This is a genomic window from Paraburkholderia sp. GAS41, assembly GCF_050436545.1.
GTDB lineage: Bacteria > Pseudomonadota > Gammaproteobacteria > Burkholderiales > Burkholderiaceae > Paraburkholderia.
Genome location: NZ_JBNDMK010000020.1, coordinates 111935 through 153307, shown reverse-complemented (window position 1 = coordinate 153307; position 41373 = coordinate 111935). Strand labels below are relative to the sequence as shown.

General features: G+C 58.9%; 49 protein-coding genes and 4 tRNA genes (1 of these 53 running past the window's edge). 51 read left to right on the top strand and 2 right to left on the bottom strand.

Going from position 1 to position 41373, the window contains the following annotated elements; translation table 11 throughout:
* Window positions 1-186: 186 nt before the first annotated feature.
* The 49 genes from P3T43_RS25030 (at window position 187) to dsbD (ending at window position 38083) form a co-directional block, all read left to right on the top strand.
* A tRNA-Tyr gene (locus tag P3T43_RS25030) sits at window positions 187-272 on the top strand.
* A 42-nt stretch (window positions 273-314) separates the two neighbouring features.
* Window positions 315-388: transfer RNA gene (locus tag P3T43_RS25025), tRNA-Gly, on the top strand.
* Window positions 389-404: 16 nt separating this feature from the next.
* Window positions 405-479: transfer RNA gene (locus tag P3T43_RS25020), tRNA-Thr, on the top strand.
* Between the two features lie 62 nt (window positions 480-541).
* The gene (gene tuf / locus P3T43_RS25015) at window positions 542-1732 is read left to right on the top strand and encodes an elongation factor Tu (protein ID WP_074262708.1); all 1191 of its coding nucleotides are present in this window, start codon (window positions 542-544) and stop codon (window positions 1730-1732) included.
* Between the two features lie 64 nt (window positions 1733-1796).
* Window positions 1797-1872, top strand: a tRNA-Trp gene (locus P3T43_RS25010).
* A gap of 35 nt (window positions 1873-1907) precedes the next feature.
* Window positions 1908-2288, top strand: a complete 381-nt coding sequence (gene secE / locus P3T43_RS25005; RefSeq protein WP_074301410.1) for a preprotein translocase subunit SecE — start codon at window positions 1908-1910, stop codon at window positions 2286-2288.
* Between the two features lies 1 nt (window position 2289).
* Window positions 2290-2847 carry a transcription termination/antitermination protein NusG gene (nusG, locus tag P3T43_RS25000; RefSeq protein ID WP_007180147.1) on the top strand — a complete coding sequence of 186 codons (558 nt, stop codon included), beginning with the start codon at window positions 2290-2292 and terminating at the stop codon, window positions 2845-2847.
* A 165-nt stretch (window positions 2848-3012) separates the two neighbouring features.
* Window positions 3013-3444, top strand: a complete 432-nt coding sequence (gene rplK, locus P3T43_RS24995) for a 50S ribosomal protein L11 (RefSeq protein ID WP_074262715.1) — start codon at window positions 3013-3015, stop codon at window positions 3442-3444.
* A complete protein-coding gene (gene rplA, locus P3T43_RS24990; RefSeq protein ID WP_429283696.1) occupies window positions 3445-4143 on the top strand; it encodes a 50S ribosomal protein L1 in 699 nt (232 codons plus the stop codon). It begins immediately after the preceding gene.
* A 300-nt stretch (window positions 4144-4443) separates the two neighbouring features.
* Window positions 4444-4947 carry a 50S ribosomal protein L10 gene (gene rplJ, locus P3T43_RS24985; RefSeq protein WP_007180144.1) on the top strand — a complete coding sequence of 168 codons (504 nt, stop codon included), beginning with the start codon at window positions 4444-4446 and terminating at the stop codon, window positions 4945-4947.
* A 63-nt stretch (window positions 4948-5010) separates the two neighbouring features.
* Window positions 5011-5382 carry a 50S ribosomal protein L7/L12 gene (gene rplL, locus P3T43_RS24980; RefSeq protein WP_035554731.1) on the top strand — a complete coding sequence of 124 codons (372 nt, stop codon included), beginning with the start codon at window positions 5011-5013 and terminating at the stop codon, window positions 5380-5382.
* Between the two features lie 369 nt (window positions 5383-5751).
* On the top strand, window positions 5752-9858 hold the full coding sequence (rpoB, locus tag P3T43_RS24975; RefSeq protein ID WP_429283695.1) for a DNA-directed RNA polymerase subunit beta: 4107 nt from the start codon (window positions 5752-5754) through the stop codon (window positions 9856-9858).
* 21 nt (window positions 9859-9879) lie between these two features.
* On the top strand, window positions 9880-14118 hold the full coding sequence (gene rpoC / locus P3T43_RS24970) for a DNA-directed RNA polymerase subunit beta' (RefSeq protein ID WP_429283694.1): 4239 nt from the start codon (window positions 9880-9882) through the stop codon (window positions 14116-14118).
* Window positions 14119-14336: 218 nt separating this feature from the next.
* Window positions 14337-16184 (top strand): DNA helicase RecQ, encoded by a 1848-nt coding sequence (recQ, locus tag P3T43_RS24965; protein WP_429283693.1) that lies wholly within the window; start codon window positions 14337-14339, stop codon window positions 16182-16184.
* A 219-nt stretch (window positions 16185-16403) separates the two neighbouring features.
* Entirely contained in the window at window positions 16404-16784 is a 381-nt protein-coding gene (gene rpsL / locus P3T43_RS24960; protein WP_035935550.1) for a 30S ribosomal protein S12, read from the top strand.
* Between the two features lie 180 nt (window positions 16785-16964).
* On the top strand, window positions 16965-17435 hold the full coding sequence (gene rpsG, locus P3T43_RS24955; RefSeq protein WP_006053291.1) for a 30S ribosomal protein S7: 471 nt from the start codon (window positions 16965-16967) through the stop codon (window positions 17433-17435).
* Between the two features lie 134 nt (window positions 17436-17569).
* Window positions 17570-19672, top strand: a complete 2103-nt coding sequence (fusA, locus tag P3T43_RS24950; RefSeq protein ID WP_429283692.1) for an elongation factor G — start codon at window positions 17570-17572, stop codon at window positions 19670-19672.
* Between the two features lie 47 nt (window positions 19673-19719).
* Window positions 19720-20910: an elongation factor Tu gene (gene tuf / locus P3T43_RS24945; RefSeq protein WP_074262708.1), complete on the top strand. Its 1191-nt coding sequence runs from the start codon at window positions 19720-19722 to the stop codon at window positions 20908-20910.
* A 127-nt stretch (window positions 20911-21037) separates the two neighbouring features.
* A complete protein-coding gene (gene rpsJ / locus P3T43_RS24940) occupies window positions 21038-21349 on the top strand; it encodes a 30S ribosomal protein S10 (protein ID WP_006998489.1) in 312 nt (103 codons plus the stop codon).
* A gap of 188 nt (window positions 21350-21537) precedes the next feature.
* Window positions 21538-22197 carry a 50S ribosomal protein L3 gene (gene rplC / locus P3T43_RS24935; protein WP_074262707.1) on the top strand — a complete coding sequence of 220 codons (660 nt, stop codon included), beginning with the start codon at window positions 21538-21540 and terminating at the stop codon, window positions 22195-22197.
* Window positions 22197-22817, top strand: a complete 621-nt coding sequence (rplD, locus tag P3T43_RS24930) for a 50S ribosomal protein L4 (RefSeq protein WP_074262706.1) — start codon at window positions 22197-22199, stop codon at window positions 22815-22817. The genes rplC and rplD overlap by 1 nt, the downstream gene beginning before the upstream one ends.
* The gene (gene rplW, locus P3T43_RS24925; RefSeq protein WP_074262705.1) at window positions 22814-23128 is read left to right on the top strand and encodes a 50S ribosomal protein L23; all 315 of its coding nucleotides are present in this window, start codon (window positions 22814-22816) and stop codon (window positions 23126-23128) included. Before rplD ends, rplW begins: the two co-directional genes overlap by 4 nt.
* 2 nt (window positions 23129-23130) lie before the next feature.
* A complete protein-coding gene (gene rplB, locus P3T43_RS24920; RefSeq protein ID WP_429283691.1) occupies window positions 23131-23958 on the top strand; it encodes a 50S ribosomal protein L2 in 828 nt (275 codons plus the stop codon).
* A gap of 10 nt (window positions 23959-23968) precedes the next feature.
* Complete coding sequence (gene rpsS / locus P3T43_RS24915) at window positions 23969-24244, top strand: 30S ribosomal protein S19 (protein ID WP_004199273.1); 276 nt, start codon at window positions 23969-23971, stop codon at window positions 24242-24244.
* 7 nt (window positions 24245-24251) lie between these two features.
* A complete protein-coding gene (gene rplV / locus P3T43_RS24910; RefSeq protein WP_007180133.1) occupies window positions 24252-24584 on the top strand; it encodes a 50S ribosomal protein L22 in 333 nt (110 codons plus the stop codon).
* A gap of 11 nt (window positions 24585-24595) precedes the next feature.
* Window positions 24596-25393: a 30S ribosomal protein S3 gene (rpsC, locus tag P3T43_RS24905; protein WP_035554750.1), complete on the top strand. Its 798-nt coding sequence runs from the start codon at window positions 24596-24598 to the stop codon at window positions 25391-25393.
* A 2-nt stretch (window positions 25394-25395) separates the two neighbouring features.
* Window positions 25396-25812 (top strand): 50S ribosomal protein L16, encoded by a 417-nt coding sequence (gene rplP, locus P3T43_RS24900; RefSeq protein ID WP_074262702.1) that lies wholly within the window; start codon window positions 25396-25398, stop codon window positions 25810-25812.
* A gap of 10 nt (window positions 25813-25822) precedes the next feature.
* A complete protein-coding gene (rpmC, locus tag P3T43_RS24895; protein WP_007180130.1) occupies window positions 25823-26017 on the top strand; it encodes a 50S ribosomal protein L29 in 195 nt (64 codons plus the stop codon).
* The gene (gene rpsQ, locus P3T43_RS24890; RefSeq protein WP_007180129.1) at window positions 26014-26286 is read left to right on the top strand and encodes a 30S ribosomal protein S17; all 273 of its coding nucleotides are present in this window, start codon (window positions 26014-26016) and stop codon (window positions 26284-26286) included. The genes rpmC and rpsQ overlap by 4 nt, the downstream gene beginning before the upstream one ends.
* Before the next feature lie 288 nt (window positions 26287-26574).
* The gene (gene rplN, locus P3T43_RS24885; protein ID WP_006052212.1) at window positions 26575-26943 is read left to right on the top strand and encodes a 50S ribosomal protein L14; all 369 of its coding nucleotides are present in this window, start codon (window positions 26575-26577) and stop codon (window positions 26941-26943) included.
* Between the two features lie 9 nt (window positions 26944-26952).
* On the top strand, window positions 26953-27261 hold the full coding sequence (gene rplX / locus P3T43_RS24880; protein WP_074262701.1) for a 50S ribosomal protein L24: 309 nt from the start codon (window positions 26953-26955) through the stop codon (window positions 27259-27261).
* Between the two features lie 17 nt (window positions 27262-27278).
* Window positions 27279-27818, top strand: a complete 540-nt coding sequence (rplE, locus tag P3T43_RS24875; protein WP_006052214.1) for a 50S ribosomal protein L5 — start codon at window positions 27279-27281, stop codon at window positions 27816-27818.
* Window positions 27819-27825: 7 nt separating this feature from the next.
* Window positions 27826-28131: a 30S ribosomal protein S14 gene (gene rpsN, locus P3T43_RS24870; protein WP_074262700.1), complete on the top strand. Its 306-nt coding sequence runs from the start codon at window positions 27826-27828 to the stop codon at window positions 28129-28131.
* 14 nt (window positions 28132-28145) lie between these two features.
* Window positions 28146-28541, top strand: a complete 396-nt coding sequence (gene rpsH, locus P3T43_RS24865; protein WP_074262699.1) for a 30S ribosomal protein S8 — start codon at window positions 28146-28148, stop codon at window positions 28539-28541.
* 18 nt (window positions 28542-28559) lie between these two features.
* Window positions 28560-29090 (top strand): 50S ribosomal protein L6, encoded by a 531-nt coding sequence (gene rplF / locus P3T43_RS24860; RefSeq protein WP_090695789.1) that lies wholly within the window; start codon window positions 28560-28562, stop codon window positions 29088-29090.
* A gap of 12 nt (window positions 29091-29102) precedes the next feature.
* Complete coding sequence (rplR, locus tag P3T43_RS24855; protein ID WP_006052218.1) at window positions 29103-29468, top strand: 50S ribosomal protein L18; 366 nt, start codon at window positions 29103-29105, stop codon at window positions 29466-29468.
* A gap of 14 nt (window positions 29469-29482) precedes the next feature.
* Window positions 29483-30001 carry a 30S ribosomal protein S5 gene (gene rpsE, locus P3T43_RS24850; protein WP_091019634.1) on the top strand — a complete coding sequence of 173 codons (519 nt, stop codon included), beginning with the start codon at window positions 29483-29485 and terminating at the stop codon, window positions 29999-30001.
* Between the two features lie 11 nt (window positions 30002-30012).
* Complete coding sequence (rpmD, locus tag P3T43_RS24845; protein WP_007180126.1) at window positions 30013-30195, top strand: 50S ribosomal protein L30; 183 nt, start codon at window positions 30013-30015, stop codon at window positions 30193-30195.
* A gap of 29 nt (window positions 30196-30224) precedes the next feature.
* Window positions 30225-30659 (top strand): 50S ribosomal protein L15, encoded by a 435-nt coding sequence (gene rplO, locus P3T43_RS24840; RefSeq protein WP_074301421.1) that lies wholly within the window; start codon window positions 30225-30227, stop codon window positions 30657-30659.
* A gap of 46 nt (window positions 30660-30705) precedes the next feature.
* Window positions 30706-32052: a preprotein translocase subunit SecY gene (gene secY, locus P3T43_RS24835; protein ID WP_429283690.1), complete on the top strand. Its 1347-nt coding sequence runs from the start codon at window positions 30706-30708 to the stop codon at window positions 32050-32052.
* Between the two features lie 8 nt (window positions 32053-32060).
* Window positions 32061-32279: a translation initiation factor IF-1 gene (gene infA / locus P3T43_RS24830; RefSeq protein ID WP_004521905.1), complete on the top strand. Its 219-nt coding sequence runs from the start codon at window positions 32061-32063 to the stop codon at window positions 32277-32279.
* 20 nt (window positions 32280-32299) lie between these two features.
* The gene (gene rpmJ, locus P3T43_RS24825) at window positions 32300-32416 is read left to right on the top strand and encodes a 50S ribosomal protein L36 (RefSeq protein ID WP_004199844.1); all 117 of its coding nucleotides are present in this window, start codon (window positions 32300-32302) and stop codon (window positions 32414-32416) included.
* A 41-nt stretch (window positions 32417-32457) separates the two neighbouring features.
* A complete protein-coding gene (gene rpsM, locus P3T43_RS24820; protein WP_012434566.1) occupies window positions 32458-32823 on the top strand; it encodes a 30S ribosomal protein S13 in 366 nt (121 codons plus the stop codon).
* A 28-nt stretch (window positions 32824-32851) separates the two neighbouring features.
* Complete coding sequence (gene rpsK, locus P3T43_RS24815) at window positions 32852-33256, top strand: 30S ribosomal protein S11 (RefSeq protein ID WP_006052224.1); 405 nt, start codon at window positions 32852-32854, stop codon at window positions 33254-33256.
* A 154-nt stretch (window positions 33257-33410) separates the two neighbouring features.
* The gene (gene rpsD / locus P3T43_RS24810) at window positions 33411-34034 is read left to right on the top strand and encodes a 30S ribosomal protein S4 (RefSeq protein ID WP_429283689.1); all 624 of its coding nucleotides are present in this window, start codon (window positions 33411-33413) and stop codon (window positions 34032-34034) included.
* A 124-nt stretch (window positions 34035-34158) separates the two neighbouring features.
* Window positions 34159-35136 carry a DNA-directed RNA polymerase subunit alpha gene (locus P3T43_RS24805; RefSeq protein ID WP_429283688.1) on the top strand — a complete coding sequence of 326 codons (978 nt, stop codon included), beginning with the start codon at window positions 34159-34161 and terminating at the stop codon, window positions 35134-35136.
* Window positions 35137-35309: 173 nt separating this feature from the next.
* Window positions 35310-35702 (top strand): 50S ribosomal protein L17, encoded by a 393-nt coding sequence (gene rplQ / locus P3T43_RS24800; RefSeq protein WP_074262693.1) that lies wholly within the window; start codon window positions 35310-35312, stop codon window positions 35700-35702.
* A gap of 157 nt (window positions 35703-35859) precedes the next feature.
* A complete protein-coding gene (gene cutA / locus P3T43_RS24795) occupies window positions 35860-36192 on the top strand; it encodes a divalent-cation tolerance protein CutA (RefSeq protein WP_429283687.1) in 333 nt (110 codons plus the stop codon).
* The gene (dsbD, locus tag P3T43_RS24790; protein WP_429283686.1) at window positions 36185-38083 is read left to right on the top strand and encodes a protein-disulfide reductase DsbD; all 1899 of its coding nucleotides are present in this window, start codon (window positions 36185-36187) and stop codon (window positions 38081-38083) included. The genes cutA and dsbD overlap by 8 nt, the downstream gene beginning before the upstream one ends.
* Window positions 38084-38132: 49 nt before the next feature.
* On the opposite strand, the gene hemB is transcribed toward dsbD, so the two are convergent.
* Window positions 38133-39131 carry a porphobilinogen synthase gene (gene hemB, locus P3T43_RS24785; RefSeq protein ID WP_429283685.1) on the bottom strand — a complete coding sequence of 333 codons (999 nt, stop codon included), beginning with the start codon at window positions 39129-39131 and terminating at the stop codon, window positions 38133-38135.
* A 248-nt stretch (window positions 39132-39379) separates the two neighbouring features.
* Window positions 39380-40045 (bottom strand): ribosome biogenesis GTP-binding protein YihA/YsxC, encoded by a 666-nt coding sequence (gene yihA, locus P3T43_RS24780; RefSeq protein ID WP_429283684.1) that lies wholly within the window; start codon window positions 40043-40045, stop codon window positions 39380-39382.
* 202 nt (window positions 40046-40247) lie between these two features.
* On the opposite strand from yihA, the gene P3T43_RS24775 reads away from it, so the two are divergent.
* Window positions 40248-40901: a c-type cytochrome gene (locus P3T43_RS24775; protein ID WP_429283683.1), complete on the top strand. Its 654-nt coding sequence runs from the start codon at window positions 40248-40250 to the stop codon at window positions 40899-40901.
* Between the two features lie 127 nt (window positions 40902-41028).
* A protein-coding gene (locus P3T43_RS24770; protein WP_429283682.1) for a cytochrome c biogenesis protein ResB crosses the window boundary here: on the top strand, window positions 41029-41373 show its 5' portion. 1863 nt of this gene lie beyond the right edge of the window; only the first 345 of its 2208 coding nucleotides appear in the window; the start codon lies at window positions 41029-41031; the stop codon falls past the right edge of the window.

Sequence of the window (41373 nt, the reverse complement as noted above, 5' to 3'; positions counted from 1 at the left end):
GATAGTGCGGATTACCCGTGTGAAAGTAGGTAATCGTCAGGCTCCCTAGCAGCAACAGAAACCCCACCCCACAAGGTGGGGTTTCTGCGTTTACGGAAAGGCTATAAGTGAGAGCTGTTGGGTTTTGAGCGGTCAAGCAAGTATTGACATTGTGCTGCTCTTCCCCCATAATCATCAGTTCTCTGCGGAGGGGTGCCCGAGTGGCTAAAGGGGGCAGACTGTAAATCTGTTGGCTTACGCCTACGTTGGTTCGAATCCAACCTCCTCCACCAGAATGCATGTAGAAGTAGTAGTTGGGAATCGAAAAGATCCTTGCGGGTGTAGCTCAATGGTAGAGCAGAAGCCTTCCAAGCTTACGACGAGGGTTCGATTCCCTTCACCCGCTCCAGTAATAAAGACGTAGCGCCCATGTGGCTCAGTGGTAGAGCACTCCCTTGGTAAGGGAGAGGTCGGCAGTTCGATCCTGCCCATGGGCACCACAAGTACTCAGTGATTGTTTGCGCGCGGCGCAACGTACGGATAATCCTCTTAGGAGTCGAAAATGGCCAAGGGTAAGTTTGAGCGGACCAAGCCGCACGTGAACGTCGGCACGATCGGTCACGTTGACCACGGCAAGACCACGCTGACGGCAGCGATCACGACGGTGCTGACCGCGAAGTTCGGCGGCGAAGCGAAGGCGTATGACCAGATCGACGCGGCGCCGGAAGAAAAGGCGCGCGGCATCACGATCAACACCGCGCACGTCGAGTACGAAACGGCGAACCGCCACTACGCACACGTCGACTGCCCGGGCCACGCTGACTATGTGAAGAACATGATCACGGGCGCGGCACAGATGGACGGCGCAATCCTGGTGTGCTCGGCCGCTGACGGCCCGATGCCGCAAACGCGTGAGCACATCCTGCTGGCGCGTCAGGTTGGCGTTCCGTACATCATCGTGTTCCTGAACAAGTGCGACATGGTGGACGACGCTGAGCTGCTGGAACTGGTCGAGATGGAAGTTCGCGAACTCCTGTCGAAGTACGACTTCCCGGGCGACGATACGCCGATCATCAAGGGTTCGGCCAAGCTGGCGCTGGAAGGCGACAAGGGCGAGCTGGGTGAAGTGGCAATCATGAACCTGGCCGACGCGCTGGACACGTACATCCCGACGCCGGAGCGCGCAGTTGACGGTGCGTTCCTGATGCCGGTGGAAGACGTGTTCTCGATCTCGGGTCGTGGCACGGTGGTGACGGGTCGCGTTGAGCGTGGCGTGGTGAAGGTCGGTGAGGAAATCGAAATTGTCGGTATCAAGCCGACGGTGAAGACGACCTGCACGGGCGTGGAAATGTTCCGCAAGCTGCTGGACCAGGGTCAGGCAGGCGACAACGTGGGTATCCTGCTGCGCGGCACGAAGCGTGAAGACGTGGAGCGTGGCCAGGTTCTGGCGAAGCCGGGTTCGATCAACCCGCACACGCACTTCACGGCTGAAGTGTACGTGCTGAGCAAGGACGAAGGCGGTCGTCACACGCCGTTCTTCAACAACTACCGTCCGCAGTTCTACTTCCGTACGACGGACGTGACGGGCTCGATTGAGCTGCCGAAGGATAAGGAAATGGTCATGCCGGGCGACAACGTGTCGATCACGGTGAAGTTGATCAACCCGATCGCGATGGAAGAAGGTCTGCGTTTCGCTATCCGCGAAGGTGGTCGTACCGTCGGCGCAGGTGTCGTTGCCAAGATTCTCGAGTAAGCCAGCCAGTACTCGATGATTAGAAGTTCCGGGGTTGGCGGTGTCGTCAACCCCAAAATGGTTTAGGGGTATAGCTCAACTGGCAGAGCGTCGGTCTCCAAAACCGAAGGTTGGGGGTTCGATTCCCTCTGCCCCTGCCAACTCTCGCGCCGTATATGGCGCTCGTTAAGGTGTTATGGCGAATCCTTCCGTCGAAACTGTAAATACTTCCGGTGACAAGCTGATGCTCGCTGCGGGTGTATTGTTGGTCTTGGCCGGGTTCGTGGGGTTCTTCTGGCTCGGTAGCCAGGAATGGTACGTCCGCGGAGCCGCCTTGGCTGTTGGCGTTATCGCGGGTGTTGCAGTCGGACTTCTCTCCGCGCCCGGTAAGGGTTTCATCGCATTCGCCAAGGACTCGTACAAGGAAGTCCGCAAAGTTGTGTGGCCGACTCGTAAAGAGGCGACGCAAACAACTCTCGTGGTGTTCGCTTTCGTGTTCATCATGGCGGTGTTTCTGTGGATTTGCGACAAATCCATTGAATGGGCGATTTTCTCGGCGATTCTGGGTTGGAAATGATATGAGTGATACTCCGGCGTCCCCGAGTGGAAAGCGTTGGTACGTGGTGCACGCCTACTCCGGCATGGAGAAGAGCGTGCAACGTGCGCTTCAGGAGCGTATCGAACGTGCTGGCATGCAGGACCAGTTTGGCCAAATCTTGGTGCCGACTGAAGAGGTGGTAGAGGTAAAGGGCGGTCACAAGTCGGTGACCGAGCGTCGTTTCTTCCCGGGCTACGTGCTCGTCGAAATGGAAATGACGGATGAAACGTGGCACCTCGTGAAGAACACGGCAAAGGTAACAGGTTTCGTGGGCGGTGCGCGCAATCGTCCTAGCCCGATTTCCCCGCGGGAAGTCGAGAAGATCATGTCGCAGATGCAGGAAGGCGTCGAGAAGCCGAGGCCTAAAACCCTGTTCGAAGTTGGCGAAATGGTCCGCGTCAAAGACGGCCCGTTCACGGATTTCAACGGTAGCGTTGAGGAAGTGAATTACGAGAAATCGCGCGTCCGCGTGTCCGTCACCATCTTCGGCCGAGCTACACCGGTCGAGTTGGAATTCGGTCAGGTTGAAAAGTTGTAGTCACTATTTTTGCGGAACGCGCCTAACGGCGCGGTCCGTATTTCGCGCTTACGGCCCGCGTAATGGCTGTTGAGGAGCGTCAGTAGTCAGTTTTTTGGCGAACACGCGCTACTACTCACTGAACGTCCGCACGCAGCAGTGCAGCGTTCCAACGAGGTTTTCAACATGGCAAAGAAAATCATCGGCTTTATCAAGCTGCAGATTCCTGCAGGTAAAGCCAACCCGTCGCCGCCGGTCGGTCCGGCACTGGGCCAACGTGGCCTGAACATCATGGAGTTCTGCAAGGCGTTCAACGCGCAGACTCAAGCAATGGAACCGGGTCTGCCGATTCCGGTTGTGATCACTGCGTTTGCCGACAAGAGCTTCACGTTCGTTCTGAAGACGCCGCCGGCTACGGTTCTGATCAAGAAGGCAGCGAAGATCGACAAGGGCTCGGCAAAGCCGCACACCGACAAGGTCGGCAAGATCACGCGTGCTCAAGCTGAAGACATCGCCAAGGCCAAGATGCCCGATCTGACGGCAGCTGACCTGGATGCAGCGGTCCGTACGATCGCTGGTAGCGCCCGCTCGATGGGCATCACTGTGGAGGGCGTGTAAATGGCTAAGCTTTCGAAGCGTCTGCAAGCATTTGCAAATAAGGTTGATCGCCAGAAGCTGTACGCGATTGACGAAGCGCTGTCGCTCGTGAAAGAGTGCGCAAGCGCGAAGTTCGACGAATCGATCGACGTTTCGGTGCAACTCGGCATCGACGCGAAGAAGTCGGACCAAGTGGTTCGCGGCTCGGTCGTGCTGCCGGCTGGTACCGGTAAGTCGGTTCGTGTTGCCGTGTTCGCCCAAGGTGAAAAGGCTGAGCAAGCTCGTGCAGCCGGCGCGGAAATCGTCGGTATGGAAGATTTGGCTGAACAGGTCAAGGCCGGCAAGCTGGACTTCGACATCGTGATCGCTTCGCCGGATACGATGCGCGTTGTTGGTACGCTCGGTCAGATCCTCGGCCCGCGTGGTTTGATGCCGAACCCGAAGGTCGGTACGGTGACGCCGGACGTCGCAACGGCTGTGAAGAACGCCAAGGCTGGTCAGGTGCAATTCCGTGTCGACAAGGCCGGTATTATTCACGCCACTATTGGCCGTGCTTCGTTCGAGCCGACGGCTCTGCGCAGCAACCTGGCTGCTCTCGTCGAAGCGCTGCAAAAAGCGAAGCCGGCAACGAGCAAGGGTGTGTACCTGCGTAAGGTCGCGCTGTCGAGCACGATGGGCGTTGGCGTTCGCGTCGACCAGACATCGCTCGCAGCACAGTAAGAAATTCACCGCCTCGATGTGAGTTGAGGCGGTTTAAGGGCTTTGGGCGGTCGCAGGATGGCAGTCTGCATCAGGCGACCGGTTATCAAAGACCGTTGGCGGGAAAGCAGCAGTCAGGCGGCCCCTTAATGTAAAGCCAACGCAGATGGCGAACCCGAAAAGGTTTTGTAGTGATGAAACCGTTGGTTGTCCGCAGCAATGCGGGGAGCGGGCGGTCGAAGTACTCCTGACTGGTCGGACGCCGTTATTGAACGCGGTACACAAGGCGCACGCTGCGTGTATCGAATCTGGAGGTTAACCGTGCCACTTAACAAAGAAAGCAAGCAGGCCGTCGTCGCTGAGGTTGCCGCGCAAGTCGCGAAAGCCCAGACCGTGGTTCTGGCTGAGTATCGTGGAATCGCGGTTGGCGATCTGACCAAGCTGCGCGCGAAAGCGCGTGAGCAACAGGTTTACCTTCGCGTGTTGAAGAACACGCTGGCGCGTCGCGCTGTCGAAGGTACCCCGTTTGCTCCGCTGGCAGAGCAGATGACTGGCCCCCTGATCTACGGCATCTCGGAAGATGCAATTGCTGCTGCCAAGGTCGTCAACGACTTCGGCAAAACCAATGACAAGTTGATCATCAAGGCTGGTTCCTACGAAGGCAAGGTGATGGACAAGGCTGGCGTGCAAGCGCTGGCAAACATCCCGAGCCGCGAGGAACTGCTCTCCAAGCTGTTGTACGTTATGCAGGCACCTGTTTCCGGCTTCGCGCGCGCTCTGGCCGCGCTGGCAGAAAAGAAACAAGGCGAAGAAACCGCTGCGTAACGCACTTCGGCTGAGCGTGATTGATCGCTGGCTGTATCCGAATTCAATTTAGGAGTATTTCAAATGGCAATCGCAAAAGAAGACATCCTCGAAGCGGTAAGCTCGATGTCGGTTCTGGAACTGAACGAGCTGGTTAAGGCGTTCGAAGAAAAGTTTGGCGTGTCGGCAGCTGCTGTTGCAGTGGCAGGCCCGGCAGGCGCAGCTGCGGCTGTGGCTGAAGAACAAACCGAATTCACGGTCAACCTGACGGAAGTCGGCGCGAACAAGGTTTCGGTCATTAAGGCTGTTCGTGAACTGACGGGTCTCGGCCTGAAGGAAGCGAAGGATCTGGTTGACGGTGCACCGAAGCCTGTTAAGGAAGCGGTACCGAAGGCTGCAGCTGAAGAAGCCAAGAAGAAGCTGGAAGAAGCCGGCGCGAAAGCTGAAATCAAGTAAGTTTCGGCGCGCTGTGCGAAGGCTGGCGGTTTTCCACCGCCGGCCTTTTTGTGCTTTGTGGGAACTACGTTTTTGCATGGATGATTCGGCAAGAACGTGACCCTAGAGGCCAAAGAAAACCGCCTTTCAGCAACATTGACCGGCGTTTCTCTTTGTCTTCTGAAGCGACTGCAGAAGGCAAGTTTGGTCGGGTAGCGGGCAACATAGGCATCCGCTGCCGTCAGCCAGCGGTTGGTAGCGGCCAACCACCAAGCTTCTAGGCTCGTTCAAGCCATCGGACGGCCATCGGGTCTCAGTCGGTGAACACTCGGGTTGTCTCATCAAGGTATCCTGCCTCGACAACAATGCCCGCCGTGATTCGGAGATCGTATGCAATATTCCTTCACCGAGAAGAAGCGTATTCGCAAGAGTTTCGCGAAGCGCCCCATCGTTCACCAAGTACCTTTCCTGCTGGCTACCCAGCTTGAATCATTCAGCACGTTTCTGCAAGCCGACACGTCTTCGACGCAACGCAAGCCGGAAGGCCTGCAAGCGGCGTTTACGTCCGTTTTCCCCATTGTTTCTCACAACGGCTTCGCCCGTCTAGAGTTCGTCAGCTACATGCTGTCGCCGCCGGCATTCAACATCAAGGAATGTCAGCAGCGCGGTTTGACGTACTGTTCGGCTCTGCGCGCCAAAGTACGCCTCGTGCTGCTCGACAAGGAATCGCCGAGCAAGCCGGTCGTCAAGGAAGTGAAGGAGCAGGAAGTGTACATGGGCGAAATTCCGCTCATGACGCCGACCGGTTCGTTCGTCATCAACGGCACGGAACGTGTAATCGTTTCGCAGTTGCACCGCTCGCCGGGCGTGTTCTTCGAACACGACAAGGGCAAGACGCATAGCTCGGGCAAGCTGCTGTTCTCGGCACGTATCATTCCTTACCGTGGTTCGTGGCTCGACTTCGAATTCGATCCGAAGGACGTGCTGTACTTCCGCGTTGACCGTCGCCGCAAGATGCCGGTCACGATCCTGTTGAAGGCCATTGGCCTTACGCCGGAACAGATCCTCGCAAACTTCTTCGTGTTCGACAATTTCACGCTGATGCCGGAAGGCGCGCAGATGGAATTCGTGCCGGAGCGTCTGCGTGGTGAAGTCGCGCGCTTCGATATCACGGACCGTGACGGTAACGTGATCGTCCAGAAGGACAAGCGGATCAACGCCAAGCACATTCGCGACCTCGAAAACGCGAAGACGAAATTCATCTCGGTTCCGGAAGACTATTTGCTCGGCCGCGTGCTGGCGAAGAACGTCGTCGACGGCGACACGGGTGAAGTCATCGCTAACGCGAATGACGAAATCACCGAGACCGTCCTCGAAAAGCTGCGCGAAGCGAAGATCAAGGACATCCAGACGCTCTACACGAACGACCTGGATCAAGGTCCGTATATCTCGTCGACGCTGCGCATTGACGAAACCGCGGACAAGATGGCCGCGCGCATCGCGATCTACCGCATGATGCGCCCGGGCGAGCCGCCGACAGAAGAAGCCGTCGAGGCGCTGTTCAATCGTCTGTTCTACAGCGAAGACGCATACGACCTGTCCAAGGTGGGTCGTATGAAGTTCAACCGGCGTGTCGGCCGCGACGAAATCGTCGGCCCGATGACGCTGCAGGACGACGACATCCTCGCGACGATCAAGATCCTGGTCGAACTGCGTAACGGCAAGGGCGAAGTGGACGACATTGACCACTTGGGCAATCGTCGTGTGCGTTGCGTCGGCGAACTGGCGGAGAACCAGTTCCGTGCGGGTCTCGTGCGTGTGGAACGTGCTGTGAAGGAACGCCTCGGCCAGGCCGAAAGCGAAAACCTGATGCCGCACGACCTGATCAACTCGAAGCCGATTTCTTCGGCCATTCGCGAGTTCTTCGGTTCGTCGCAGCTCTCGCAGTTCATGGACCAAACCAACCCGCTGTCGGAAATCACCCACAAGCGCCGCGTTTCGGCTCTTGGCCCGGGCGGTTTGACGCGTGAGCGCGCTGGCTTTGAAGTCCGCGACGTGCACCCGACCCACTATGGCCGCGTGTGCCCGATTGAAACGCCGGAAGGTCCGAACATTGGCCTGATCAACTCGCTGGCTCTGTACGCGCATCTGAACGAATACGGCTTCCTCGAAACGCCGTATCGCAAGGTGGTGGACAGCAAGGTGACCGATCAGATCGACTATTTGTCGGCGATCGAAGAAGGTCGTTACGTGATCGCTCAGGCGAACGCGGCAGTGGCTGCTGACGGCTCGCTGACCGACGAACTGGTGTCCTCGCGTGAAGCGGGCGAAACGCTGATGGTCACGCCGGACCGCATCCAGTACATGGACGTGGCGCCGTCGCAGATCGTTTCCGTGGCAGCCTCGCTGATTCCGTTCCTTGAGCACGATGACGCGAACCGCGCATTGATGGGTTCGAACATGCAGCGTCAGGCTGTACCGTGTCTGCGTCCTGAAAAGGCCGTGGTCGGTACCGGCATTGAACGCACGGTAGCAGTCGACTCGGGTACGACGGTTCAGGCATTCCGCGGTGGCATAGTGGATTACGTCGACGCAGGCCGTATGGTGATCCGCGTGAATGACGATGAAGCCGCTGATGGCGAAACCGGCGTGGACATCTATAACCTGATCAAGTACACGCGTTCGAACCAGAACACGAACATCAACCAGCGCCCGATCGTGAAGGTCGGCGACATCGTGTCGCGTGGCGACGTGCTGGCTGACGGCGCATCGACCGACCTCGGCGAACTGGCTCTCGGTCAGAACATGCTGGTCGCGTTCATGCCGTGGAACGGCTACAACTTCGAAGATTCGATCTTGATCTCGGAGAAGGTGGTTGCGGACGACCGTTATACGTCGATCCACATCGAAGAACTGAACGTCGTTGCTCGCGATACGAAGCTCGGACCGGAAGAAATCACGCGCGACATCTCGAACCTGGCTGAAGTGCAACTCGGCCGTCTCGATGAGTCGGGCATCGTCTATATCGGCGCTGAAGTCGAAGCAGGCGACGTGCTGGTCGGTAAGGTGACGCCGAAGGGCGAAACCCAGCTGACGCCGGAAGAAAAGCTGCTGCGCGCGATCTTCGGTGAGAAGGCTTCGGACGTGAAGGATACCTCGCTGCGCGTGCCGTCCGGCATGAGCGGCACGGTTATCGACGTGCAAGTGTTCACGCGTGAAGGCATCCAGCGCGACAAGCGCGCCCAGCAGATCATCGACGATGAACTGAAGCGCTATCGCCTCGACCTGAACGACCAGTTGCGTATCGTGGAAGGCGATGCATTCCAGCGTCTCGCTCGTATGCTGGACGGCAAGGTCGCGAACGGTGGACCGAAGAAGCTCGCGAAGGGCACGAAGATCGAACAGGCTTACCTGGAAGATCTCGACCACTATCACTGGTTCGACATCCGCCTCGCGGACGAAGAGGCAGCGGCGCAGCTCGAAGCCATCAAGGACTCGATCGAACAGAAGCGTCACCAGTTCGACCTCGCGTTCGAAGAAAAGCGCAAGAAGCTCACCCAGGGCGACGAACTGCCGCCAGGCGTACTGAAGATGGTCAAGGTGTACCTGGCAGTCAAGCGTCGCCTGCAGCCTGGTGACAAGATGGCCGGTCGTCACGGTAACAAGGGTGTGGTGTCGAAGATCGTTCCGATCGAAGACATGCCGTACATGGCCGATGGCCGTCCGGCTGACGTCGTGCTGAATCCGCTCGGCGTGCCGTCGCGGATGAACGTGGGTCAGGTTCTCGAAGTGCATCTGGGTTGGGCCGCGAAGGGTCTCGGCTGGCGTATCGGCGAAATGCTGCAGCGTCAGGCGAAGATTACTGAACTGCGCGAATTCCTGATCAAGATCTACAACGAGTCGGGCCGCGCTGAAGAGCTGGACAGCTTCACGGACGACGAAATCGTCGAACTGGCGAAGAACCTGCGCGAAGGCGTTCCGTTTGCGACGCCGGTGTTCGACGGTGCGACGGAAGAAGAAATGTCGCGCGCGCTGGATCTGGCCTTCCCGGACGACATCGCGAAGAACCTCGGCATGACGCCGTCGAAGAACCAGGTGCGTCTGTACGACGGCCGCACGGGCGAAATGTTCGAGCGCACGGTCACGGTCGGCTACATGCACTACCTGAAACTGCACCACTTGGTCGACGACAAGATGCACGCGCGTTCCACGGGCCCGTACTCGCTCGTGACGCAGCAGCCGTTGGGCGGTAAGGCGCAATTCGGTGGCCAGCGTTTCGGTGAAATGGAAGTGTGGGCGCTCGAAGCGTACGGCGCATCGTACGTGCTGCAGGAAATGCTGACGGTGAAGTCGGATGACGTGACTGGCCGGACCAAGGTCTATGAGAACCTGGTCAAGGGCGATCACGTGATCGATGCAGGCATGCCGGAATCCTTCAACGTGTTGGTGAAGGAAATCCGCTCGCTCGGTATCGATATCGACCTCGACCGCAACTAATCGGACTACGGAGAGAAGGCAATGAAAGCTCTGCTCGATCTATTCAAGCAAGTCCAACAAGAAGAAGTTTTTGACGCAATCAAGATCGGTCTGGCCTCGCCGGACAAGATCCGTTCGTGGTCGTTCGGTGAAGTGAAGAAGCCGGAAACCATCAACTACCGGACGTTCAAGCCGGAACGTGATGGTCTGTTCTGCGCGAAGATTTTCGGGCCGATCAAGGACTACGAATGCCTGTGCGGTAAGTACAAGCGCCTGAAGCATCGTGGCGTGATCTGCGAAAAGTGCGGCGTTGAAGTCACGCTGGCGAAGGTGCGTCGCGAACGGATGGGCCACATTGAACTGGCCTCGCCGGTTGCGCACATCTGGTTCCTGAAGTCGCTGCCGTCGCGTCTGGGCATGGTGCTCGACATGACGCTGCGCGACATCGAACGCGTGCTGTACTTCGAAGCGTACGTGGTGATCGACCCGGGCATGACGCCGCTGAAAGCGCGGCAGATCATGACCGAAGAGGATTACTACAACAAGGTCGAAGAGTACGGTGACGAATTCCGTGCCGAAATGGGCGCGGAAGGCGTGCGCGAACTGCTGCGCGCGATCAACATCGACGAGCAGGTCGAGATGCTGCGCACCGAACTCAAGAACACGGGTTCGGAAGCGAAGATCAAGAAGTACGCGAAGCGCCTGAAGGTGCTCGAGGCTTTCCAGCGTTCGGGCATCAAGCCTGACTGGATGGTGCTCGAAGTGCTGCCGGTGCTGCCGCCGGAACTGCGTCCGCTGGTGCCGCTGGACGGCGGCCGCTTCGCGACGTCGGACCTGAACGACCTGTATCGCCGCGTGATCAACCGTAACAACCGGTTGAAGCGTCTGCTCGAACTGAAGGCGCCTGAAATCATCGTCCGCAACGAAAAGCGGATGCTGCAGGAAGCCGTCGATTCGTTGCTCGATAACGGTCGCCGCGGTAAGGCCATGACCGGCGCGAACAAGCGTCCGCTGAAGTCGCTCGCTGACATGATCAAGGGTAAGGGCGGTCGTTTCCGTCAGAACTTGCTCGGTAAGCGCGTGGACTACTCGGGCCGTTCGGTGATCGTGGTCGGCCCGACGCTCAAGCTGCATCAGTGCGGTCTGCCGAAGCTGATGGCGCTCGAACTGTTCAAGCCGTTCATCTTCAACAAGCTCGAAGTGATGGGTGTCGCTACCACCATCAAGGCTGCGAAGAAGGAAGTCGAGAACCAGACCGCCGTGGTGTGGGACATCCTCGAAGAGGTGATCCGCGAGCATCCGGTCATGCTGAACCGTGCGCCGACGCTGCACCGTCTTGGCATTCAGGCTTTCGAGCCGGTGCTGATCGAAGGTAAGGCAATCCAGTTGCACCCGCTCGTTTGCGCGGCGTTCAACGCCGACTTCGACGGTGACCAGATGGCCGTGCACGTGCCGCTGTCGCTGGAAGCGCAGATGGAAGCGCGTACGCTGATGCTGGCGTCGAACAACGTCCTGTTCCCGGCCAACGGCGATCCGTCGATCGTGCCGTCGCAGGATATCGTGCTCGGCCTGTATTACGCGACCCGTGAAGCTGTGAACGGCAAGGGCGAAGGCCTGACGTTCACGGGCGTCTCGGAAGCGCTACGTGCGTACGAGAACAAGGAAGTCGAGCTGGCTTCGCGCGTCAACGTTCGGATCACCGAAATGGTCCACAACGAAGACAAGTCGGAAGGTGCGCCGGCATTCGTGCCGAAGATCACGCTGTATGCGACGACCGTCGGCCGTTCGATCCTGTCGGAAATTCTGCCGCCGGGCCTGCCGTTCTCGGTGCTGAACAAGCCGCTGAAGAAGAAGGAAATTTCGCGTCTGATCAACACCGCATTCCGCAAGTGCGGTCTGCGTGAAACGGTGATTTTCGCCGACCAGTTGATGCAGTCGGGTTTCCGTCTGGCAACGCGCGCCGGTATTTCGATCTGCGTGGACGACATGCTCGTGCCGCCGCAGAAGGAAACCATCGTCGGCGACGCCGCGAAGAAGGTGAAGGAATACGACCGTCAGTACATGTCGGGTCTCGTCACATCGCAAGAGCGCTACAACAACGTGGTCGACATCTGGTCGGCAACGTCGGAAGCGGTCGGCAAGGCGATGATGGAACAGCTGTCGACGGAGCCGGTGGTCGATCGCGACGGCAATCAGACGCGTCAAGAGTCGTTCAACTCCATCTACATGATGGCCGACTCGGGTGCTCGTGGTTCCGCAGTTCAGATTCGTCAGTTGGCCGGTATGCGTGGCCTGATGGCGAAGCCGGACGGCTCGATCATCGAGACGCCGATTACGGCGAACTTCCGCGAAGGCCTGAACGTGTTGCAGTACTTCATCTCGACCCACGGTGCACGTAAGGGTCTGGCTGATACGGCACTGAAGACGGCAAACTCGGGTTACCTGACGCGTCGTCTCGTCGACGTGACGCAGGATCTGGTGGTGGTCGAAGACGATTGCGGTACGTCGAACGGCGTCGCCATGAAGGCGTTGGTCGAAGGCGGTGAAGTGGTCGAAGCGCTGCGTGACCGGATCCTCGGTCGTGTGGCGGTGGCGGATGTCGTCAATCCGGAATCGCAGGAAACGCTGTACGAAGCCGGCACGTTGCTCGACGAAGATGCGGTTGAAGAAATCGAACGCCTCGGCATCGACGAAGTGCGCGTGCGCACGCCGCTGACTTGCGAAACGCGCTACGGTCTGTGCGCAGCCTGCTACGGCCGCGACCTGGGCCGCGGCTCGTCGGTCAACGTCGGCGAGGCAGTGGGCGTGATCGCTGCTCAGTCGATCGGCGAACCGGGCACGCAGCTGACGATGCGTACGTTCCACATCGGCGGCGCGGCATCGCGTGCGGCAGTGGCTTCGTCGGTTGAAGCCAAGTCGAATGGTACGGTCCGTTTCACGTCGACGATGCGTTACGTGACGAATGCGAAGGGCGAGCAGATCGTCATCTCGCGTTCGGGCGAAGCGATGATCACCGACGACCACGGTCGCGAGCGCGAACGTCACAAGGTGCCGTACGGCGCGACGCTGTTGCAACTGGACGGCGCGCAGATCAAGGCCGGCACGCAACTGGCGACGTGGGATCCGATGACGCGTCCGATCATCACCGAGTACGGTGGTACGGTGAAGTTCGAAAACGTCGAAGAAGGCGTGACGGTTGCCAAGCAGATCGACGACGTGACGGGTCTCTCGACGCTGGTCGTGATCGACGTGAAGCGCCGTGGTTCGCAAGCGTCGAAGACGGTGCGTCCGCAAGTCAAGCTGCTCGATGCAGCCGGCGAAGAAGTCAAGATCCCGAACACCGAGCATTCGGTGCAGATCGGCTTCCAGGTTGGCGCTCTGATCACCGTGAAGGACGGTCAGCAAGTGCAGGTTGGTGAAGTGCTCGCACGGATCCCGGTTGAATCGCAAAAAACGCGTGACATTACCGGTGGTCTGCCGCGTGTGGCCGAACTGTTCGAAGCGCGCTCGCCGAAGGACGCCGGCATTCTGGCGGAAGTCACGGGCACGACGTCGTTCGGTAAGGACACGAAGGGCAAGCAGCGTCTCGTTATCACGGACCTCGAAGGCAATCAGCACGAGTTCCTGATCGCGAAGGAAAAGCAGGTTCTGGTGCACGATGGTCAGGTCGTCAACAAGGGCGAAATGATTGTCGACGGGCCGGCTGATCCGCACGACATCCTGCGTTTGCAGGGCGTCGAAGCGCTGGCGCGCTACATCGTGGACGAAGTGCAGGACGTGTATCGTCTGCAGGGCGTGAAGATCAATGACAAGCACATTGAAGTGATCGTCCGTCAGATGCTGCGTCGTGTGCAGATCGTCGACAACGGTGACACGCGCTTCATCATGGGCGAACAGGTCGAGCGCTCGGATATGCTCGACGAAAACGACCGGATGGCTGCGGAAGACAAGATCCCGGCGACTTACGACAACGTGTTGCTCGGTATCACGAAGGCGTCGCTGTCGACCGATTCGTTCATCTCTGCGGCGTCGTTCCAGGAAACGACTCGCGTGCTGACCGAAGCGGCGATTATGGGCAAGCGCGACGATCTGCGTGGTCTGAAGGAAAACGTGATCGTCGGCCGTCTGATTCCGGCCGGTACGGGTCTCGCGTTCCACAAGGCACGCAAGAGCAAGGAACTGTCGGATCGCGAACGTTTCGACCAGATCGCAGCGGAAGAGTCGTTCGAATTCGGTACGCCGGAAACGCCGGCCGCCGAACAGCAGCACTCAGGCGAGTAAGCTCAGTTGCGTCAATCCAGGCGGCGTGAGCCGCTTGGGCTCAGCAGCTAGCGAGGCCGCTCAGTCACGACTGAGCGGCTTTTTTTTGCGCCGCTTTTTTCGCGCGTTCGTTCACGGATTGATAGGCCGATTGGCTAACGTTGACGGAAAGCGCAGGCGCAACGCGAATGCGTTGGTAAAATTCGTGTCACCGGCATCACGCTGCTTCTCTCAAATTCATGTCCCGTCCGCTTGAAATCCTCAACGAAGTATTCGGCTATCCCGCGTTCCGAGGGCAGCAGGGCGAAATTGTCGAGCACGTCGCCGGCGGTGGGGATTGCCTTGTGCTGATGCCGACGGGCGGCGGGAAATCGCTGTGTTACCAGATCCCGTCTCTCGTGCGGCGGGAAGCAGGGCTTGGCGCTGGCATTGTGGTGTCGCCCTTGATTGCGTTGATGCAGGATCAGGTCGCCGCGCTCAAGGAAGTCGGCGTGCGGGCGGCGTATCTGAATTCGACACTGTCCGGCCCCGAAGCCGCTGCAACGGAACGTGCGTTGCGCGAGGGCGAGATCGATCTTTTGTACGTCGCGCCGGAACGGTTGATGACGTCGCGCTTCCAGGAACTGCTGGAGCGCACGCGCATCGGCCTGTTTGCCATCGACGAAGCGCATTGCGTATCGCAATGGGGGCACGATTTCCGGCCCGAATATATTCAGCTGTCGGTGTTGCACGAACGGTTTCCAAACGTGCCGCGCATCGCCCTTACCGCGACGGCGGACGACATCACGCGTGACGAGATCATCCACCGGCTGGCGCTGGACGATGCGCGCGTGTTCGTGTCCAGTTTCGATCGTCCGAACATCCGTTATCGCATCGTCGAAAAGGACAATGCTCGCTCGCAACTGCTCGACTTCATTCGCGCTGAGCACACGAGGCCCGACGGCACGACCGATGCCGGCGTGGTTTATTGCCTGTCGCGTCGCAAGGTGGAAGAAACCGCGGAGTGGCTCAAAGAGAAAGGCATGCGTGCGCTGCCTTACCACGCGGGCATGGAGTTCGAAATCCGCCAGAAACATCAGGAGATGTTTCAGCGCGAAGAAGGCATCGTGATGTGCGCAACCATTGCCTTTGGTATGGGTATCGACAAGCCGGACGTGCGCTTTGTCGCTCACCTCGATTTGCCGAAGAGTGTGGAAGGCTATTACCAGGAAACCGGCCGCGCCGGCCGTGACGGCATGCCGGCCAACGCGTGGATGGCGTATGGTCTTGGCGATGTGGTTCAGCAGCGCAAGATGATCGACGAGTCCGATGCCGACGACGCACACAAGCGTGTGCAGACCGGCAAGCTCGATGCGCTGCTTGGTTTGTGCGAAGCGGCGACGTGTCGCCGCGTTCGCCTGCTCAATTATTTCGGCGAATCGAGCAAGCCGTGTGGCAATTGCGACACGTGCCTCGAGCCGCCTGACACGTGGGATGCGACGCGCGAGGCGCAAATGGCGCTGTCCTGCGTGTTCCGCGCGCAGCGTGCGAGCGGATTCCACTTTGGCGCCGGACATCTGATCGACATTCTGCGCGGCAATCGCAGCGAGAAAATTCTGCAACGCGGGCACGAGAAGTTGACCACCTTCGGCATTGGTGCCGCGTTGGGCGAGCCGGAATGGCGCGCCATCTTCCGTCAACTCGTGGCCTTCGGTTATCTGACGGTTGACCACGAGGGGTTCGGATCACTGGTGCTAACCGAGGCGAGCAAGGCGGTGCTCAAAAGCGAGCTGAACGTCACCATGCGCCGCTACGTGAAACCCACGCGTACGCGCCAGTCTTCCGGGCGCACCAGCGAGCGCGCCGATCCGACCATTGGCATGGGTCCGCGAGAACGGGCCCGCTGGGACCGGTTGCGCGCGTGGCGTACAGAGACGGCGAAGACCGATGGCGTGCCAGCGTACGTGATCTTCCACGACGCCACCCTGGCGGAAATTGCACGCAACGGTCCTGGCTCGATCGAGGACCTGCGCGGTATTCCGGGCATGGGGGCACGCAAACTCGACCGCTTCGGCTGGGAGTTGCTGGAAGTGGTGACCGCGGATTAGCCGTTGCCGGTCCCCAGGCGCGTCAACCCTTGCAACCTGTTGACTCGCTTAGCATTTTCGGAATATCATGCTAGGTTCCGGTTCTTGGAATGTCGTTGTGCGGGGTGAGTGTAAGGTCAGTTCGCACGGCGCCAATCGGATCCGGAAGTTCGATGCGCAATCGGTTCTGCTTTGCCCAGAAAGATTTGCGTCGATTTTGTTCAATTTCAGGAATAAACAATGCCAACCATCAATCAACTGGTTCGCAAAGGCCGCGCTTCGGAAACAGTGAAGAGCAAGAGCCCGGCTTTGCAGGACTGCCCCCAGCGTCGCGGTGTGTGCACTCGCGTGTACACCACGACGCCGAAGAAGCCGAACTCGGCACTTCGTAAGGTCGCCAAGGTGCGCCTGACGAACGGCTTCGAAGTCATTTCGTACATCGGTGGTGAAGGCCACAACCTGCAGGAACACTCGGTCGTGCTGATTCGCGGCGGTCGTGTGAAAGACTTGCCGGGTGTGCGTTACCACATGGTTCGCGGCTCGCTGGATACCCAGGGCGTCAAGGATCGTAAGCAAGCTCGCTCGAAGTACGGTGCAAAGCGTGCCAAGGCTGGCAAGTAATTAGCCGGTCGAGTAGTTTCAGGTCGCCTGCATGGGCGGTATTAGCGGTGGTGCCGGAATCGCCGGTGCTGTCGAGTAAGTGGTCACCCGACCAGGCTGGTAAGTCGTTAGAGATGAATCGGGTTAGTTGGTGGCCGCGGAGCTAAACACAGCTCCAACTGAAAAGTTAAAGGAAGAAACATGCCGCGTCGTCGCGAAGTCCCCAAGCGGGAAGTGTTGCCGGATCCGAAGTTCGGTAACGTAGATGTAGCCAAGTTCATGAACGTTCTGATGCTCTCCGGCAAGAAGTCAGTTGCCGAGCGTATCGTGTACGGCGCTTTTGAACAGATCCAGACCAAGGGTGGCAAGGACCCGCTGGAAGTGTTCACGGTAGCGCTCAACAACGTGAAGCCGGTGGTCGAAGTGAAGAGCCGTCGCGTTGGTGGTGCGAACTATCAGGTTCCGGTTGAAGTGCGTCCGTCGCGTCGTATGGCATTGGCGATGCGTTGGTTGCGTGAGGCTGCGAAGAAGCGTAGCGAGAAGTCGATGGCCCTGCGCCTGGCAGGTGAACTCTCCGAAGCGGCCGAAGGCCGTGGCGGCGCGATGAAGAAGCGCGACGAAGTTCACCGGATGGCAGAAGCCAACAAGGCGTTCTCGCACTTCCGTTTCTAAGCTTTCCCACCCCCGGGTTAGCAGCAGAAATCGGCAAGAAATTCCGGGCGGGTGCGCTTATAAAGCGCCTCGCCCGTTTGTGTTACAGCGCGATGGGTATTTCTCGCATCGCGTTATCCCCATAGAGGATCAAAGTGGCTCGCAAGACACCTATCGAGCGCTACCGCAACATCGGTATTAGCGCTCACATCGACGCCGGCAAAACGACGACGACCGAGCGCATTCTGTTCTACACCGGCGTGAACCATAAGATTGGCGAAGTTCACGACGGCGCTGCCACCATGGACTGGATGGAGCAGGAGCAGGAACGCGGCATTACCATCACGTCCGCTGCAACCACGGCCTTCTGGAAAGGTATGGCCGGCGACCGCGCTGAGCACCGTATCAACATCATCGACACCCCGGGCCACGTTGACTTCACGATTGAAGTCGAGCGCTCGATGCGCGTGCTCGACGGTGCGTGCATGGTTTACTGTGCAGTGGGCGGCGTGCAGCCCCAGTCGGAAACCGTGTGGCGCCAGGCCAACAAGTACAAGGTTCCCCGTCTCGCGTTCATCAACAAGATGGACCGTACCGGCGCGAACTTCTTCAAGGTCTACGACCAGCTCAAGCTGCGTCTGAAGGCCAACCCGGTTCCGGTCGTGGTGCCTATCGGCGCTGAAGAAACGTTCACGGGCGTGGTCGATCTGCTGAAGATGAAGGCGATCATTTGGGACGACGCGTCCCAGGGCACCAAGTTCTCGTACGAAGAAATTCCGGCAGAACTCGTCGACTCGTGCAACGAATGGCGCGAAAAGATGGTCGAAGCTGCGGCTGAGTCGAACGAAGAACTGATGAACAAGTACCTCGAAGAGGGCGAACTGTCCGAAGAGGAAATCGTCAAGGGTCTGCGCGACCGTACGATCGCTTGCGAAATTCAGCCGATGCTGTGCGGTACGGCATTCAAGAACAAGGGCGTGCAACGGATGCTGGACGCCGTGCTCGATTTCCTGCCGTCGCCGATCGACATCCCGCCGGTTACCGGCGAGCTGGAAAACGGTGAGAAGGGTGAGCGCCGCGCTGCTGACGACGAAAAGTTCTCGGCATTAGCATTCAAGATCATGACCGACCCGTTCGTCGGCCAGCTGATTTTCTTCCGTGTGTACTCGGGTGTGGTGAATTCGGGCGACACGGTGCTGAATGCGACGAAGGACAAGAAGGAACGTCTGGGTCGTATTCTGCAGATGCACGCAAACCAGCGCGAAGAAATCAAGGAAGTGCGCGCGGGCGACATCGCCGCTGCGGTCGGCCTGAAGGATGCAACGACCGGCGACACGCTGTGCGATCCGCAAAGCCCGATCGTGCTGGAACGCATGATTTTCCCGGAACCGGTGATTTCGCAGGCTGTTGAGCCGAAGACGAAGCCCGACCAGGAGAAAATGGGTCTGGCGCTGAACCGTCTGGCTCAGGAAGATCCGTCGTTCCGCGTGCAAACGGACGAAGAATCGGGTCAAACCATTATTTCGGGCATGGGCGAGCTCCACCTCGAAATTCTGGTTGACCGGATGAAGCGTGAATTCGGCGTCGAAGCAACGGTTGGCAAGCCGCAGGTTGCCTACCGCGAAACGATCCGCGGCAAGGCGGAAGACGTTGACGGTAAGTTCGTCAAGCAGTCGGGTGGTCGCGGCCAGTACGGCCACGCGGTCATCACGCTCGAGCCGAACGAACAAGGCAAGGGCTACGAGTTCCTGGACGAAATCAAGGGCGGTGTGATTCCGCGTGAATACATTCCGGCAGTCGACAAGGGTATCCAGGAAACGCTGAAGGCTGGCGTGCTGGCAGGCTTCCCGGTCGTTGACGTGAAGGTTCACCTGACGTTCGGTTCGTACCACGATGTTGACTCGAACGAAAACGCGTTCCGCATGGCCGGATCGATGGCGTTCAAGGAAGCAATGCGCAAGGCGAACCCGGTCATCCTCGAACCGATGATGGCTGTGGAGGTCGAAACGCCGGAAGACTACATGGGCAACGTGATGGGCGATTTGTCGGGCCGTCGCGGTATTGTCCAGGGCATGGAAGACATGATTGGCGGTGGCAAGATCGTTCGCGCCGAAGTGCCGCTGTCGGAAATGTTCGGCTACTCCACTTCGCTGCGTTCGCTGAGCCAAGGTCGTGCAACGTACACGATGGAGTTCAAGCATTACTCGGAAGCACCGCGCAACGTGTCGGAAGCAATCATCAACGCGAAGTCGAAGTAAGCGCGCGGCAAGTCAATCAACGATTAACTTTTTGAAAGAAGAGAAACATGGCTAAAGGTAAATTCGAACGGACCAAGCCGCACGTGAACGTCGGCACGATCGGTCACGTTGACCACGGCAAGACCACGCTGACGGCAGCGATCACGACGGTGCTGACCGCGAAGTTCGGCGGCGAAGCGAAGGCGTATGACCAGATCGACGCGGCGCCGGAAGAAAAGGCGCGCGGCATCACGATCAACACCGCGCACGTCGAGTACGAAACGGCGAACCGCCACTACGCACACGTCGACTGCCCGGGCCACGCTGACTATGTGAAGAACATGATCACGGGCGCGGCACAGATGGACGGCGCAATCCTGGTGTGCTCGGCCGCTGACGGCCCGATGCCGCAAACGCGTGAGCACATCCTGCTGGCGCGTCAGGTTGGCGTTCCGTACATCATCGTGTTCCTGAACAAGTGCGACATGGTGGACGACGCTGAGCTGCTGGAACTGGTCGAGATGGAAGTTCGCGAACTCCTGTCGAAGTACGACTTCCCGGGCGACGATACGCCGATCATCAAGGGTTCGGCCAAGCTGGCGCTGGAAGGCGACAAGGGCGAGCTGGGTGAAGTGGCAATCATGAACCTGGCCGACGCGCTGGACACGTACATCCCGACGCCGGAGCGCGCAGTTGACGGTGCGTTCCTGATGCCGGTGGAAGACGTGTTCTCGATCTCGGGTCGTGGCACGGTGGTGACGGGTCGCGTTGAGCGTGGCGTGGTGAAGGTCGGTGAGGAAATCGAAATTGTCGGTATCAAGCCGACGGTGAAGACGACCTGCACGGGCGTGGAAATGTTCCGCAAGCTGCTGGACCAGGGTCAGGCAGGCGACAACGTGGGTATCCTGCTGCGCGGCACGAAGCGTGAAGACGTGGAGCGTGGCCAGGTTCTGGCGAAGCCGGGTTCGATCAACCCGCACACGCACTTCACGGCTGAAGTGTACGTGCTGAGCAAGGACGAAGGCGGTCGTCACACGCCGTTCTTCAACAACTACCGTCCGCAGTTCTACTTCCGTACGACGGACGTGACGGGCTCGATTGAGCTGCCGAAGGATAAGGAAATGGTCATGCCGGGCGACAACGTGTCGATCACGGTGAAGTTGATCAACCCGATCGCGATGGAAGAAGGTCTGCGTTTCGCTATCCGCGAAGGTGGTCGTACCGTCGGCGCAGGTGTCGTTGCCAAGATTCTCGAGTAAAATCGAGGGTTCGAGGTTGCAGTAAATGGTACCCGGGATCGGGTACTCGCCCTCAGCGGGCGCCCGATCCTACGTTCTTTTTATATTTGGCGGTGCAATATCGCCTCGCTCTTTCCAAGGAATTGTCATGCAGAACCAGAAAATCCGCATTCGTCTGAAGGCTTTCGACTATCGCCTGATCGATCAATCGGCAGCTGAGATCGTCGACACGGCGAAGCGGACTGGCGCAATCGTTCGTGGTCCGGTGCCCCTGCCGACCCGCATTCAGCGTTTCGACATCCTGCGTTCGCCGCACGTCAACAAGACGTCGCGCGACCAGCTCGAAATTCGCACGCACCAACGCCTGATGGACATCGTCGATCCGACGGACAAGACCGTCGACGCACTGATGAAGCTCGATCTGCCGGCTGGTGTGGACGTGGAAATCAAGCTGCAATAAGGCTTTGCGGCGATGCCCGGTCTGCCGGGCGTCGCTAAGTCATTGATTGCTTGCGGAAAACGAAAAGCCTCGCTATAATAGTGGGCTTTTCGCGCATTTGCGCAAAAAAGTCGGCGTGTTTCGGTTTGAAAAACGCCGGCATTTTGTAAATTAGCCCCGACCAATCGCAGTCGGGAATGGAGAAAACGATGAGCCTTGGACTCGTAGGTCGCAAGGTTGGCATGACCCGTATCTTTACGGCTGAAGGGGATTCGATTCCCGTCACCGTTCTGGACGTGTCCGACAACCGCGTGACGCAGATCAAGACTGTGGAAACCGACGGCTACACAGCCGTGCAGGTTGCATTCGGTACGCGCCGTGCATCGCGCGTGACGAAGCCGCTGGCGGGTCATCTCGCCAAAGCCGGTGTGCAAGCCGGTGAAATCCTCAAAGAATTCCAGGTTGATGCCGCTAAGGCTGCCGAGCTGTCGAACGGCGCCGTCGTGGGTCCCGACCTGTTCGAAGTGGGCCAGAAGGTCGACGTGCAAGGCGTGTCGATCGGTAAGGGCTACGCCGGTACCATCAAGCGTTACAACTTCGCATCTGGCCGTGCATCGCACGGTAACTCGCGCTCGCACAACGTGCCGGGTTCGATCGGTATGGCGCAGGATCCGGGTCGTGTTTTCCCGGGTAAGCGCATGACCGGTCACATGGGTGACGATACGGTAACCGTGCAAAACCTCGAAATCGCTCGTATCGACGCCGACCGCAAGCTGTTGCTGGTCAAGGGTGCCGTGCCGGGTGCTAAGGGCGGCAAGGTTTTCGTGACGCCGGCCGTGAAGACGCGCGCCGTGAAAGGAGCGAAATAATGGAACTTAAGCTCCTGAATGCCAATGGTCAGGAAGGCGCAGCTGTTAGCGCGTCGGACGTCGTGTTCGGCCGTGATTACAACGAAGCCCTGATTCACCAGGTTGTGGTGGCCTACCAGGCTAACGCACGTAGCGGTAACCGCGCGCAGAAGGATCGTGAGCAAGTCAAGCACACGACCAAGAAGCCGTGGCGTCAAAAGGGTACGGGTCGCGCCCGTGCCGGTATGTCGTCGAGCCCGTTGTGGCGCGGCGGTGGCCGTATCTTCCCGAATTCGCCGGAAGAAAACTTTTCGCACAAGGTTAACAAGAAGATGCATCGCGCAGGTCTCTGCTCGATCTTCTCGCAGCTGGCTCGCGAAGGCCGCATCTCGGTGGTTGACGAGCTGACGCTCGAAGCGCCGAAGACGAAGCTGCTGGCCGAAAAATTCAAGGCGATGGGTCTCGAATCCGTGCTGGTGATTACCGACACGGTTGACGAAAACCTGTACCTCGCGTCGCGCAACCTCGCCCATGTGGCAGTTGTCGAGCCGCGTTACGCCGACCCGCTGTCGCTGATCTACTTCAAGAAGATCCTGATCACGAAGGCTGCGGTCGCCCAGATCGAGGAGTTGCTGTCATGAGCGAGATTCGCAAGAACGATCATCGTTTGATGCAGGTCCTGCTCGCGCCGGTGATCTCCGAAAAGGCGACGCTGGTGGCCGACAAGAACGAGCAGGTTGTGTTCGAAGTCGCGCCGGATGCCACGAAGCAGGAAGTGAAGGCCGCTGTTGAGCTGATGTTCAAGGTGGAAGTCGATTCCGTCAATGTGCTGGTCTCGAAGGGCAAGGCAAAGCGCTTTGGTCGCTTCATGGGCAAGCGCAAGGACGTGAAGAAGGCCTACGTCTGCCTGAAGCCCGGTCAGGAAATCAACTTTGAAGCGGAGGCCAAGTAATCATGGCAATCGTTAAAGTTAAGCCGACTTCGCCGGGTCGCCGTGCGATGGTCAAGGTGGTTAACAAGGAACTGCATAAGGGCAAGCCGTACGCACCGCTGCTCGATTCGCAGTCTTCGACCGCCGGCCGTAACAACAACGGCCACATCACCACGCGCCATAAGGGCGGTGGTCACAAGCATCACTACCGTGTCGTCGATTTCCGTCGCAATAAGGACGGCATTGCGGCAAAGGTCGAGCGTCTTGAGTACGATCCGAACCGTAGCGCGAACATCGCGCTGGTTCTGTACGCAGACGGCGAGCGCAAGTACATCATTGCTCCGAAGGGTGTGACGGTTGGCCAGCAGTTGATGTCCGGTTCGGAAGCCCCGATCCGCGCAGGCAACACGCTACCGATCCGCAACATTCCGGTCGGTACGACGATCCATTGCATCGAAATGCTGCCGGGCAAGGGCGCGCAAATGGCGCGTTCGGCTGGCACGTCGGCGATGCTGCTGGCTCGCGAAGGCATCTACGCACAGGTCCGCCTGCGCTCCGGTGAAATCCGCCGCGTTCACGTTGAATGCCGCGCGACGATTGGTGAAGTTGGCAACGAAGAGCATAGCCTCCGTCAAATCGGTAAGGCTGGCGCAAACCGCTGGCGCGGTATCCGCCCGACGGTGCGTGGCGTTGCAATGAACCCGGTCGATCACCCGCACGGTGGTGGTGAAGGCAAGACGGCTGCAGGTCGCGACCCGGTGAGCCCGTGGGGCACGCCGACGAAGGGTTATCGTACCCGCAGCAACAAGCGCACGACGAGCATGATCGTCCAGCGCCGTCACAAGCGTTAAGGAGTAGGCAATGGCACGTTCTGTAAAAAAAGGTCCGTTCTGCGACGCCCATTTGCTGAAGAAAGTTGAGGCGGCTGCAGCTTCGCGTGACAAGAAGCCGATCAAGACATGGTCGCGTCGTTCCACGATTCTGCCGGATTTCATCGGTCTGACGATTGCTGTGCACAACGGCCGTCAACACGTTCCGGTGTACATCTCGGAAAACATGGTCGGCCACAAGCTTGGCGAGTTCGCATTGACCCGGACGTTCAAGGGTCACGCGGCCGACAAGAAGGCTAAGAAATAAGGGGCTCATGATGGAAGTGAAAGCAATTCATCGCGGTGCCCGCATCTCGGCGCAGAAAACGCGCCTTGTGGCTGACCAGATCCGCGGTTTGCCGGTCGACAAGGCGCTGAACGTTCTGACGTTCTCGCCGAAGAAGGCTGCGGGAATCGTGAAAAAGGTCGTGCTGTCGGCGATCGCGAATGCGGAGCACAACGAAGGCGCCGATATCGATGAGCTCAAGATTACGAGCATCTACATCGACAAGGCTGCCTCGCTCAAGCGTTTTACTGCGCGCGCTAAAGGCCGTGGTAACCGCATTGAGAAGCAATCCTGTCACATCACTGTGACGGTCGGGAACTAAGGGGTCATACGATGGGACAGAAAATTCATCCGACTGGCTTCCGTTTGGCCGTCAGCCGCAATTGGGCGTCGCGTTGGTACGCGAACAACAACAATTTTGCGGCGATGTTGCAGGAAGACATCGGTGTTCGTGAATACCTGAAGAAGAAGCTGAAGAACGCTTCGGTTGGTCGCGTCGTTATCGAGCGTCCGGCGAAGAACGCGCGCATCACGATTTACAGCTCGCGTCCGGGTGTGGTCATCGGTAAGAAAGGCGAGGATATCGAACTGCTGAAGTCGGAACTGCAACGCCGCATGGGCGTTCCGGTCCACGTCAACATCGAAGAAATCCGCAAGCCGGAAACCGATGCGCAACTGATCGCCGATTCGATCACGCAACAGCTCGAGCGCCGGATTATGTTCCGCCGCGCGATGAAGCGTGCGATGCAAAACGCAATGCGTCTGGGTGCTCAAGGCATCAAGATCATGAGCGCTGGCCGTCTGAATGGCATCGAAATTGCCCGTACGGAGTGGTACCGCGAAGGTCGCGTACCTCTTCACACGCTGCGCGCTGACATCGACTACGCAACTTCGGAAGCGAAGACGACGTACGGCATCATCGGCGTGAAGGTGTGGGTCTACAAGGGTGATACGCTCGGCCGCAACGACGCACCGGTGGTTGAAGAAGTCGCCGAAGAAAAGCGTCCGCGCCGTAACGCACGTCCGGGTGGTGATCGCCGTCCGCGTCGCGATGGTGAAGGTGGCGGTCCGGCAGGTGCACGCCGTGGCGCCCCCCGTCGTGCTGGCGGTGACGGGAAGACTGGAGAATAACGATGCTGCAACCGAAACGCAGAAAGTATCGCAAAGAGCAGAAGGGTCGTAACACCGGCATCGCTACCCGCGGCAACGCGGTGTCGTTCGGTGAATACGGTCTGAAGGCTATCGGTCGTGGTCGTTTGACCGCGCGCCAGATTGAAGCGGCGCGTCGTGCAATGACCCGTCACATCAAGCGTGGTGGCCGTATCTGGATCCGCATCTTCCCGGACAAGCCGATCTCGCACAAGCCGGCTGAAGTACGTATGGGTAACGGTAAAGGTAACCCTGAGTACTACGTCGCAGAGATTCAACCGGGCAAGATGCTGTACGAAATGGACGGCGTAACCGAAGAACTGGCACGCGAAGCGTTCCGTCTGGCTGCAGCGAAGCTGCCGCTCAAGACGACCGTTATCGTTCGTCAGCTCGGCGCCTAAGGAGCAAATGATGAAGGCTTCCGAACTTCACCAGAAAGATCAGGCCGCGCTCAACAAGGAGCTGTCGGACCTGTTGAAGGCGCAATTCGGCCTGCGCATGCAACTCGCGACCCAGCAGCTCACGAACACGAGCCAGCTGAAGAAGGTTCGTCGCGATATCGCGCGTGTGCGGACCGTCCTGACTGAGAAGGCGAACCAGAAATGAACGATAGCGTAAAAACCTCGCTCAAGCGGACGCTGGTCGGCAAGGTCGTCAGCAACAAGATGGACAAGACGGTCACCGTGCTGGTTGAGCACCGCGTGAAGCACCCGATCTACGGCAAGTACGTTGTGCGTTCGAAGAAATACCATGCGCACGACGACGCGAACACGTACAACGAGGGCGACCTCGTTGAAATCCAGGAAACGCGTCCGATTTCTAAGACGAAAGCTTGGGTTGTGGCTCGCCTGGTTGAGGCTGCTCGCGTCATCTGACGCAACAAGTTGTAGAAGTAGTTGAGTTCGCAGTAAGTTTCGCTTGCAAGACCGGGATTATTTGTTATAATCTCGGTCTTCCCTCTTTGTGGGAGCCCCGTCGCGGGCGAAGTTGGTGGGGGAAGCGGTTCAGGCGCCAGTCTGTTCCGAAGGATTCACCGGATTGCGATGGCGGGTTTCGTTTGCCGTCGCTGCTGTTCTAACCCAAGCAGCCGATTGGCTGACGGGACCAAGACTGACCGGGTGCGCCATGGTGGTGTGACCGGATTAAGTTGGGAAAGATAAACCATGATCCAGACCGAAACTCGGCTTGAAGTGGCCGACAACACGGGTGCGCGTGAAGTCATGTGCATCAAGGTGCTCGGCGGCTCGAAGCGTCGTTATGCCAGCATTGGCGACATCATCAAGGTGACCGTCAAAGAAGCAACGCCGCGCGGGCGCGTGAAGAAAGGCGAAATTTATAACGCCGTGGTGGTTCGCACCGCCAAGGGCGTTCGTCGTCAAGACGGTTCGCTGATCAAGTTCGATGGCAACGCCGCTGTGTTGTTGAATGCCAAGCTCGAACCTATTGGCACCCGTATTTTCGGGCCTGTCACGCGCGAGTTGCGTAGCGAACGATTTATGAAGATCGTTTCGCTGGCACCGGAAGTGCTGTAAGGAGTCGCGATGAACAAGATTCGCAAAGGTGACGAAGTTATCGTCATCACCGGCAAGGACAAGGGCAAGCGCGGCATCGTGCTGTCCGTTGGCGAGAACCATGTGACGGTCGAGGGTATCAACCTCGTCAAGAAGCATGTCAAGCCAAACCCGATGAAGGGTACGACGGGCGGCGTGGAAGCCAAGACGATGCCGCTGCAAATTTCGAACGTCGCATTGGTCGACGCGAATGGCAAGGCATCGCGTGTAGGCATCAAGGTCGAAGGAGACAAGAAAGTCCGTTTCCTTAAGACGACCGGTGCTGAGCTGAGCGCCTGACGCTGCGGAGTAATAAAATGGCTCGTTTGCAAGAGTTTTACAAAGAAAAGGTTGTACCCGGCCTCATCGAGAAGTTCGGTTACAAGTCCGTGATGGAAGTGCCGCGCATCACCAAGATCACCCTGAACATGGGTCTTGGCGAAGCGGTTGCTGACAAGAAGATCATCGAAAACGCCGTTGGCGACCTGACGAAAATCGCAGGCCAGAAGCCGGTGATCACGAAGGCACGCAAGGCAATCGCTGGCTTCAAGATCCGTCAGGGCTACCCGATCGGTGCAATGGTCACATTGCGTGGTCAGGCGATGTACGAATTTCTGGACCGTTTCGTGACGGTTGCGCTCCCCCGTGTGCGTGACTTCCGTGGCGTCTCGGGTCGTGCGTTCGATGGTCGCGGCAATTACAACATCGGTGTGAAAGAGCAGATCATTTTCCCCGAAATCGACTACGACAAGATCGACGCACTGCGTGGGCTGAACATCAGCATCACGACGACTGCGAAGACCGACGACGAAGCAAAGGCTCTGCTCGCCAGCTTCAAGTTCCCGTTCAGAAACTGAGGTTACCGTGGCTAAACTGGCACTGATCGAACGTGAAAAGAAGCGTGCTCGCCTCGCTGCAAAGTACGCTCCCAAGCGTAACGAGTTGAAGGCGATCATTGGCGATATGAGCAAGTCGGACGAAGAGCACTACGCAGCCCGTCTTGAACTGCAACAACTGCCGCGCAACTCTAATCCGACCCGTAAGCGCAACCGTTGCGCAATTACTGGTCGCCCACGTGGCACGTTCCGTAAATTCGGGCTGGCGCGTAACAAGATTCGCGAAATCGCGTTCCGCGGCGAGATCCCTGGCCTGACCAAGGCGAGCTGGTAATAGGAGAAACGTAAATGAGCATGAGTGATCCTATCGCCGATATGCTGACTCGCATCCGCAATGCGCAGATGGTTGAGAAGGTTTCGGTGCAAATGCCCTCGTCGAAAGTGAAGGTTGCGATCGCGCAGGTCCTGAAGGACGAAGGCTATATCGACGATTTCGCAGTGAAGTCTGAAGGTGCGAAGTCGGAATTGAACATCGTGTTGAAGTACTACGCTGGCCGTCCGGTGATCGAGCGCATTGAACGCGTCTCGAAGCCTGGTCTGCGTGTGTACCGCGGCCGTAACGACATCCCCGTGGTCATGAATGGCCTCGGCGTGGCAATCGTGTCGACGCCGAAGGGCGTGATGACGGACCGCAAGGCGCGCGCTACGGGCGTTGGCGGCGAAGTCATCTGCTACGTCGCTTAAGGCCGAAAGGAGAGAAACATGTCTCGAGTAGGTAAAAGCCCGATCGCGCTGCAAGGCGCAGAAGTGGCCCTGAGCGACGAACGCATCACCGTCAAGGGTCCACTGGGCACGATTACGCAAGCTGCAAACCGCCTCGTGAAAGTGGTGAACGACAACGGCACGCTGAAGTTCGAGCCCGTTGACGAAAGCCGTGAGGCGAACGCGATGTCGGGCACGATGCGCGCACTCGTTGCGAACATGGTGAACGGCGTGACGAAGGGTTTCGAGCGCAAGCTGACGCTGGTTGGCGTCGGTTACCGCGCACAAGCGCAAGGCGACAAGCTGAACCTGTCGCTGGGTTTCTCGCACCCCGTGGTGCACCAGATGCCGGAAGGCGTCAAGGCTGAAACCCCGACGCAAACCGAAATCGTGATCAAGGGGATCAATAAGCAACAAGTTGGCCAGGTCGCTGCAGAAGTGCGCGGCTATCGCCCCCCGGAGCCCTACAAGGGCAAGGGTGTGCGTTACGCCAACGAGGTTGTGATCCTCAAAGAAACGAAGAAGAAGTAAGGGTGCGCAATCATGGATAAGACTCAATCTCGCCTGCGCCGCGCTCGTCAGACGCGTATCAAGATCGCTGAGCTGCAGGTCGCGCGTCTCGCCGTGCATCGCACGAACACGCACATTTATGCGCAAGTGTTCTCGCCGTGCGGCACCAAGGTGCTGGCCAGCGCGTCGACGCTCGAAGCCGAAGTGCGTGCTCAACTGGCTGATCAAACGGGCAAGGGCGGCAACGTCGCTGCTGCTACGCTGATCGGTAAGCGCATTGCAGAAAAGGCTAAGGCTGCCGGCATCGAATCCGTCGCCTTCGACCGTTCGGGTTTCCGTTACCACGGCCGCGTGAAAGCGCTGGCTGATGCGGCGCGCGAAGCCGGACTCAAGTTCTAAGGGAAGAATTCGTCATGGCAAAGATGCAAGCGAAAGTTCAGGCTGACGAACGCGACGACGGCCTGCGCGAAAAGATGATTTCGGTCAACCGCGTGACCAAGGTTGTGAAGGGCGGCCGGATTCTCGGTTTTGCCGCACTGACCGTGGTTGGCGACGGTGATGGCCGCGTCGGTATGGGCAAGGGCAAGGCAAAGGAAGTGCCGGTCGCTGTTCAGAAGGCGATGGAACAGGCCCGCCGCAACATGTTCAAGGTACCGCTCAAGAACGGTACCCTGCAACACGAAGTGCACGGTAAGCACGGCGCATCGATGGTCCTCCTCGCTCCGGCGAAGGACGGTACCGGCGTGATCGCTGGCGGTCCGATGCGCGCCGTGTTCGACGTGATGGGCGTGCAGAATGTGGTGGCCAAGAGCCACGGTTCGACGAACCCGTACAACCTCGTTCGTGCAACGCTCGACGGCCTGCGCAAGCAGTCCACGCCGGGCGACATCGCGGCGAAGCGTGGCAAGTCCGTCGAAGAAATTCTGGGCTAAAGGTGGACACCATGTCTGATAAAACTGTGAAGGTTCAGCTCGTCAAGAGCCTGATCGGGACCCGCGAAACGCACCGTGCTACGGTGCGTGGCTTGGGCCTGCGTCGACTCAACTCGGTTAGCGAGTTGCAAGACACGCCGGCTGTGCGCGGCATGATCAACAAGGTTTCGTACCTCGTTAAGGTCATCAGCTAAGCGGCTGACCCGGACTCAAGGAGTTGATAATGGAATTGAATAACCTGAAGCCGGCCGAAGGCTCGAAGCACGCAAAGCGTCGCGTGGGTCGTGGTATCGGTTCGGGCCTCGGCAAGACGGCTGGCCGTGGTCACAAGGGTCAAAAGTCGCGTTCGGGCGGCTTCCACAAGGTTGGCTTCGAAGGCGGTCAGATGCCGCTGCAACGTCGCCTGCCGAAGCGGGGCTTCACCTCGCTGACGAAGGAATTCGTCGGTGAAGTGCGTCTGTCGGATCTGGAAAAGCTGCCGGTCGACGAAATCGATCTGCTGGCCTTGAAGCAAGCCGGCCTGGTCGGTGAGCTGATCAAGAGCGCCAAGATCATCGCGACGGGCGAGCTGAAGCGCAAGATCGTTGTAAAGGGTCTGGGTGCGACGAAGGGTGCGCGCGCTGCGATTGAAGCAGCTGGCGGCTCCTTTGCCGAGTAACGTGCAAGTCGTTTGCCGTCACTAGCATTTGCATCGGAGAAGGTACTTGGCTAACAGCCCGAGTCTCGCAAAACCCGGTCGAAGCGCGGCGAAGTTTGGCGATCTGCGTCGGCGTGCAGTATTTCTGCTGCTGGCGCTGGTCGTCTACCGCATCGGCGCGCATATTCCGGTTCCGGGTATCGATCCGGACCAACTGGCAAAGCTGTTCCAAAGCCAGTCGGGTGGCATCCTTGGCATGTTCAACATGTTCTCGGGTGGCGCACTTTCGCGGTTCACGATTTTCGCGCTTGGGATCATGCCGTACATTTCGGCGTCGATCATCATGCAGTTGCTGGCGATCGTCTCGCCGCAAATGGAAGCGCTGAAGAAGGAAGGGCAGGCGGGGCAACGTAAGATCACGCAGTACACGCGAATCTTTACGGTCCTGCTGGCAACGTTCCAGGCGTTCGGCATTGCCGTCGCGCTTGAGAATCAGCCTGGCCTGGTGATCGATCCGGGTATGGTGTTCCGGCTGACAACGGTCGTAACGCTGGTGACCGGCACGATGTTCCTGATGTGGCTGGGTGAGCAGATCACGGAACGCGGGCTTGGTAACGGTATCTCGATCATTATTTTCGGCGGGATTGCAGCGGGTTTCCCGAACGCAATCGGCGGTCTGTTCGAACTGGTGCGAACCGGTTCGATGGGTCCGGTCTCGGCGATTATCGTGGTTGCACTGATTGCTGCTGTGACGTATCTGGTGGTGTTCATTGAACGCGGCCAGCGCAAGATCCTCGTGAACTATGCGAAGCGGCAAGTCGGTAACAAGATTTACGGCGGGCAGTCGTCACATCTGCCGCTGAAGCTGAACATGTCGGGTGTGATTCCGCCGATCTTTGCATCGTCGATCATTCTCTTCCCGGCAACTATCCTGAACTGGTTTAGTTCGGGGTCGCGTAACAGCTGGTTCGCAGACACGCTGCACAACGTGGCTGAGGCACTTAAGCCTGGTCAACCGGTGTATGTGTTGTTGTACGCGTTGGCGATCGTCTTCTTCTGCTTCTTTTACACCGCACTGGTGTTTAACAGCAGGGAAACGGCCGACAACCTGAAGAAGAGCGGCGCTTTCGTCCCAGGTATTCGCCCGGGCGATCAGACGGCTCGATATATCGACCGCATCCTCACGCGTTTGACGCTGGCTGGTGCGATCTACATCGTGTTCGTGTGTCTGCTGCCCGAATTTCTGGTGCTGCGCTGGAACGTGCCGTTTTATTTTGGTGGAACGTCGCTGCTGATCATTGTCGTCGTCACAATGGATTTCATGGCGCAGGTGCAGTCGTACGTTATGTCGCAACAGTATGAATCGCTGCTGAAGAAAGCCAATTTCAAAGGCGGCGGCGTCCCGATGCGTTGAAAGGACTTATGGCCAAAGACGATGTGATCCAGATGCAGGGTGAAGTCATCGAGAACCTGCCTAATGCTACCTTCAGGGTGAAGCTGGAAAACGGCCATGTCGTATTGGGACACATATCCGGCAAGATGCGGATGCATTACATCCGAATCCTGCCGGGCGACAAGGTGACGGTTGAGTTGACGCCTTACGATCTGTCGCGTGCGCGGATCGTGTTCCGGGCGAAGTGATTTGAAAAAAGGGTAATATCATGAAAGTGATGGCATCGGTTAAGCGCATTTGCCGCAATTGCAAGATCATCAAGCGCAAGGGCGTTGTGCGCGTGATTTGCAGCTCTGATCCGCGCCACAAACAGCGTCAAGGCTGAACGCCGCGCTTTTGCTTGCGCTTTTTGTTTGAGGAAAAACAATGGCTCGTATCGCAGGGGTTAACATCCCGAATCACCAGCATACCGAAATTGGCCTGACGGCAATTTACGGTGTTGGCCGCACGCGCTCGCGCGACATTTGCGTCGCTGCTGGTGTGGCATTTTCGAAGAAGGTCAAGGACCTGAACGACGCAGACCTCGAAAAGCTGCGTGAAGAAGTCGGCAAGTTCATCGTTGAAGGCGATCTTCGCCGTGAAACGACGATGAACATCAAGCGGCTGATGGATCTCGGCTGCTATCGTGGCGTGCGTCACCGTAAGGGCTTGCCCCTGCGTGGCCAACGCACGCGTACGAATGCCCGTACGCGCAAGGGTCCGCGTCGTGCAGCGCAATCGCTGAAGAAGTAAGCGGAACTGACAGTTACAGGAAAACGTAATGGCTAAGGCTTCGAACAACTCCGCGGCGCAACGCGTTCGCAAGAAGGTCAAGAAGAACGTCGCCGAGGGCGTGGTTCACGTTCACGCGTCGTTCAACAACACCATCATCACGATCACCGATCGTCAAGGCAATGCACTTGCCTGGGCGACGTCGGGTGGTCAGGGCTTCAAGGGTTCGCGTAAATCGACCCCGTTTGCAGCCCAGGTGGCAGCCGAATCGGCTGGCCGCGTGGCGATGGAATACGGCGTAAAGAACCTCGAAGTGCGGATCAAGGGCCCGGGCCCTGGCCGTGAGTCCGCGGTGCGCGCGTTGCATGGTCTTGGCATCAAGATCACCGCGATCTCCGACGTGACGCCGGTGCCGCATAACGGCTGCCGTCCGCCGAAGCGTCGTCGTATCTAAGACGCTTGTTTCGCTAGCGCCTGTTGCCGCCGGGTTATGTGCCGGCGACGACGGGCTGCTTGCGTTATTGAATTGACTAAGCCCACCGTTCGACCCAAAGGGTTCGGACTAGCGTGAACGCGAGTTTGCGTGATCAATCATAGAAGGAATCAACGTGGCACGTTATATCGGCCCTAAGGCCAAGCTGTCCCGCCGTGAAGGCACTGACCTCTTCCTGAAGAGCGCCCGTCGTTCGCTCGCTGACAAGTGCAAGCTTGACAGCAAGCCTGGCCAGCATGGCCGCACCTCGGGTGCCCGTACGTCCGACTACGGCACGCAGCTGCGCGAAAAGCAAAAAGTGAAGCGCATCTACGGTGTGCTCGAACGCCAGTTCCGCCGTTACTTCGCTGAAGCTGACCGTCTCAAGGGCAACACGGGTGAAAACCTGCTGCAATTGCTCGAGTCGCGTCTCGACAACGTCGTGTATCGCATGGGCTTCGGCTCGACACGCGCTGAAGCGCGTCAGCTCGTGAGCCACAAGGCGATCGCGGTGAACGGCGTGGTGTCGAACATCCCGTCGATGCAAATTAAGGCGGGTGACGTAGTCGCTGTCCGCGAACAGTCGAAGAAGCAAGCGCGTATCGTCGAAGCGCTGTCGCTGGCTGAGCAAGGTGGTCTGGCAAGCTGGGTCGCTGTCGATTCGAAGAAGTTCGAAGGCACGTTCAAGTCGAAGCCGGAACGCAGCGATATCGCTGGCGATATCAACGAAAGCCTGATCGTCGAATTGTATTCGCGGTAATCGGATTGACGGCCGGGGCACCCTGATTGCGATGCGCAAGGGGGCGCCTCGGCTGTTTATTTTCAGGTTGTTACCGGTCAGCCTTATCGGTGTAACGAGCCGAGGGTATTGAAAAGGAAAACCTATGCAAACCAGTTTGTTGAAGCCCAAGATCATCGCTGTTGAATCGCTTGGTGAGAGCCACGCGAAAGTGGTCATGGAACCGTTTGAACGCGGTTACGGCCACACCTTGGGTAATGCGCTCCGGCGCGTGCTGCTGTCGTCGATGATCGGCTACGCGCCGACCGAAGTGACGATCGCAGGCGTTGTTCATGAGTATTCGACGCTCGACGGTGTGCAAGAGGACGTAGTCAACCTGCTGTTGAACCTGAAGGGCGTAGTGTTCAAGCTGCACAACCGTGACGAAGTGACGGTTACGCTGCGCAAGGAAGGCGAAGGCGTTGTTACTGCTGGCGATATCGAACTCGCGCACGACTGCGAAGTCATCAATCCGGATCACGTGATTGCGCATCTGTCGAAGGGCGGCAAGCTCGACGTGCAGATCAAGGTCGAAAAGGGCCGTGGTTATGTGCCGGGTAATGTGCGTCGTTACGGTGAAGAGTCGGCCAAGATCATCGGCCGTATCGTCCTGGACGCGTCGTTCTCGCCGGTTCGCCGCGTGAGCTACGCCGTTGAAAGCGCGCGCGTCGAGCAACGTACCGACCTCGACAAGCTCGTGATGAACATCGAAACCAACGGTGTGATTTCGCCGGAAGAAGCGATTCGCCAATCGGCGCGCATTCTGGTCGATCAGTTGTCGGTGTTCGCTGCTCTGGAAGGCACGGAAGCTACGGCTGAAGCGCCGTCGCGTGCGCCGCAGATCGATCCGATCCTGCTGCGTCCGGTGGATGATCTCGAACTCACGGTTCGCTCCGCGAACTGCCTTAAGGCCGAGAACATTTACTACATCGGCGACCTGATCCAGCGCACGGAAAACGAGTTGCTGAAGACGCCGAATCTGGGCCGCAAGTCGTTGAACGAAATCAAGGAAGTACTGGCGTCGCGTGGTTTGACGCTCGGCATGAGGCTCGAAAACTGGCCGCCGGCTGGGCTGGACAAGTAATCGGGTCGTCATCCGGGACGAAAGTCACCGCTGCATGACTGGCATAGACGCGGATTTTCCTTTAAAATCCGCGTCTTGCCTTTTTTCACTACCGGCCCGTGCACTTGCAACCCCCTGGGTTCGCCGAGCGCGATAGAAGAGCTGGACCAAAACTTTGAATCGAAGGAATTGAAATGCGTCACCGTCATGGTCTGCGGAAACTGAACCGCACGAGCAGCCACCGTCTGGCAATGCTCCGTAACATGTCCAACTCGTTGATCGAGCACGAAGTCATCAAGACGACGCTGCCGAAGGCGAAGGAACTCCGTAAAGTCGTCGAGCCGCTGATCACGCTCGGCAAGAAGCCGTCGCTGGCAAATCGTCGTCTGGCGTTCAACCGTCTGCGCGATCGTGACTCGGTCTCGAAGCTGTTCGACGTGCTGGGCCCGCGCTTTGCAAACCGTCCGGGTGGCTACCTGCGCATCCTGAAGTTCGGTTTCCGCGTTGGCGACAATGCACCGATGGCACTGGTCGAGTTGATGGACCGTCCGGAAGTCGAAGAAGTTGAAGTGCAAGAAGCTGAATAAGCTTCGTGCATCGGCGGAAAAGCCAGGCAAATGCCTGGCTTTTTTGTTTGCGGCGACGCCTGGCTGCACGGTAGCCGCAGGCCAGGCGACCGTCAGCGGTTAAGCAACTGCGGTGATACGATAGCGGCAACACTGTCCCACCTCGCCGGAGCGGTCTGTGAGTTCGAATGTGACGTTGATCCTGACAACGGTGCCCGACGCGGACACGGCGCAGAAGCTCGCAACTCAGGTGCTCGATGCACGTCTTGCTGCATGTGTCAGCCAGCAAGGCGTCGTGCACTCGACCTATCACTGGCAAGGCAAGCTCGAGTCAGCTGACGAGATTCAAGTCCTGTTCAAGACGAGTATTGCGCGGGCGCTCGAACTCGAGCAGTTCATCCAGAAGCACCATCCTTACGACACGCCTGAAATCCTCTGCTGGCAAGCCACCGCATCGGCGGCCTACGGCCAGTGGGTCATTGCTGAAACTCAACGCCCAGTTCATGTTTAACGCTCTGTATCGACGGGGGCGCGGTACGCTGCGCGCGGCCGCTCTGTTCGTCTCCTGCCTGCTGGTTATCCTGATGTCCGCCGGCGTGGCGCACGCTGACGACGATTTTCTCGATCCGGCCGTCGCCTTCAAGTTCAACGCCACTGAACAGCCCGGGGAAGTCGTCGTTCACTACAAGATTGCTGACGGCTACTACATGTATCGTGAGCGCTTTGCGTTCGCGACCCGCAACGGCACCGTGACGATCGGCGATCCGAAATTGCCCGCTGGTCACATCAAGTTCGATCAAACGTTCGGGAAAAATGTCGAGACTTACCGCAACGAATTGACGATCCACATTCCGGTGAAGCAGGCCGCAGGTCCGTTCGATCTGGCCGTGACGTCTCAGGGCTGCGCGGACGCGGGAATCTGCTATCCGCCAATGGAGCGCGTCTACCATGTCGAGGGCGCCGCACTGCACCCGGCGAGCGCGAGTCCTGCCCCGGCGACGGCGGTCGCACCGGCGACACCAAACGGCGCCGCCGATACGTCTTCATGGTACGAACGCACGACCAGCGCCGACTATGCGCAATCGCTGCTGCAAGGCGGCAGCTTCTTCGCGATCGTGGGTGTTTTCTTTGTCGTGGGCGCGGTGCTGAGTTTGCTGCCGTGTTCGTATCCAATGATCCCGATCCTGTCGGCAATCATCATCGGTGAAGGCGCGCGCGTCACGCGCGGGCGGGGCTTCGCGCTCTCGCTCGCGTATGTGATCGGGATGGCGCTGGTCTACACCGTACTCGGGGTCGCAGCCGCCTTGGTCGGCCAAAGCCTTGGCGCGTGGTTGCAGAATCCCTGGGTTTTGGGCGCATTCGGCGTGCTGCTGAGCGCGTTCGCCGTGACGCTCATCGCGGGTTACGACATCGCGTTGCCCCAACGCTGGCAGGACGGGGCGTCGCGTGCGTCGCAAGGGCGCTCTGGGGGCAAATTCGCGGCCGTGGCGGCGATGGGCGCGTTGTCGGCGTTGGTGGTTGGCGCGTGCATGACGGCGCCGCTATTCGCCGTCCTGGCGTTTATCGCGCACACTGGCAATGCCGCATTGGGCGGCGCCGCGCTGTTCTCGATGGGGATCGGCCTGGGCGTGCCCTTGCTGATCATCGGCCTCGGTGCCGGGACATTTCTACCGCGCGCCGGTGTCTGGATGGATGGAGTGAAGGTCTTTTTCGGCGTGGTGCTGCTCGCCGCCGCGCTGTGGATCGTCTGGCCGGTGCTGGGTCCGGTCGCGCAGATGCTGCTAAGCGCGCTATGGCTGCTGATCGCGGCGGCGGCGTTGGGCCTGTTCTCGCCTCCGGCGGGCCCGAGTTCGGTCTGGCGCCGGCTGGGCCGCGGGCTGGGCGTCGCGCTGACAATCTGGGCTGCGGTGCTGCTGGTGGGGCTTGCCGCCGGCTCGTCGGACCCGCTAAAGCCGCTCGCGGTACTTGCCGCGCGCAGCAGCAGTGGCGCCAGCGCGGCCGCAAGCCCGTCAGCCGGATCGGATACCACGTCAGCCGATAGCCTGACCTTTGCACCGGTGCGTTCGTCCACCCAACTCGATCAGGCCGTGAAAACCGCCGCCCAGCCAGCCATGCTGGACTTCTATGCCGACTGGTGCGTGAGCTGCAAGGAAATGGAGAAATTCACCTTCAGCGACCCGCGCGTGCATGCCCGGCTGCAGCAACTCAACCTGCTGCGCGCGGATGTCACGGCCAATAACCCGGATGACCAGGCGTTGCTGAAACGTTTCAAGCTTTTTGGGCCGCCGGGCATCATTTTTTTCGATCACAGCGGCGCCGAGGTGCTACGCGTGGTGGGCTACGAGTCGGCCGATACGTTCCTGCATAGTCTCGACCGGCTTTCCACGCCGCCCCAGTCGTAGCCGTGACGCCGTGTAACCGCGAGGCGCACTAGCGGCGCCTCGCAACCCACTACTTCTGCGCCCGCAAAATCCGCGCAGCATCCAGCGCGAAGTAGGTCAGCACGCCATCCGCGCCGGCCCGCTTGAACGCCAGCAGTGATTCCATCATCGCCTTGTCGTGATCGAGCCAGCCGTTCTGTGCCGCGGCTTTCAGCATGGCGTACTCACCGCTCACCTGATAGACGTACGTCGGAAAGCGGAATTCGTCCTTCACGCGCCGGAGGATATCCAGATACGGCATGCCCGGCTTGACCATCACCATGTCAGCGCCTTCCTCGATGTCCGCGCGCACTTCGCGCAGCGCCTCATCGGAGTTGGACGGGTCCATCTGGTAGGTCATCTTGTTGCTCTTGCCGAGGTTCGTCGCAGAACCGACGGCATCGCGAAATGGACCGTAGAACGCCGAGGCAAACTTGGCCGAATAGGCCATGATCCGCGTGTGGATGTGATCCTCACTCTCGAGCATCTCGCGGATCGCGCCAATACGCCCGTCCATCATGTCCGACGGCGCGACGATGTCGACACCCGCTTCGGCTTGCGAGCGCGCCTGCTCGACGAGAATATCGATGGTCGCGTCGTTGATGACATAGCCCGTTTCGTCGAGCACGCCGTCCTGGCCGTGGCTCGTGTACGGATCGAGCGCGACGTCGGTGAGCACGCCCAGGTCAGGGAAACGCTTCTTCAGTTCGCGGACGGCACGCGGAATCAGTCCCGCTTCATTGGTGGCCTCGCGGCCGTCCGGAGTCTTCAGCGACGGCTCGATCACCGGAAACAGCGACAGCACCGGCACGCCCAGTTCGACGCACTGCTCGGCCACGCCCATCAGCAGATCGACCGAGACACGCTCGACACCCGGCATCGACGGTACGGCTTGCCGCACGTTGGTGCCTTCGATGACGAACACCGGGTAGATCAGATCGTTGGTAGTGAGGATGTTTTCGCGCATGAGGCGGCGCGAGAAGTCGTCGCGGCGCATGCGGCGCGGACGGTGATGCGGATAGAAGCTCATATCGAATGTCTTGAATATCGTGGAGATGACAAAAACACCTGCCTCCGCCTGTCGGAAACTCTTTTCGAGACAATGGTATATCATACCGATCGAGCAAGGCGCGTAGCGCTGACCTCCCCGCTTCTCCTCCCTGAGCGGGTGCCTGTCGTTTTTTCGATTAGGCTGTTTGGCCCGCCGTCTGTAGCGGCGGGTTTTTTTATGGGCGCGCGAAATAGGGCTGGGACAGGCGCCCGGCGGTGTTCAAGCGCTTATCCGGCGGTGGCCTGTTCGTCCGAACCGTCCGTGTCTTTGGGGATCAGCCAGCCTTCGATCAGCTCGTGTGCCTCGTCGAGGCCGACCCGCTTGAGGGCCGAGAACAGCTGGGCGGTCAATTCGCCCTGGTAGCCGGCCGCGCGATATTCAGCCAGACCTTTTTGGGTGGCGCGCAAGGCGTTGATGCTCTCCTGCCGTGTCAATTTGTCGCACTTGGTCAGCAGGGTATGGATCGGCTTGCCGGTCGGCGCGAACCACTCGATCATCGTGCGGTCCAGGTCCGTCAGCGGCCGACGCGAATCCATCATCAGAATCATGCCGCGCAGTTGCGAGCGCGATTGCAGGTAGCTCGACAGCAGCGCCTCCCAGTGCGCCTTGGCCGCACCCGGCACTTCCGCGTAACCGTAACCCGGGAGATCCACCAGATGCGCGACGGGTTCGGCGGCGGGCCCCACCGAAAAATAGTTGATGTGCTGCGTGCGGCCCGGCGTCTTACTGGCAAACGCAAGACGCTTCTGGTTGCACAGCAGATTGATGGCCGTCGACTTGCCCGCGTTCGAGCGTCCAGCAAAGGCAATTTCGGGTTGCGGGGTCGCCGGCAGATCACGCAGGTGATTGACGGTCGTAAAGAAGCGGGATTGGTGAAGCAGGAAGGAAGACATGGGGGAACCAGGATATGAGACGCCGGGGAACCCGGAGTGGGGACGGGTCAAGCCCGACTGGCGTCTAAGCGATTAGCGAGTTATTGTACAATACGATGGTTTACTGAAAACCTGAGGGGCCAGCGCGCGTGCCTCTGCGGCAGATTGGTCGCCGTCGTTTTGCAGAACCTCTAATTCCCACAAGACGAACCAGGGTGTGCGAATGAATCGACTGTGCAAAGCTCTGATGGTGTTTCAAGTAGCGGCAGGTCTTTCAGTTTTAGCAGTTCAGGCGCGAGCAGCAGATCCGGGAAAACCGGACATCAATCGGGGGCAAGCAATTGCGACGCAGGTTTGCGCGTCGTGTCACGGTGCCGACGGCAATAGCGCTGGCGGGGCGTATCCCAAGCTGGCAGGCCAGCATCCCGAATATCTCGTCAAGCAACTGATGGATTTCAAAACCCAGCCAGGCGCCAAACAACCCGCTCGCAATAATGCGATTATGGCGGCCATGGCCGCGCCGCTGTCCAATCAGGACATGGTCAACGTCGCAGCGTATTTCGCGGCGCAGACACCGAAGCCGGGTTACGCACACAACAAGAACACCGTCCCGTTAGGGGAAAAGATTTATCGTGCCGGCAATGCCGCGACGGCCGTGCCGGCGTGTGCGAGTTGCCACGGGCCCACCGGTCAGGGGATTCCTGTGCAGTATCCGCGCTTGTCCGGACAGTGGGCAGAATATACGGTTGCGCAATTGAACGCGTTCACCCAGGGCCCAGGCGCGCGCAACAATAGCGACCCGATGCATACTATTGCATCGCGGCTGTCGGATAGCGATATCAAGGCCGTGGCCGATTACATCGCGGGCTTGCACTAGGAAGTCCGCATACAAGTGCAGCCGGCCTCACCAGGCCGGTGAAAAACAAGAAAAGGGTGATGGCGTCGTGCGCTTCATGCGTCAGCGGCGGCCGTTCACCCTTTTTTGCTGTTCTGTCGGAGTGTGAATGAGCGTCACCACGTCGGGTATTGAAATCAAGTCGGGCCAGCGGCCCTTTCGTCGGGCCGTCGAGTTGTGGAGTTCGATGCGGTTTGCGATCGCGCTGCTAGTGATCCTGTCGATTGCCAGCATTATCGGCACCGTCCTCACCCAGGACGACCCGTATCCCAACTACGTCAATCAGTTCGGTCCTTTCTGGGCAGACATCTTCCGTTCGCTGAGCCTGTACACCGTGTACAGCGCGTGGTGGTTCATGCTGATCCTGGGCTTTCTGATGGTGTCGGTGTCGCTGTGCGTGATCCGCAACGCGCCGAAGATGATCGCCGACATGAAAAGCTGGAAGGACAAGGTG

Bases quoted from the DNA above. Each gene is read 5' to 3' on its own strand.
- tuf (WP_074262708.1), top strand. From the start codon at position 542: ATGGCCAAGGGTAAGTTTGAGCGGACCAAGCCGCACGTGAACGTCGGC.
- secE (WP_074301410.1), top strand. From the start codon at position 1,908: ATGGCGAATCCTTCCGTCGAAACTGTAAATACTTCCGGTGACAAGCTG.
- nusG (WP_007180147.1), top strand. From the start codon at position 2,290: ATGAGTGATACTCCGGCGTCCCCGAGTGGAAAGCGTTGGTACGTGGTG.
- rplK (WP_074262715.1), top strand. From the start codon at position 3,013: ATGGCAAAGAAAATCATCGGCTTTATCAAGCTGCAGATTCCTGCAGGT.
- rplA (WP_429283696.1), top strand. From the start codon at position 3,445: ATGGCTAAGCTTTCGAAGCGTCTGCAAGCATTTGCAAATAAGGTTGAT.
- rplL (WP_035554731.1), top strand. From the start codon at position 5,011: ATGGCAATCGCAAAAGAAGACATCCTCGAAGCGGTAAGCTCGATGTCG.
- rpoB (WP_429283695.1), top strand. From the start codon at position 5,752: ATGCAATATTCCTTCACCGAGAAGAAGCGTATTCGCAAGAGTTTCGCG.
- rpoC (WP_429283694.1), top strand. From the start codon at position 9,880: ATGAAAGCTCTGCTCGATCTATTCAAGCAAGTCCAACAAGAAGAAGTT.
- recQ (WP_429283693.1), top strand. From the start codon at position 14,337: ATGTCCCGTCCGCTTGAAATCCTCAACGAAGTATTCGGCTATCCCGCG.
- rpsL (WP_035935550.1), top strand. From the start codon at position 16,404: ATGCCAACCATCAATCAACTGGTTCGCAAAGGCCGCGCTTCGGAAACA.
- rpsG (WP_006053291.1), top strand. From the start codon at position 16,965: ATGCCGCGTCGTCGCGAAGTCCCCAAGCGGGAAGTGTTGCCGGATCCG.
- tuf (WP_074262708.1), top strand. From the start codon at position 19,720: ATGGCTAAAGGTAAATTCGAACGGACCAAGCCGCACGTGAACGTCGGC.
- rpsJ (WP_006998489.1), top strand. From the start codon at position 21,038: ATGCAGAACCAGAAAATCCGCATTCGTCTGAAGGCTTTCGACTATCGC.
- rplC (WP_074262707.1), top strand. From the start codon at position 21,538: ATGAGCCTTGGACTCGTAGGTCGCAAGGTTGGCATGACCCGTATCTTT.
- rplD (WP_074262706.1), top strand. From the start codon at position 22,197: ATGGAACTTAAGCTCCTGAATGCCAATGGTCAGGAAGGCGCAGCTGTT.
- rplW (WP_074262705.1), top strand. From the start codon at position 22,814: ATGAGCGAGATTCGCAAGAACGATCATCGTTTGATGCAGGTCCTGCTC.
- rplB (WP_429283691.1), top strand. From the start codon at position 23,131: ATGGCAATCGTTAAAGTTAAGCCGACTTCGCCGGGTCGCCGTGCGATG.
- rpsS (WP_004199273.1), top strand. From the start codon at position 23,969: ATGGCACGTTCTGTAAAAAAAGGTCCGTTCTGCGACGCCCATTTGCTG.
- rplV (WP_007180133.1), top strand. From the start codon at position 24,252: ATGATGGAAGTGAAAGCAATTCATCGCGGTGCCCGCATCTCGGCGCAG.
- rpsC (WP_035554750.1), top strand. From the start codon at position 24,596: ATGGGACAGAAAATTCATCCGACTGGCTTCCGTTTGGCCGTCAGCCGC.
- rplP (WP_074262702.1), top strand. From the start codon at position 25,396: ATGCTGCAACCGAAACGCAGAAAGTATCGCAAAGAGCAGAAGGGTCGT.
- rpmC (WP_007180130.1), top strand. From the start codon at position 25,823: ATGAAGGCTTCCGAACTTCACCAGAAAGATCAGGCCGCGCTCAACAAG.
- rpsQ (WP_007180129.1), top strand. From the start codon at position 26,014: ATGAACGATAGCGTAAAAACCTCGCTCAAGCGGACGCTGGTCGGCAAG.
- rplN (WP_006052212.1), top strand. From the start codon at position 26,575: ATGATCCAGACCGAAACTCGGCTTGAAGTGGCCGACAACACGGGTGCG.
- rplX (WP_074262701.1), top strand. From the start codon at position 26,953: ATGAACAAGATTCGCAAAGGTGACGAAGTTATCGTCATCACCGGCAAG.
- rplE (WP_006052214.1), top strand. From the start codon at position 27,279: ATGGCTCGTTTGCAAGAGTTTTACAAAGAAAAGGTTGTACCCGGCCTC.
- rpsH (WP_074262699.1), top strand. From the start codon at position 28,146: ATGAGCATGAGTGATCCTATCGCCGATATGCTGACTCGCATCCGCAAT.
- rplF (WP_090695789.1), top strand. From the start codon at position 28,560: ATGTCTCGAGTAGGTAAAAGCCCGATCGCGCTGCAAGGCGCAGAAGTG.
- rplR (WP_006052218.1), top strand. From the start codon at position 29,103: ATGGATAAGACTCAATCTCGCCTGCGCCGCGCTCGTCAGACGCGTATC.
- rpsE (WP_091019634.1), top strand. From the start codon at position 29,483: ATGGCAAAGATGCAAGCGAAAGTTCAGGCTGACGAACGCGACGACGGC.
- rpmD (WP_007180126.1), top strand. From the start codon at position 30,013: ATGTCTGATAAAACTGTGAAGGTTCAGCTCGTCAAGAGCCTGATCGGG.
- rplO (WP_074301421.1), top strand. From the start codon at position 30,225: ATGGAATTGAATAACCTGAAGCCGGCCGAAGGCTCGAAGCACGCAAAG.
- infA (WP_004521905.1), top strand. From the start codon at position 32,061: ATGGCCAAAGACGATGTGATCCAGATGCAGGGTGAAGTCATCGAGAAC.
- rpmJ (WP_004199844.1), top strand. From the start codon at position 32,300: ATGAAAGTGATGGCATCGGTTAAGCGCATTTGCCGCAATTGCAAGATC.
- rpsM (WP_012434566.1), top strand. From the start codon at position 32,458: ATGGCTCGTATCGCAGGGGTTAACATCCCGAATCACCAGCATACCGAA.
- rpsK (WP_006052224.1), top strand. From the start codon at position 32,852: ATGGCTAAGGCTTCGAACAACTCCGCGGCGCAACGCGTTCGCAAGAAG.
- P3T43_RS24805 (WP_429283688.1), top strand. From the start codon at position 34,159: ATGCAAACCAGTTTGTTGAAGCCCAAGATCATCGCTGTTGAATCGCTT.
- rplQ (WP_074262693.1), top strand. From the start codon at position 35,310: ATGCGTCACCGTCATGGTCTGCGGAAACTGAACCGCACGAGCAGCCAC.
- dsbD (WP_429283686.1), top strand. From the start codon at position 36,185: ATGTTTAACGCTCTGTATCGACGGGGGCGCGGTACGCTGCGCGCGGCC.
- hemB (WP_429283685.1), bottom strand. From the start codon at position 39,131: ATGAGCTTCTATCCGCATCACCGTCCGCGCCGCATGCGCCGCGACGAC.
- yihA (WP_429283684.1), bottom strand. From the start codon at position 40,045: ATGTCTTCCTTCCTGCTTCACCAATCCCGCTTCTTTACGACCGTCAAT.
- P3T43_RS24775 (WP_429283683.1), top strand. From the start codon at position 40,248: ATGAATCGACTGTGCAAAGCTCTGATGGTGTTTCAAGTAGCGGCAGGT.